The 56,132-nt window shown below is 60.8% G+C and carries 53 protein-coding genes and 5 tRNA genes (1 of these 58 running past the window's edge); 41 read left to right on the top strand and 17 right to left on the bottom strand.

Annotated features, from left to right (window positions below; genetic code table 11):
• Position 1: 1 nt before the first annotated feature.
• The 4 genes from ACF8K2_RS25975 to phhA form a co-directional block, all read right to left on the bottom strand.
• Positions 2 to 1,189, bottom strand: a complete 1,188-nt coding sequence (locus tag ACF8K2_RS25975) for an MFS transporter (protein WP_392468816.1) — start codon at positions 1,187 to 1,189, stop codon at positions 2 to 4.
• A 93-nt stretch (positions 1,190 to 1,282) separates the two neighbouring features.
• Positions 1,283 to 1,411: a hypothetical protein gene (locus ACF8K2_RS25980; protein WP_264082843.1), complete on the bottom strand. Its 129-nt coding sequence runs from the start codon at positions 1,409 to 1,411 to the stop codon at positions 1,283 to 1,285.
• A 259-nt stretch (positions 1,412 to 1,670) separates the two neighbouring features.
• Entirely contained in the window at positions 1,671 to 2,027 is a 357-nt protein-coding gene (locus ACF8K2_RS25985; protein ID WP_186557413.1) for a 4a-hydroxytetrahydrobiopterin dehydratase, read from the bottom strand.
• 39 nt (positions 2,028 to 2,066) lie between these two features.
• Positions 2,067 to 2,855, bottom strand: a complete 789-nt coding sequence (phhA, locus tag ACF8K2_RS25990) for a phenylalanine 4-monooxygenase (RefSeq protein ID WP_186557414.1) — start codon at positions 2,853 to 2,855, stop codon at positions 2,067 to 2,069.
• A gap of 260 nt (positions 2,856 to 3,115) precedes the next feature.
• Between phhA and ACF8K2_RS25995 the strand changes: the two genes are divergently transcribed.
• Positions 3,116 to 4,675: a sigma-54-dependent transcriptional regulator gene (locus ACF8K2_RS25995; protein WP_186557415.1), complete on the top strand. Its 1,560-nt coding sequence runs from the start codon at positions 3,116 to 3,118 to the stop codon at positions 4,673 to 4,675.
• A 39-nt stretch (positions 4,676 to 4,714) separates the two neighbouring features.
• Here ACF8K2_RS25995 and ACF8K2_RS26000 read toward each other — a convergent pair whose 3' ends face one another.
• Complete coding sequence (locus tag ACF8K2_RS26000) at positions 4,715 to 4,972, bottom strand: DUF2790 domain-containing protein (protein WP_186557416.1); 258 nt, start codon at positions 4,970 to 4,972, stop codon at positions 4,715 to 4,717.
• Positions 4,973 to 5,381: 409 nt separating this feature from the next.
• Between ACF8K2_RS26000 and acs the strand changes: the two genes are divergently transcribed.
• From acs to astE, 13 genes are all read left to right on the top strand, one after another.
• Positions 5,382 to 7,343 (top strand): acetate--CoA ligase, encoded by a 1,962-nt coding sequence (acs, locus tag ACF8K2_RS26005; RefSeq protein ID WP_186557417.1) that lies wholly within the window; start codon positions 5,382 to 5,384, stop codon positions 7,341 to 7,343.
• A gap of 483 nt (positions 7,344 to 7,826) precedes the next feature.
• Entirely contained in the window at positions 7,827 to 8,612 is a 786-nt protein-coding gene (locus ACF8K2_RS26010; RefSeq protein WP_186557418.1) for an ABC transporter substrate-binding protein, read from the top strand.
• 92 nt (positions 8,613 to 8,704) lie between these two features.
• Positions 8,705 to 9,394, top strand: coding sequence for an ABC transporter permease (locus ACF8K2_RS26015; protein ID WP_186557419.1), 690 nt, complete (start codon positions 8,705 to 8,707; stop codon positions 9,392 to 9,394).
• The gene (locus ACF8K2_RS26020; RefSeq protein WP_186557420.1) at positions 9,391 to 10,089 is read left to right on the top strand and encodes an ABC transporter permease; all 699 of its coding nucleotides are present in this window, start codon (positions 9,391 to 9,393) and stop codon (positions 10,087 to 10,089) included. Before ACF8K2_RS26015 ends, ACF8K2_RS26020 begins: the two co-directional genes overlap by 4 nt.
• Before the next feature lie 22 nt (positions 10,090 to 10,111).
• Positions 10,112 to 10,876 (top strand): ABC transporter ATP-binding protein, encoded by a 765-nt coding sequence (locus ACF8K2_RS26025; protein ID WP_186557421.1) that lies wholly within the window; start codon positions 10,112 to 10,114, stop codon positions 10,874 to 10,876.
• 99 nt (positions 10,877 to 10,975) lie between these two features.
• On the top strand, positions 10,976 to 11,956 hold the full coding sequence (gene argR / locus ACF8K2_RS26030; RefSeq protein ID WP_186557422.1) for a transcriptional regulator ArgR: 981 nt from the start codon (positions 10,976 to 10,978) through the stop codon (positions 11,954 to 11,956).
• A gap of 350 nt (positions 11,957 to 12,306) precedes the next feature.
• Positions 12,307 to 13,515 (top strand): aspartate aminotransferase family protein, encoded by a 1,209-nt coding sequence (locus ACF8K2_RS26035; protein WP_186557423.1) that lies wholly within the window; start codon positions 12,307 to 12,309, stop codon positions 13,513 to 13,515.
• 141 nt (positions 13,516 to 13,656) lie between these two features.
• Positions 13,657 to 14,676, top strand: coding sequence for an arginine/ornithine succinyltransferase subunit alpha (aruF, locus tag ACF8K2_RS26040; protein WP_392468824.1), 1,020 nt, complete (start codon positions 13,657 to 13,659; stop codon positions 14,674 to 14,676).
• Between the two features lie 80 nt (positions 14,677 to 14,756).
• Positions 14,757 to 15,785, top strand: a complete 1,029-nt coding sequence (gene astA / locus ACF8K2_RS26045) for an arginine N-succinyltransferase (RefSeq protein WP_186557425.1) — start codon at positions 14,757 to 14,759, stop codon at positions 15,783 to 15,785.
• A complete protein-coding gene (astD, locus tag ACF8K2_RS26050; RefSeq protein ID WP_392468828.1) occupies positions 15,785 to 17,248 on the top strand; it encodes a succinylglutamate-semialdehyde dehydrogenase in 1,464 nt (487 codons plus the stop codon). Before astA ends, astD begins: the two co-directional genes overlap by 1 nt.
• Before the next feature lie 23 nt (positions 17,249 to 17,271).
• Positions 17,272 to 18,621 (top strand): N-succinylarginine dihydrolase, encoded by a 1,350-nt coding sequence (gene astB / locus ACF8K2_RS26055; protein ID WP_392468830.1) that lies wholly within the window; start codon positions 17,272 to 17,274, stop codon positions 18,619 to 18,621.
• Positions 18,622 to 18,634: 13 nt separating this feature from the next.
• Positions 18,635 to 18,925: a topoisomerase II gene (locus ACF8K2_RS26060; RefSeq protein WP_186557428.1), complete on the top strand. Its 291-nt coding sequence runs from the start codon at positions 18,635 to 18,637 to the stop codon at positions 18,923 to 18,925.
• 10 nt (positions 18,926 to 18,935) lie between these two features.
• Positions 18,936 to 19,943, top strand: a complete 1,008-nt coding sequence (gene astE, locus ACF8K2_RS26065; RefSeq protein WP_392468833.1) for a succinylglutamate desuccinylase — start codon at positions 18,936 to 18,938, stop codon at positions 19,941 to 19,943.
• A 27-nt stretch (positions 19,944 to 19,970) separates the two neighbouring features.
• On the opposite strand, the gene ACF8K2_RS26070 is transcribed toward astE, so the two are convergent.
• Positions 19,971 to 21,746: a M91 family zinc metallopeptidase gene (locus ACF8K2_RS26070; protein WP_392468835.1), complete on the bottom strand. Its 1,776-nt coding sequence runs from the start codon at positions 21,744 to 21,746 to the stop codon at positions 19,971 to 19,973.
• 335 nt (positions 21,747 to 22,081) lie between these two features.
• Here ACF8K2_RS26070 and alaS point away from each other — a divergent pair, with 335 nt between their 5' ends.
• From alaS to mgtE, 8 genes are all read left to right on the top strand, one after another.
• Entirely contained in the window at positions 22,082 to 24,706 is a 2,625-nt protein-coding gene (alaS, locus tag ACF8K2_RS26075) for an alanine--tRNA ligase (RefSeq protein ID WP_392468837.1), read from the top strand.
• Between the two features lie 85 nt (positions 24,707 to 24,791).
• A complete protein-coding gene (locus ACF8K2_RS26080; RefSeq protein ID WP_186557431.1) occupies positions 24,792 to 26,027 on the top strand; it encodes an aspartate kinase in 1,236 nt (411 codons plus the stop codon).
• A gap of 170 nt (positions 26,028 to 26,197) precedes the next feature.
• Positions 26,198 to 26,386, top strand: a complete 189-nt coding sequence (gene csrA / locus ACF8K2_RS26085) for a carbon storage regulator CsrA (protein ID WP_003254503.1) — start codon at positions 26,198 to 26,200, stop codon at positions 26,384 to 26,386.
• Positions 26,387 to 26,458: 72 nt separating this feature from the next.
• Positions 26,459 to 26,549: transfer RNA gene (locus tag ACF8K2_RS26090), tRNA-Ser, on the top strand.
• A 107-nt stretch (positions 26,550 to 26,656) separates the two neighbouring features.
• Positions 26,657 to 26,733: transfer RNA gene (locus ACF8K2_RS26095), tRNA-Arg, on the top strand.
• A gap of 72 nt (positions 26,734 to 26,805) precedes the next feature.
• A tRNA-Arg gene (locus ACF8K2_RS26100) sits at positions 26,806 to 26,882 on the top strand.
• A 73-nt stretch (positions 26,883 to 26,955) separates the two neighbouring features.
• Positions 26,956 to 27,032 (top strand) — tRNA-Arg (locus ACF8K2_RS26105).
• A 412-nt stretch (positions 27,033 to 27,444) separates the two neighbouring features.
• Complete coding sequence (gene mgtE / locus ACF8K2_RS26110; RefSeq protein ID WP_186555922.1) at positions 27,445 to 28,887, top strand: magnesium transporter; 1,443 nt, start codon at positions 27,445 to 27,447, stop codon at positions 28,885 to 28,887.
• A 64-nt stretch (positions 28,888 to 28,951) separates the two neighbouring features.
• On the opposite strand, the gene ACF8K2_RS26115 is transcribed toward mgtE, so the two are convergent.
• A complete protein-coding gene (locus ACF8K2_RS26115) occupies positions 28,952 to 29,278 on the bottom strand; it encodes an Arc family DNA-binding protein (protein ID WP_003254499.1) in 327 nt (108 codons plus the stop codon).
• A gap of 344 nt (positions 29,279 to 29,622) precedes the next feature.
• Between ACF8K2_RS26115 and phnN the strand changes: the two genes are divergently transcribed.
• The 6 genes from phnN to ppk2 all read left to right on the top strand — a co-directional run bounded on the left by phnN (position 29,623) and on the right by ppk2 (position 33,312).
• Positions 29,623 to 30,234 (top strand): phosphonate metabolism protein/1,5-bisphosphokinase (PRPP-forming) PhnN, encoded by a 612-nt coding sequence (gene phnN / locus ACF8K2_RS26120; RefSeq protein WP_392468842.1) that lies wholly within the window; start codon positions 29,623 to 29,625, stop codon positions 30,232 to 30,234.
• Between the two features lie 113 nt (positions 30,235 to 30,347).
• A tRNA-Arg gene (locus ACF8K2_RS26125) sits at positions 30,348 to 30,424 on the top strand.
• Between the two features lie 123 nt (positions 30,425 to 30,547).
• Positions 30,548 to 30,919, top strand: a complete 372-nt coding sequence (locus ACF8K2_RS26130) for a DUF3302 domain-containing protein (protein ID WP_186555924.1) — start codon at positions 30,548 to 30,550, stop codon at positions 30,917 to 30,919.
• A gap of 3 nt (positions 30,920 to 30,922) precedes the next feature.
• The gene (locus tag ACF8K2_RS26135; RefSeq protein ID WP_392468846.1) at positions 30,923 to 31,882 is read left to right on the top strand and encodes an HlyD family secretion protein; all 960 of its coding nucleotides are present in this window, start codon (positions 30,923 to 30,925) and stop codon (positions 31,880 to 31,882) included.
• A 122-nt stretch (positions 31,883 to 32,004) separates the two neighbouring features.
• On the top strand, positions 32,005 to 32,454 hold the full coding sequence (locus ACF8K2_RS26140; protein WP_186555926.1) for a YMGG-like glycine zipper-containing protein: 450 nt from the start codon (positions 32,005 to 32,007) through the stop codon (positions 32,452 to 32,454).
• Between the two features lie 48 nt (positions 32,455 to 32,502).
• A complete protein-coding gene (ppk2, locus tag ACF8K2_RS26145) occupies positions 32,503 to 33,312 on the top strand; it encodes a polyphosphate kinase 2 (protein ID WP_264235090.1) in 810 nt (269 codons plus the stop codon).
• A gap of 52 nt (positions 33,313 to 33,364) precedes the next feature.
• On the opposite strand, the gene ACF8K2_RS26150 is transcribed toward ppk2, so the two are convergent.
• A complete protein-coding gene (locus ACF8K2_RS26150; RefSeq protein WP_392468850.1) occupies positions 33,365 to 33,928 on the bottom strand; it encodes a hypothetical protein in 564 nt (187 codons plus the stop codon).
• Positions 33,929 to 34,143: 215 nt separating this feature from the next.
• Between ACF8K2_RS26150 and ACF8K2_RS26155 the strand changes: the two genes are divergently transcribed.
• Positions 34,144 to 35,142: a diguanylate cyclase domain-containing protein gene (locus ACF8K2_RS26155; protein ID WP_392468853.1), complete on the top strand. Its 999-nt coding sequence runs from the start codon at positions 34,144 to 34,146 to the stop codon at positions 35,140 to 35,142.
• 58 nt (positions 35,143 to 35,200) lie between these two features.
• Here the strand turns inward: ACF8K2_RS26155 and lpdA are convergent, their stop codons facing one another.
• The 4 genes from lpdA to ACF8K2_RS26175 are packed head-to-tail and all read right to left on the bottom strand — an operon-like array spanning position 35,201 to position 40,150.
• Positions 35,201 to 36,580, bottom strand: coding sequence for a dihydrolipoyl dehydrogenase (gene lpdA, locus ACF8K2_RS26160; RefSeq protein WP_392468855.1), 1,380 nt, complete (start codon positions 36,578 to 36,580; stop codon positions 35,201 to 35,203).
• A 2-nt stretch (positions 36,581 to 36,582) separates the two neighbouring features.
• Positions 36,583 to 37,857, bottom strand: coding sequence for a dihydrolipoamide acetyltransferase family protein (locus tag ACF8K2_RS26165; RefSeq protein WP_392468857.1), 1,275 nt, complete (start codon positions 37,855 to 37,857; stop codon positions 36,583 to 36,585).
• Positions 37,858 to 38,916 (bottom strand): alpha-ketoacid dehydrogenase subunit beta, encoded by a 1,059-nt coding sequence (locus tag ACF8K2_RS26170; RefSeq protein WP_186555931.1) that lies wholly within the window; start codon positions 38,914 to 38,916, stop codon positions 37,858 to 37,860.
• Position 38,917: 1 nt separating this feature from the next.
• Entirely contained in the window at positions 38,918 to 40,150 is a 1,233-nt protein-coding gene (locus ACF8K2_RS26175; protein ID WP_392468860.1) for a 3-methyl-2-oxobutanoate dehydrogenase (2-methylpropanoyl-transferring) subunit alpha, read from the bottom strand.
• A 197-nt stretch (positions 40,151 to 40,347) separates the two neighbouring features.
• Here ACF8K2_RS26175 and bkdR point away from each other — a divergent pair, with 197 nt between their 5' ends.
• The 3 genes from bkdR to ACF8K2_RS26190 all read left to right on the top strand — a co-directional run bounded on the left by bkdR (position 40,348) and on the right by ACF8K2_RS26190 (position 43,777).
• On the top strand, positions 40,348 to 40,833 hold the full coding sequence (gene bkdR / locus ACF8K2_RS26180) for a Bkd operon transcriptional regulator BkdR (protein WP_027593063.1): 486 nt from the start codon (positions 40,348 to 40,350) through the stop codon (positions 40,831 to 40,833).
• Between the two features lie 242 nt (positions 40,834 to 41,075).
• Positions 41,076 to 42,317, top strand: coding sequence for a glutamine synthetase family protein (locus ACF8K2_RS26185; protein WP_186556047.1), 1,242 nt, complete (start codon positions 41,076 to 41,078; stop codon positions 42,315 to 42,317).
• Positions 42,318 to 42,445: 128 nt separating this feature from the next.
• Entirely contained in the window at positions 42,446 to 43,777 is a 1,332-nt protein-coding gene (locus ACF8K2_RS26190; RefSeq protein WP_186555933.1) for an MFS transporter, read from the top strand.
• Between the two features lie 60 nt (positions 43,778 to 43,837).
• Here ACF8K2_RS26190 and ACF8K2_RS26195 read toward each other — a convergent pair whose 3' ends face one another.
• The 4 genes from ACF8K2_RS26195 to flgA all read right to left on the bottom strand — a co-directional run bounded on the left by ACF8K2_RS26195 (position 43,838) and on the right by flgA (position 46,396).
• A complete protein-coding gene (locus ACF8K2_RS26195) occupies positions 43,838 to 44,581 on the bottom strand; it encodes a flagellar brake protein (RefSeq protein ID WP_392468864.1) in 744 nt (247 codons plus the stop codon).
• Positions 44,582 to 44,661: 80 nt separating this feature from the next.
• Positions 44,662 to 45,129, bottom strand: a complete 468-nt coding sequence (locus tag ACF8K2_RS26200; protein ID WP_186555935.1) for a flagella synthesis protein FlgN — start codon at positions 45,127 to 45,129, stop codon at positions 44,662 to 44,664.
• A 47-nt stretch (positions 45,130 to 45,176) separates the two neighbouring features.
• The gene (flgM, locus tag ACF8K2_RS26205; protein ID WP_264235079.1) at positions 45,177 to 45,491 is read right to left on the bottom strand and encodes a flagellar biosynthesis anti-sigma factor FlgM; all 315 of its coding nucleotides are present in this window, start codon (positions 45,489 to 45,491) and stop codon (positions 45,177 to 45,179) included.
• Between the two features lie 152 nt (positions 45,492 to 45,643).
• Positions 45,644 to 46,396: a flagellar basal body P-ring formation chaperone FlgA gene (flgA, locus tag ACF8K2_RS26210; RefSeq protein ID WP_392468867.1), complete on the bottom strand. Its 753-nt coding sequence runs from the start codon at positions 46,394 to 46,396 to the stop codon at positions 45,644 to 45,646.
• Positions 46,397 to 46,461: 65 nt separating this feature from the next.
• Here flgA and ACF8K2_RS26215 point away from each other — a divergent pair, with 65 nt between their 5' ends.
• Together ACF8K2_RS26215 and cheR are read left to right on the top strand one after the other, a co-directional pair.
• Positions 46,462 to 47,391: a chemotaxis protein CheV gene (locus tag ACF8K2_RS26215; RefSeq protein ID WP_186555938.1), complete on the top strand. Its 930-nt coding sequence runs from the start codon at positions 46,462 to 46,464 to the stop codon at positions 47,389 to 47,391.
• Between the two features lie 50 nt (positions 47,392 to 47,441).
• On the top strand, positions 47,442 to 48,269 hold the full coding sequence (cheR, locus tag ACF8K2_RS26220) for a protein-glutamate O-methyltransferase CheR (protein ID WP_186555939.1): 828 nt from the start codon (positions 47,442 to 47,444) through the stop codon (positions 48,267 to 48,269).
• A 107-nt stretch (positions 48,270 to 48,376) separates the two neighbouring features.
• Here cheR and ACF8K2_RS26225 read toward each other — a convergent pair whose 3' ends face one another.
• Positions 48,377 to 50,986, bottom strand: coding sequence for an autotransporter domain-containing protein (locus ACF8K2_RS26225; protein ID WP_392468872.1), 2,610 nt, complete (start codon positions 50,984 to 50,986; stop codon positions 48,377 to 48,379).
• Positions 50,987 to 51,338: 352 nt separating this feature from the next.
• Between ACF8K2_RS26225 and flgB the strand changes: the two genes are divergently transcribed.
• From flgB to flgG, 7 genes are all read left to right on the top strand, one after another.
• Positions 51,339 to 51,746, top strand: coding sequence for a flagellar basal body rod protein FlgB (gene flgB, locus ACF8K2_RS26230; RefSeq protein WP_264235076.1), 408 nt, complete (start codon positions 51,339 to 51,341; stop codon positions 51,744 to 51,746).
• Between the two features lie 2 nt (positions 51,747 to 51,748).
• Positions 51,749 to 52,192: a flagellar basal body rod protein FlgC gene (flgC, locus tag ACF8K2_RS26235; protein ID WP_186555942.1), complete on the top strand. Its 444-nt coding sequence runs from the start codon at positions 51,749 to 51,751 to the stop codon at positions 52,190 to 52,192.
• Between the two features lie 15 nt (positions 52,193 to 52,207).
• The gene (gene flgD / locus ACF8K2_RS26240) at positions 52,208 to 52,918 is read left to right on the top strand and encodes a flagellar hook assembly protein FlgD (RefSeq protein ID WP_186555943.1); all 711 of its coding nucleotides are present in this window, start codon (positions 52,208 to 52,210) and stop codon (positions 52,916 to 52,918) included.
• A 31-nt stretch (positions 52,919 to 52,949) separates the two neighbouring features.
• A complete protein-coding gene (gene flgE, locus ACF8K2_RS26245; protein WP_392468878.1) occupies positions 52,950 to 54,317 on the top strand; it encodes a flagellar hook protein FlgE in 1,368 nt (455 codons plus the stop codon).
• A gap of 61 nt (positions 54,318 to 54,378) precedes the next feature.
• Complete coding sequence (locus ACF8K2_RS26250; protein ID WP_186555945.1) at positions 54,379 to 54,564, top strand: hypothetical protein; 186 nt, start codon at positions 54,379 to 54,381, stop codon at positions 54,562 to 54,564.
• Positions 54,565 to 54,745: 181 nt separating this feature from the next.
• Complete coding sequence (locus tag ACF8K2_RS26255) at positions 54,746 to 55,486, top strand: flagellar basal body rod protein FlgF (RefSeq protein WP_392468883.1); 741 nt, start codon at positions 54,746 to 54,748, stop codon at positions 55,484 to 55,486.
• Positions 55,487 to 55,534: 48 nt separating this feature from the next.
• Positions 55,535 to 56,132 carry the 5' portion of a flagellar basal-body rod protein FlgG gene (gene flgG, locus ACF8K2_RS26260; RefSeq protein ID WP_186555947.1) on the top strand. It continues 188 nt past the right edge of the window, so only the first 598 of its 786 coding nucleotides appear in the window; it begins with the start codon at positions 55,535 to 55,537; the stop codon falls past the right edge of the window.

Raw genomic sequence — 56,132 nt, forward strand, 5'->3', positions numbered from 1 at the left:
TTCAGGCTTGGCGCAACCGCCGCGCCTGGCGGTACAGATACAGGCTCAGCACCAGCCCGCAAGCCGAGGCCGCTGCGGCAAACAGAAACATCGAGGCAAAGCCAAACCCAGATGCCACGGCGCCCACCAGCGGCCCGGTAATGCCCAGCGACAGATCGATGAACAGCGAATACGCCCCCACCGCGGCGCCGCGGTTGGCTGCTGATACCTGATTCACCGCCTCGACCCCCAGTGCTGGGAAGACCAGCGAGAAGCCAAACCCACTCAACGCAGCGCCCGCCAAGGCAATCTCGGCATTCGGCGCCTGCCACAGCATCAGCAACCCCAGGGTTTCCACCGACAGGCAGGCAATTGCCACCCGGAAGCCGCCGATGCGGTTGATCAGGTTGCCGAACAACAGTCGAGCACTGATGAAGCTGGCGCCAAACAGGCTCAGGGTCAATGCGGCATTGGGCCAGTCGCGGCTGGCGTAGTACAGGGTGATGAAGGTGGCGATGGTGCCAAAACCGATCGAGCCCAGGGCCAGCCCCGAGCCGTGCGGGAACACCTTGCCCAGCACCTGCAAAAACGGCAGGCGCACACCGCTGACAATGGGTGCGGCGCGCTTGGGCCATGCCAGCAGCAGGCCAATCACTGCCAGCAGGATGATGCTCACGCCCATGCTCCACAGCCCCCACTGCTTGACCATCAGCACCCCCAGCGGGGCGCCGACGGCCAGCGCGCCGTAGCTGGCGATACCGTTCCAGGAGATTACCTTGGCGGTATTCTGCGCGCCCACTCGGCCGATCCCCCAGCCGATCGAGCCGGAACCGACCAGGCTTTCTGCGCTGCCCAATACCAGTCGGCCAATCAACAGGCAGGTCAGGCTGAGCCATGGCATGTGGTTGAGAAAACTGCAGGCGAGCATGAACACGCCGCTCAGGCCGCAGCCGAACAGGCCATACATGACCGCTTTTTTGCTGCCCAGGTTGTCGATGATGCGGCTGGCCGTGGGGCGGCTGAGCAAGGTGGCGAGGTACTGCACGCTGATCACCAGGCCCGCAACTACTGCGCTAAAGCCCAGTTCGTTATGCACATAGCCCGGCAGTACGGCCAAGGGGATGCCGATGTTCAGGTAGCCGATAAAGGTGAAGATGACGATCGAGACGACTTGCAGGGTGACCGCAAGGGGGCGCGGTGAATCGGGCATGGAGGGTCTTCGTGGCAGGGGATCTGGACGGTGTGAAAACGTGATGACGTGGGAGTTCCCGAAGGTCAGCCGTTTTCACACTGTCGTGCGCGGTTATTCCTGATCAGCGCTGGATGTATCGTCGCCATCCTGCTCGACGGCAGGCGTCGGCTCGGAGTGGGCGGCAACGGTTTGCTCTTCGGGGTTCAGGCTTGGGAAGGGAAGATTCGGGATTTCATGCATCTCGACGTTCCTCGCAAGTGTGAGTGAAAAGGCTGCGCCAGGCGCGTTTATGGCTTTGGAAAGCTGGGGCAGGATACAGCAGTCTGCATGACAGTTTGAACTTTTTGCCTGTCAGTTGTCGGTTTTGCGGGCGGATACCGGACGGCAACGGGCCGTTTGGCCCTTGAAAATGCAATCGCGGGGCACGCCCGCTCCCACGCGCCTGCTTCGTTGCAAGGGCGTAGGAGCGGGCTTGCCCCGCGATCAGAGGTGTAGCGAGTTACTTGCGGCCTTCAGCCGTCTCGGCAACTTTGTCAGTGCGCGCGCACATGATGAAGTCGTTGCGATGCAGGCCCTTGATCGAGTGGCTCCACCAGGTCACGGTGACTTTGCCCCACTCGGTCAGCAGGCCTGGGTGGTGACCTTCGGCTTCGGCAATTTCGCCAACGGCATTGGTGAACGCCAGCGCGTGCTTGAAGTTCTTGAACAGGAAAACCCGCTCAAGCTCCATGTGGCCGTCACGCACTTCGATGTTCCAGTCCGGGATCTCGCGGATCAGCTGCGCCAGTTCTTCATCGCTGACTTTCGGCGCATCGGCGCGGCAGGCTTCGCAGTGGGCTTGGTTCAAGGCATTCATGGGTGTCATTCCGGTTTGAGTTGTTATCGTCAAGGCGGCTCAGGCAGCGACCTTGGGTGGAAACTTCGGCGCGTGCAGGCCCAGCTGCATGCCCTGGTGGACCATGCCCATGATGTCTTCGTGGGCCAGGTCGAACAGGCGCTTGAGGTTCGGCAGAACGAAATACAGCGGCTGCAGGATGTCGATCCGATACGGCGTGCGCATGGCTTCGATCGGGTCGAACGCCTGGTGTTCCGGCTCGTTCGACAGGCTGTAGACGGTCTCCTTGGGCGAGGAGAGGATGCCACCGCCATAGATCTTGCGACCTTGCGGGGTGTCCATCAGGCCGAACTCGATGGTCATCCAGTACAGACGCGCCAGGTACACCCGCTCTTCCTTGGTCGCGGCCAGGCCGAGCTTGCCATAGGTGTGGGTGAATTCGGCGAACCAAGGGTTGGTCAGCAGCGGGCAGTGGCCAAAGATCTCGTGGAAGATGTCCGGCTCTTGCAGGTAGTCGAGCTCTTCCGGGGTGCGGATGAAGGTAGCCACCGGGAAGCGCTTGCTGGCGAGCAGTTCGAAGAAGGTCTGGAACGGGATCAGCGCTGGCACCCGGGCGACCTGCCAGCCCGTGGTGGCGCCCAGCACCTTGTTGATTTCGCCCAGCTGCGGGATGCGGTCATGGGGCAGCTTGAGCTGCTCGATGCCGTCCAGGTATTCCTGGCAGGCCCGGCCTTCGATCACCTTCAATTGACGGGTGATCAGGGTGTTCCATACCGCATGCTCTTGCTGCGGGTAGTCGATAAAGCCGTGCGCGTCGGGCTCGCGTGCCACGTACTGCGTCTGTTTCATGTGGCTCTCCTGGTGAGGGCGGTCTTTCTTGTTATGGATGCGACATGCCCTAGGAATAGCCCTTCAGCGCAGCCTTTGCACCGGGTGTGGGATGTTTGCTGATCAGGTGAAGCGGGTGATTTCGTAACGTAAATTTTACAAAAAACCGCTTATCCCGGAAAATCACGGAGATCCGGCTGACCTATTATGTAAATTTGTCAGCTTATCTTTACGACTTTTACGCGTGCCGATGAAAAAATCGGCGGCTTCGGGACATTTCCATGCGTATCAAAGTGCATTGCCAGAACCGCATCGGCATTTTGCGAGACATCCTCAACCTGTTGGTCGAGTACGGCATCAACGTGCTGCGCGGCGAGGTTGGCGGCGACCACGGCAATGCCATCTACTTGCATTGTCCGAACCTGGTGAACCTGCAGTTCCAAGCCTTGCGGCCGAAATTCGAAGCGATCGCCGGGGTGTTCGGCGTCAAGCGCGTCGGCCTGATGCCCAGCGAGCGTCGGCATATGGAGCTCAATGCGTTATTGGGCGCGTTAGAGTTCCCGGTGCTGTCGATCGACATGGGCGGCAGTATCGTGGCGGCCAACCGTGCGGCGGCGCAGTTGCTTGGGGTGCGGGTCGACGAGGTGCCAGGCCTGCCGCTGGCGCGCTACGTCGAGGACTTCGACCTGCCCGAGCTGGTGCGGGCGAACAAGTCGCGCATCAATGGCCTGCGCATCAAGGTCAAGGGGGATGTGTTTCTCGCCGACATCGCCCCGTTGCAGTCCGAGCATGACGAAAGCGAGGCGTTGGCCGGGGCGGTGCTGACCTTGCATCGCGCCGACCGCATTGGCGAGCGCATCTATAACGTGCGCAAGCAGGAGCTGCGCGGATTCGACAGTATTTTCCAGAGCTCGCGGGTGATGGCCGCCGTGGTGCGCGAAGCGCGGCGCATGGCGCCGTTGGATGCGCCGTTGTTGATCGAGGGCGAAACAGGTACTGGCAAGGAGTTGCTGGCGCGTGCCTGCCACTTGGCCAGCCCGCGTGGGCAGGCGCCGCTGATGGCGCTCAACTGCGCGGGGTTGCCGGAGTCGATGGCCGAAACCGAGCTGTTTGGCTATGGTCCGGGCGCTTTCGAGGGCGCGCGCGCGGAGGGCAAGCTGGGGCTGCTGGAACTGACTGCAGGAGGCACGCTGTTCCTCGATGGGGTGGCCGAAATGAGCCCGCGCCTGCAGGTCAAGTTGCTGCGTTTCTTGCAGGATGGTTGCTTTCGCCGGGTGGGCAGCGATGAAGAGGTGTATCTGGATGTGCGGGTCATTTGCGCCACCCAGGTCGACCTGTCCGAGCTGTGCGCGCGGGGCGAATTCCGCCAGGACCTGTACCACCGCTTGAATGTGCTGTCGCTGCATATCCCGCCGCTACGAGAGTGCATGGATGGCCTCGAAGGCCTGGTGCAGCACTTTCTCGATCAAGCCAGCCGGCAGATTGGCTGCCCGATGCCGCGCCTGGCGCCCGCCGCCATGGAAAAACTCAGCCACTACCATTGGCCGGGTAATGTGCGGCAATTGGAGAACGTTTTATTCCAGGCTGTTTCATTATGTGAGGGCGGGCTGGTGAAGAGCGAACATATCCGTCTGCCGGATTATGGCGTGCGCCAACCGTTGGGGGAGTTTTCGTTGGAAGGGGAACTTTCGCAGATTGTCGGACGCTTTGAAAAAGCGGTACTGGAAAGTTTGCTTGGTGAATACCCAAGTAGTCGGGCATTAGGCAAAAGACTGGGGGTTTCGCATACAACCATTGCCAACAAGTTGCGTGAATACGCCCTGGGCAAATCGTCTGAGTAAACAGTTGAAGGGGCCGCTAAGCGGCCCCATTCACAGGGATCAACCGTTGGAGCAACCGTTACCCATCACGCGGTATTCGAGAATGTGCTTCTGGCCCTTGGAGTCCTCGTAGGTCATGCGGGCGGGCACTACTTCACAGACGTTAGGAACTTCGCTCATGGACAGAACACGGGCAATGTCCAAGTGCTGCGAGTAACTGTACTGTTCAACCGGAATCTGCTCGACATCGTTTGCAACTTCGTCGGCCATCGCCGCGCTGCAAAGACCGCCAAGTACCAATACCAGTAACGCTTTCATTTTCAATTTACCTGTCTAAGGTCGTGAGGGGGCACGCGGCGCTTGTGACGCCGCGAGTACAACGAGTGTTTAACTATCGGGATGAAGAGGGGATTAACGTTGCCTTCGTGGGGGCTGTTACCAGAAGTTAATCGCCTTGCCGTTGCTGGCGAGGTGAATTTTATGGCCCGGCCTACAGCTGAAACAGTGGGGGTTTTGATAAAGACTGTTGACAGAATCTGTAACAATCGCCGGGAAAACGGCTTTTGATTACTGGTCGAATGCCGGTGTTGTGCGGGCTAGAGCGGTTGCGCGAAATCTCTGCGGCGAAGGAGGGGCTTGCTACTACCAACGTCGAATGGCCTTAGCCGCTCTGGTACAGTTACAAACGGTTCCATACAAAAACAACTATTACACCGAGGTAACACAGATGAGTGCGGCTCCACTGTATCCCGTTCGTCCCGAGGTTGCGGCTACTACCCTGACCGACGAGGCCACCTACAAGGCCATGTACCAGCAGTCGGTGATCAACCCCGACGGTTTCTGGCGCGAACAGGCCCAGCGCCTGGACTGGATCAAGCCGTTCACCAAGGTCAAGCAGACCTCCTTCGACGATCACCATGTCGATATCAAATGGTTTGCAGACGGCACTCTGAACGTTTCCTACAACTGCCTGGACCGTCACCTCGAAGAGCGCGGCGATCAGGTGGCAATTATCTGGGAAGGCGACGATCCTTCCGAAAGCCGCAACATTACCTACCGCGAGCTGCACGAGCAGGTGTGCAAATTCGCCAACGCCCTGCGTGGCCAGGATGTGCACCGCGGCGACGTGGTGACCATCTATATGCCGATGATCCCCGAGGCGGTGGTGGCCATGCTGGCTTGCGCCCGAATTGGCGCGATCCATTCGGTAGTGTTCGGTGGCTTCTCGCCTGAGGCCCTGGCCGGCCGAATCATCGACTGCAAATCGAAGATTGTCATCACTGCCGACGAAGGCGTGCGTGGCGGTCGGCATACGCCGCTCAAGGGCAACGTCGACCTGGCCCTGACCAACCCTGAAACCAGCAGCGTGCAGAAGATCATCGTGTGCAAGCGCACCGGTGGCGACATCGCCTGGCACCAGCACCGCGATATCTGGTACGAAGACCTGATGAAGGTCGCCTCCAGCCACTGCGCACCTAAAGAGATGGGCGCCGAAGAAGCACTGTTCATCCTTTATACCTCTGGCTCGACTGGCAAGCCCAAGGGTGTCCTGCACACCACTGGCGGCTACATGGTCTACGCTTCGCTGACCCATGAGCGGGTGTTCGACTACCGCCCGGGCGAAGTCTACTGGTGCACCGCCGACGTTGGCTGGGTCACCGGCCACAGCTACATCGTCTATGGCCCGCTGGCCAATGGCGCCACCACCGTGCTGTTCGAAGGTGTGCCGAACTACCCGGACATCACCCGCGTGTCGAAGATCATTGACAAGCACAAGGTCAATATCCTCTACACCGCGCCGACCGCGATTCGCGCGATGATGGCCGAAGGTCAGGCCGCCGTTGCCGGCGCAGATGGCTCCAGCCTGCGCTTGCTCGGTTCGGTGGGTGAGCCGATCAACCCTGAGGCCTGGAACTGGTACTACCAGACTGTCGGCAAGGAGCGTTGCCCGATCGTCGACACCTGGTGGCAGACTGAAACCGGCGGCATCCTGATCAGCCCGCTGCCAGGCGCGACTGGCTTGAAACCGGGTTCGGCAACCCGTCCGTTCTTTGGCGTGGTGCCGGCCCTGGTGGATAACCTGGGTAACCTGATCGAAGGCGCCGCCGAGGGTAACCTGGTGATCCTCGACTCCTGGCCGGGTCAGTCGCGTTCGCTGTATGGCGATCATGACCGCTTCGTCGACACCTACTTCAAGACCTTCCGCGGCATGTACTTCACCGGTGACGGTGCGCGCCGTGACGAGGATGGCTACTACTGGATCACCGGTCGCGTGGATGACGTGCTCAACGTTTCCGGTCACCGGATGGGTACCGCCGAGATCGAAAGTGCGATGGTGGCCCACCCGAAAGTCGCTGAGGCGGCGGTGGTCGGCGTGCCGCATGACATCAAAGGGCAGGGCATCTATGTGTATGTGACCCTCAATGCCGGGGTCGAGTCGAGCGAGCAATTGCGCCTGGAGCTGAAGAACTGGGTGCGCAAGGAGATTGGTCCGATCGCTTCGCCGGATGTCATCCAGTGGGCGCCAGGCCTGCCCAAGACCCGCTCGGGCAAGATCATGCGGCGGATCCTGCGCAAGATCGCCACGGCCGAGTATGACGCGCTGGGTGATATCTCGACCTTGGCCGACCCGGGTGTGGTACAGCACCTGATCGATACCCACAAGGAAATGAGCCGCGCTTCGGCTTGATAGCGGCCAGTCTGCACAGAACCCCGCCAGCAACGGCGGGGTTTTTGCATTCTGTTACCTCGACATTCATCGGTAACCGTTTTCTGTCACCTTGGTCGCACGAGAACGGGGCCGTCAGAAACATTCCTGTGCCATTGTGGGGCAATCCTGCAGACAATTCGTGCAGGTTTGCACGCTACACTTGCCGGAATACAAGGGTTTGCCAATAATAGGCGCACTTATTGCTTTGTTTACAGGTTGTTTTCTTTTCGCTCTTGCATAATGAGTGAGAGCTGTCAATATCGCCCGCCGCGGTTTCAAGCGCTTCTGTAACTAGTTGTCGCTTTGAAGAAATATCGACTACCGGGCTGTCGTTAAAATGCCACTCACTCGCTCGTGGTCTGCGACCTTGGTCGATACCCCTCGCGGCTCGCGTTGTACCCATTCGCATTCGGGCAGCTGTTACCCCTGCCTTGTATTGCCCCGTACCGATGGAGTTACCTGATGAAGAAGCTCGCACTGCTTGGCGCCCTGGCGCTGTCCGTGTTGTCCCTGGTATCGCACGCCGATGAGAAACCGTTGAAGATCGGTATCGAGGCCGCCTACCCACCCTTCGCCTTCAAACAGCCCGATGGCAGCATCGCCGGCTTCGACTACGACATCGGCAACGCCCTGTGCGAAGAGATGAAGGCCAAGTGCACCTGGGTCGAGCAAGAGTTCGACGGCCTGATCCCAGCACTGAAAGTGCGCAAGATCGACGCCATCCTGTCGTCGATGTCGATCACTGACGATCGCAAGAAGTCGGTCGATTTCACCAAGCGCTACTACCTGACCCCGGCCCGCCTGGTCATGAAGCAGGGCGTCACCGTCAGTGACAGCCTGGCTGAGCTCAGTGGCAAGAAGATCGGCGTGCAGCGCGGCTCGATCCACGACCGTTTCGCCAAGGAAGTCCTGGCGCCTAAAGGTGCAACCGTCGTGCCTTACGGCACCCAGAACGAAATCTACCTGGACGTGGCTGCCGGTCGCCTCGACGGCACCGTGGCTGACGCTACCCTGCTCGAAGATGGTTTCCTCAAGACCGACGCCGGCAAAGGCTTCGCGTTCGTTGGCCCATCGTTCACCGACGTGAAGTACTTCGGCGACGGCGTCGGCATTGCCGTGCGCAAAGGCGACAAGGCCAACGCTGAGCGGATCAACGCCGCCATCGACGCCATTCGCGCCAACGGCAAGTACAAGGCGATCCAGGACAAGTACTTCAACTTCGACATCTACGGGCCTGACGCTCAGTAAGACATCGAGTTTCACCTGTGCAATGGTGCAAACAGCAGAGACTCTGAGGTTTGCACCATTTTTCATTCCCTGGGTCTAGAGGAATCCCAATCATGTTGAAAGGCTACGGGGCAGTCATCCTCGACGGGGCGTGGCTGACGCTGCAGCTCGCCCTGTCGTCGATGGCCCTGGCCATCGTGCTTGGCCTGATCGGCGTGGCGCTAAGGTTGTCGCCAGTGCGCTGGCTGGCCTGGCTGGGCGATATGTATGCCACGGTCATTCGCGGCATTCCGGATCTGGTGCTGATCCTGCTGATCTTCTATGGCGGCCAGGACATTCTCAACCGGGTGGCGCCGCTGCTCGGCTACGAAGACTATATCGATCTCAACCCGCTGGTGGCCGGTATCGGCACCCTGGGTTTCATCTTTGGTGCTTACCTGTCGGAAACCTTCCGCGGTGCCTTCCTGGGCATTCCCAAGGGGCAGGCCGAGGCAGGCGTGGCGTACGGCATGAGCAGCCGCCAGGTGTTCTTCCGCATCATGGTGCCGCAGATGATTCGCCTGGCGATCCCAGGCTTTACCAACAACTGGTTGGTATTGACCAAGGCTACCGCGCTGATCTCGGTGGTGGGTCTGCAGGACATGATGTTCAAGGCCAAGCAGGCGGCTGATGCCACCCGCGAACCCTTCACCTTCTTCCTGGCGGTGGCAGCCCTGTACCTGGTGATCACCAGTGTCTCGCTGCTGGCGCTGAAGTACCTCGAGAGGCGCTACTCGGTGGGCGTTAAGGCGGCAGAACTATGATCTTCGACTACAACGTCATCTGGGAGGCGCTGCCGCTTTATCTTGGCGGCCTGCTGACCACTCTCAAGCTGCTGGCGCTGTCGCTGTTGTTCGGTTTGCTGGCGGCGGTGCCGCTGGGCCTGATGCGCGTTTCCAAGCAGCCGTTGGTGAACATCACTGCCTGGCTGTACACCTACGTGATCCGCGGCACGCCGATGCTGGTGCAGCTGTTCCTGATCTACTATGGGCTGGCCCAGTTCGAGGCGGTGCGCGAGAGCATCTTCTGGCCGTGGCTGTCGAGCGCGACGTTCTGTGCTTGCCTGGCCTTCGCCGTCAACACCAGTGCCTACACTGCAGAAATCATCGCCGGCAGCCTCAAGGCCACCCCGCATGGTGAGATCGAAGCGGCCAAGGCCATGGGCATGTCACGCTTCAAGATGTACCGGCGCATCCTGCTGCCGTCGGCCATGCGCCGAGCGCTGCCGCAGTACAGCAACGAAGTGATCATGATGCTGCAGACCACCAGCCTGGCCTCGATCGTCACCCTGATCGACATCACCGGCGCGGCGCGCACCGTCAATGCCCAGTACTACCTGCCTTTCGAGGCCTATATCACGGCGGGCGTGTTCTACCTGTGCCTGACCTTCATTCTGGTGCGCCTGTTCAAGATGGCCGAACGCCGCTGGCTCGGCTACCTGGCGCCGCGCAAGCACTGAACGCTCTGTGAGAACCGACAGCATGTACAAACTCGAAGTCCAAGACCTGCACAAGCGCTATGGCAGCCATGAAGTGCTCAAGGGCGTGTCCCTGGCCGCCAAGGCAGGCGATGTGATCAGCATCATCGGCTCCAGCGGTTCGGGCAAGTCGACCTTTCTGCGCTGCATCAACCTGCTCGAGCAGCCGCATGCCGGCAAGATCCTGCTCAACAACGAAGAGCTCAAGCTGGTCGCTGGCAAGGATGGCGCGCTTAAGGCTGCCGATCCCAAGCAGCTGCAGCGCATGCGCTCGCGCCTGTCGATGGTATTCCAGCACTTCAACTTGTGGGCGCACATGACGGCGCTGGAAAACATCATCGAAGCACCGGTGCATGTGCTGGGCATGAGCAAGAAAGACGCGCTGGAAAAAGCCGAGCATTACCTGGCCAAAGTCGGCGTTTCGCACCGCAAGGACGCCTACCCAGGGCATATGTCCGGTGGCGAGCAGCAGCGTGTGGCGATTGCCCGGGCGCTGGCTATGGAGCCGGAAGTGATGTTGTTCGACGAGCCGACCTCGGCGCTAGACCCAGAGCTGGTGGGCGATGTACTCAAGGTCATGCAGTCGCTGGCCCAGGAAGGCCGGACCATGGTGGTGGTCACCCACGAGATGGGCTTTGCTCGCGAGGTGTCCAATCAGCTGGTGTTCCTGCACAAGGGGGTAGTGGAGGAGGCGGGCAATCCGCGCGAGGTGCTGGTCAATCCGCAATCGGAACGGCTCAAGCAGTTTCTCTCTGGCAGCCTGAAGTAAAGGCTGCACCTTTGCACCATAATAGGGCATGCTGCGCAGCGAGCGCAGCCTGACCCGGCGCCACTGACTCGAACTTCCCAAGGTTTCGGACCACGCCCTATGACCACCCAGCGAATCGGTTTTCTCATCTGGCCCAGCACCAAGCCGTTGACCTTGGCGTTGGCCGAGGAGGCATTGCTGGTGGCCCAGCGGGTGCATCCAGATGTCGTCTACGAGCTGGTGTTCCTTCAGGCCGAGCCGTCCGAGCAGCAAGGCTGGCGTCTGCCGGGTGAGCCGTGGAATGGGCGTCTGGAAGGTGTGCACAAGCTGTTGCTGCTGGCCGATGAGCCGCCCACGGCGGTCAATGCCACGCTGTCGACCGCGCTCAAGCAGCTGGCGCGCAGTGGCTGCATGATCGGTGGGCTTTCCGCAGGCGTGTATCCGTTGGCGCTGTTGGGTTTGCTCGACGGCTATCGGGCTGCGGTGCATTGGCGTTGGCAGGACGATTTCGGCGAGCGCTTCCCCAAGGTGATCGCCACCAGCCATCTGTTCGACTGGGATCGTGACCGCCTGACCGCCTGTGGCGGCATGGCCGTGGCTGACCTGCTGCTGGCGGTGCTGGCCCGTGATCATGGTGCCGAACTTGCCGGGGCGGTGTCGGAGGAGTTGGTGGTCGAGCGCATCCGTGAGGGTGGCGAGCGTCAGCGGATTCCATTGCAAAACCGCCTGGGTTCCAGTCATCCAAAGCTGACCCAGGCAGTGCTGCTGATGGAGGCCAACATCGAAGAGCCGCTGACCACTGACGAGATCGCCCAGCATGTGTGCGTGTCTCGCCGACAGCTGGAGCGGATCTTCAAGCAGTACCTTAATCGGGTGCCGAGCCAGTATTACCTGGAGTTGCGCTTGAACAAGGCGCGGCAGATGCTGATGCAGACCAGCAAGTCGATCATCCAGATTGGCTTGTCGTGCGGGTTCTCTTCCGGGCCGCATTTCTCCAGCGCCTATCGCAACTTCTTTGGCGCCACCCCGCGCGAAGATCGCAACCAGCGCCGTAGCAACAGCCCGTTCGAGCTCAGCTCGGCTCCTGCCGAACGCGGCTGAAATCTGCCCCGGATAGATTGCGTGGGAGCGGGCTTGCCCGCGATTGCGTCAGCAGAGCCTACACCGCTCCCAATTGAGAAACGCTCGCTTGTCACCCTCGCTGCCAATCTGTCGCAATAGGCTGTGAACAAGCGTTCACCCATTTGCGGCTGCCATCTCCCCGACAAACCCTGCCTCCTTTACACTGCGCGATTGCGACACTGTTTGTCGCATTGCCGAAAGCCTGGCTAAAACAGGGTTTTGCGCTGTAACAAGTTGTCGCTTGGCCGCAAGGACAGGCGCTGATCAGTCCTTACAATCCCCCCATCGCTCGCCACTTTCAGGCCAGCGTTCCTCTTCAGGAGACTCAGATGTCCGTTGAGCAAGCCCCGGTGCAACGTGCCGATTTTGACCAGGTCATGGTTCCCAACTACTCCCCGGCGGCCTTCATTCCTGTGCGAGGCGAGGGTTCCCGAGTCTGGGACCAGTCGGGTCGCGAGCTGATCGACTTCGCGGGCGGCATCGCGGTAAATGCCTTGGGTCATTGCCATCCGGCACTGGTCAAGGCCCTGACTGAGCAGGCCAATACCCTCTGGCACGTCTCCAACGTGTTCACCAACGAGCCGGCCCTGCGCCTGGCGCATAAACTGGTGGATGCGACTTTTGCCGACAAAGCGTTCTTCTGCAACTCTGGCGCCGAATCCAACGAGGCCGCTTTCAAGTTGGCCCGTCGCGTCGCCCACGACCGTTTCGGCCCTGAAAAGCACGAGATCATCGCCACCCTGAACAGCTTCCACGGGCGCACCCTGTTCACCGTCAGCGTCGGTGGCCAGCCGAAGTACTCGGACGGTTTCGGCCCGAAGATCACCGGTATCAGCCACGTGCCGTACAACGATCTGGAAGCGCTCAAGGCGCAAATTTCCGACAAGACCTGCGCGGTAGTGATCGAGCCGATCCAGGGTGAAAGCGGCGTAGTGCCAGCCGACAAGGCCTACCTGGAAGGCGCGCGTAAACTGTGCGACGAGCACAATGCCCTGCTGATCTTCGATGAAGTGCAAACCGGCGTTGGCCGTACGGGCTCGCTGTACGCCTACCAGCACTATGGCGTCACCCCAGACATCCTCACCAGTGCCAAGAGCCTGGGCGGCGGTTTCCCGATTGGCGCCATGCTGACCACCGCAGACCTGGCCAAGCACCTGGCCGTTGGCACCCACGGCACTACCTACGGCGGCAACCCGCTGGCCTGCGCCGTCGCCTGCGCGGTGCTGGATGTGGTCAACACGCCCGAGGCCTTGGCGGCTATCACCGCCAAGCACGCGCGCTTCAAGGCGCGCCTGGAGAAAATCGAGCTGTTCAGCCAGGTGCGCGGCGTCGGCCTGCTGATCGGCTGCGTCCTGGTCGATGCCTGGAAAGGCAAGGCCAAGGACGTGCTCAACGCGGCCGAGAAGGAAGGCCTGATGGTCCTGCAGGCCGGCCCGGACGTGGTGCGTTTCGCGCCAAGCCTGGTGGTCGAAGATGCCGACATCGATGAAGGCCTGGATCGCTTCGAGCGCGCCATCGCCAAGCTGACCCAGGGCTGATCGCCCTTGTCGCCGGCCCGGTGCGTAACGCCGGCCGGCGATCGCTGAATTCCAGTGCGGGTGCCTGCCAAGTCAATAATCACGGCGCCCGCCGTTTTTCCGTGCCGAGCCACTCGGCCCGTATTCCAAAGGAGTGACACCATGCTGGTAATGCGCCCCGCGCAAATGGCTGACCTCAATGAAGTGCAGCGCATGGCTGCGGACAGCCCCGTTGGTGTCACTTCGCTGCCGGATGATGCCGGTCGCCTGGGCGACAAGATCGCAGCGTCCGAGACCTCGTTCGCCGCTGAAGTCAGCTTCAATGGCGAGGAGAGCTACTTCTTTGTCCTCGAAGACAGCGAAACTGGCAAGTTGGCCGGCTGCTCGGCGATCGTCGCCTCGGCAGGCTACTCCGAGCCGTTCTACAGCTTTCGCAACGAGACCTTCGTGCATGCGTCGCGCGAGCTGAAGATCCATAACAAGATCCACGTGCTGTCGCTGTGCCACGACCTGACGGGCAACAGCCTGCTGACCAGCTTCTATGTGCTGCCCGAATTGGTCGGCACTGGCTGGGCCGAGCTCAATTCGCGGGGTCGCTTGCTGTTCATGGCCGCTCACCCTGAGCGCTTTGCCGATTCGGTGGTCACCGAGATCGTTGGCTACAGCGACGAGCACGGCGAGTCGCCGTTCTGGGATGCCATTGGGCGCAACTTCTTCGACCTCAATTATTCCGATGCCGAACGCCTGTGTGGCCTGAAGAGCCGCACCTTCCTCGCCGAGCTGATGCCGCACTACCCAATCTACGTGCCGCTGCTGCCGGACCTGGCCCAAGAGGCCATGGGCCAAGTGCACCCGCGCGCGCAGATCACCTTCGACATCCTCATGCGCGAAGGCTTCGAGACCGAGCACTACATCGACATCTTCGACGGCGGCCCCACCCTGCATGCGCGGGCTTCGGGGATCCGCACCATCGCGCAAAGCCGCGTGGTGCCAGTCAAGCTTGAGCCGGTGCCGGCCAAGGGTGGTCGCCCGTACCTGGTGTGCAACGGTCAGTTGCAGGATTACCGCGCTGTGTTGCTGGAGTTCGATTGGGTGCCGGGCAAGCCGGTCAGCCTCAGTAGCGAAGCCGCCGAGGCCCTAGGTGTCGGTGAGGGGGCAAGCGTGCGTCTGGTCGCCGTTTGATGGCCGTGGCCGGATAGCCACGGGGCGCGACCGGCAGCAGAGTTTCGCGGCAGGCACAGACCGCCGCACAAGGAGATAGCATGATCGTTCGTCCTGTACGCAGCAGCGATTTACCCGCGCTGATCGAATTGGCACGGAGCACCGGCACGACCGGGCTGACCACCTTGCCGGCCAACGAGGAGCGCCTCGGCCAGCGGGTGCGCTGGGCCGAGAAGAGCTTTAACGGCGAAGCCGGGCGCGGTGACACCGATTACCTGTTCGTGCTGGAGAACGACGAAGGTCTGGTAGTGGGTATCAGCGCCATCGCCGGAGCGGTCGGCTTGCGTGAGCCTTGGTACAACTACCGGGTCGGGCTGACGGTCAGCGCTTCGCAGGAGCTGAACATCTATCGTGAAATCCCCACGCTGTTTTTGGCTAACGACCTGACCGGCAATTCCGAGCTGTGCTCGCTGTTCTTGCGTAGCGACTATCGCAATGGCCTCAATGGCCGCCTGTTGTCCAAGGCGCGGATGCTGTTCATTGCTGAGTTCCCCGAGCTGTTCGGCAAGAAGGTGATCGCTGAAATGCGCGGTATCTCCGACGCGGCCGGTCGCTCGCCGTTCTGGGAATGCCTGGGGCGGCACTTCTTCAAGATGGAGTTCAGCCAGGCGGACTATCTCACTGGCGTGGGCAACAAGTCGTTCATCGCCGAACTGATGCCCAAGTTCCCGCTGTATACCTGCTTCTTGTCTGAAGCGGCGCGCGAGGTCATTGGCCGGGTGCACACCGACACCGAGCCTGCACTGGCCATGCTTGAGCGCGAAGGCTTCAACTATCAAGGCTATGTCGACATCTTCGACGCAGGCCCGGCGATCGAGTGCGAGACCGCCAAGATCCGTGCCGTGCGCGAGAGCCAGAACCTGGTGTTGGCGGTGGGTACGCCAGGCGACGATGCCACGCCTTATCTGATTCACAACCGCAAGCGCGAAGACTGCCGCATCACCGCCGCGCCCGCACGCCTGGCGGCGGGCACCTTGGTGGTCGATCCGCAGACCGCCAAGCGCCTGCGCCTGGGCGCTGGCGATCATGTGCGCGCGGTGCCACTTTCGGCCGCGCGGGAGGCTCAGTAATGACGACTCATTTCATCGCGGGGCACTGGCAAGCAGGGCAGGGCGAGCCACTGCAATCGCTCAATCCGGTCACTCAGGCAGTCGTTTGGCAAGGTCAGGGCGCCACTGCCGCTCAAGTCGACGCGGCAGTGACAGCAGCGCGGCAGGCCTTCCCGGCCTGGGCGCAACTGAGCCTGGATGCGCGTATTGCCGTGCTTGAGGCTTTTGCCGATCAGCTCAAAGCCAATGCCGACGAGCTTGCGCGTTGCATCGGTGAAGAAACCGGCAAGCCGTTGTGGGAGTCGGCCACCGAAGTGACCAGCATGGTCAACAAAGTGGCGATCTCGGTGCAGAGCTATCGCGAGCGCACCGGGGAAAAGAGTGGTCCACTGGCGGACGCTACGGCGGTGTTGCGGCACAAGCCGCATGGCGTGGTGGCGGTGTTTGGCCCGTATAACTTCCCCGGCCACCTGCCTAACGGCCATATTGTGCCGGCGCTGTTGGCGGGTAACTGCGTGGTGTTCAAGCCGAGTGAGCTGACCCCCAAGGTCGCCGAGTTGACGGTCAAATGCTGGATTGCCGCCGGCTTGCCTGCGGGTGTTCTCAATCTGCTGCAGGGCGCTCGCCAGACCGGTGTCGCCCTGGCCGCCAATCCAGGTATCGATGGCCTGTTCTTCACCGGCTCCAGCCGTACCGGCAATCTCCTGCACCAACAGTTCGCAGGGCGCCCGGACAAGATCCTTGCCCTGGAAATGGGCGGCAATAATCCGCTGCTGGTCGATCAGGTCAAGGACCTGGACGCTGCGGTGTACACCATCATTCAGTCGGCCTTCATTTCTGCGGGGCAGCGCTGCACCTGCGCCCGCCGCCTGCTGGTGCCGCAAGGTGCCTGGGGTGACGCGCTGCTGGCGCGCCTGGTCGAGGTGAGTCGCACGATCAGCGTTGGCGCGTTCGATCAGCAGCCGGCACCGTTCATGGGTTCGGTGATTTCCTTGCAGGCCGCCCAGGCATTGCTGGATGCGCAACAAGCCTTGCTCGGCAATGGCGCTGTAGCGCTGTTGGAAATGACCCAGCCGCAGCCTGACGCCGCGCTGTTGACCCCGGGCATTGTGGATGTCACCGCTGTGGCTGAGCGCCCGGACGAGGAATTCTTCGGGCCGTTGCTGCAAGTGATCCGCTACAGCGATTTCGACGCCGCCATCGATGAAGCCAACGCTACCCAGTACGGCCTGGCGGCGGGCCTGTTGTCAGACTCGCGTGCGCGCTACCAGTACTTCTGGCTGCGTAGCCGTGCCGGCATCGTCAACTGGAACAAACAGTTGACGGGGGCGGCCAGCAGTGCGCCGTTCGGCGGTGTGGGTGCCAGCGGCAACCACCGCGCCAGTGCCTATTACGCGGCCGACTACTGCGCCTATCCGGTGGCTTCGCTGGAGACCGCCAGCCTCGCCCTGCCGGCGACTTTGACGCCGGGCGTCACCCTATAACAAACGGTCTCGGAGCCTAGCCGATGAAATCCTACGAAGTGAATTTTGATGGCCTGGTGGGGCCGACCCACAACTACGGCGGTCTGTCTTACGGTAACGTGGCCTCGCAGAGCAATAGTCAGCAGTGCTCCAACCCGCGTGAAGCGGCGCGCCAGGGCCTGGCCAAGATGAAGGCGCTGAGCGACCTGGGCTTCAAGCAGGGCGTACTGGCCCCGCAGGAGCGGCCGGATGTCGCCGCCCTGCGTCGGCTGGGCTTCTCTGGCAGCGATGCCGAGGTGATCAGCCGCGCCGCGAAAGAGGCCATGCCGCTGCTGGTCGCCAGCTGCTCGGCGTCGAGCATGTGGGTGGCCAATGCCGCCACGGTCAGCCCAAGCGCCGATACCGCCGATGGTCGCGTGCATTTCACCGCTGCCAACCTCAACTGCAAGTACCACCGCAGCATCGAGCATCCGACCACCAGCCGGGTGTTGGCAGCCATGTTTGCCGATGAGCAGGTGTTCGCTCATCACCAGGCGCTGCCTGCGGTGGCCCAGTTCGGCGACGAAGGTGCGGCCAACCACACGCGCTTCTGTCGCAGCTATGGCGAGCCAGGGGTCGAGTTCTTCGTCTATGGCCGCAGCGCTTTTGACAGCCGCTTCCCGGCGCCGCAAAAGTACCCGGCCCGGCAAACCCTCGAGGCCTCGCAGGCCGTGGCCCGGCTGCACGGGCTCAGCGACGACGGGGTGGTCTACGCTCAACAGAACCCGGCAGTGATCGACCAGGGGGTGTTTCACAACGACGTAATCTCGGTGGGCAACGGCGAGGTGCTGTTCTACCACGAAGACGCCTTCCTCGAGACCGATGCGGTGCTTGCGCAACTGCAAGCTAAACTGGCCAGCAAGGGCGCTAACTTCCAGGCCATCCGGGTGCCTCGGGCGGCGGTAGCGGTAGAGGACGCGGTGCGTTCCTACCTGTTCAACAGCCAGTTGCTCTCGCGTGAAGATGGCTCGATGCTGCTGGTGGTGCCGGAGGAGTGTCGCAACAACGAGCGGGTCTGGAGTTTTCTTGGCCAGCTGACCCGCAATGGCGGCCCGGTCAAGGAGGTCAAGGTATTCGACCTCAAGCAGAGCATGCAAAACGGCGGTGGCCCGGCTTGCCTGCGCTTGCGCGTGGCCTTGAAGGAATCGGAACTGGCGGCGGTCAATCCAGGCGTTATCATGTCGCCGTCGCTGTACGACACCTTGGTCCAGTGGGTCGACAAGCATTACCGCGATCGCATGAGCGAGACCGACCTTGCCGACCCGCAACTGCTGGTCGAGTGCCGTACGGCCCTGGATGAATTGACCCAGATCCTCATGTTGGGCTCGGTCTATCCGTTCCAACGCCAACCTTGAAGAGAGAATTGTAATGTCCGACGCCCTGCGCCTGATCCTTGAAGATGAAGACGGCACCCAGCTGGAAACCTCCTGCACGCGGTTTGCCGTGGTCTGGCAAGGTAAAGAAGTGTGGATCCAGCAGGACGGCCGCGGCCAGCTGCTGATCGGCGTTGATGTCGCCGAAGACGACACCGAGTACGCCAACCTGTTGCTGCGCCCGATGGCCACCAACCTGGTCAGCCTGGAGCTGGAAATGGAGTCGGCAGAAGTCGGCGACGATGACGACCACGTCCACGGTCCTGACTGCGGTCACCACCACTAAGGAAACGCCTATGCTCGCCCTCGGCAAATTGCTTGAGCTGACCCTGACCGATCACGAACCGGCCGAGAAGACCCAAGTGACCACCCGGGGCGTGCGTTTGCGCTGGCTGGGCGAGGGTGCGTTGGAAGTGCGTCCGCCTGAAGGCGAGGATTGCGGTCTCGACCTGCTGTTGTCAGCCGGCATCCATGGCAACGAGACGGCACCGATCGAGCTGCTCGAGAAGTTGCTGCATGGTGTGGCCAATGGCGAGATCAGGCCGCGCGCGCGGGTGCTGTTCCTGTTCGGCAACCCGCCTGCGATCCGCAAGGGCGAGCGTTTCATCGAGCAGGATATCAACCGCCTGTTCAACGGCCGTCACGCGCTTTCCAGTGGTTTCGAAGCGTTGCGCGCCGCTGAGCTTGAGCAGTTCGCCCGGGTGTTTTTCAGCAAGCCTGAGCGCACCCGCCTGCATTACGATCTGCACACTGCCATCCGCGGCTCGAAGATCGAGCAGTTCGCGCTATATCCGTACAAGGAAGGGCGCAAGCACTCGCGCCGTGAGCTGGCCCGTCTGGCAGCGGCGGGCATGCAGGCGGTACTGCTGCAGAGCAAGTCTTCGATCACTTTCAGTGCGTTTACCTATGAACAGCTAGAGGCCGAAGCCTTCACCCTGGAGTTGGGCAAGGCGCGGCCATTTGGGCAGAACGAGCAAGTCAATCTCGACCGGCTCGAGACCCGCCTGCGGCAGATCATCGAAGGCAACGAGCCGCCGACCGATGAGACACTCGATGGCTTGCAGCTGTTCAGCGTGGCGCGTGAGATCATCAAGCACAGCGACTCTTTCAACTTGCACCTGCCGACGGATATCGAAAACTTCTCCGAGTTGGCCAAAGGCTACCTGTTGGCCGAAGACCTGGCCGAGATGCGCTGGGTAGTCGAGGAGGAGGGCGCGCGGATCATTTTCCCCAACCCAAAGGTCAGAAATGGCCTTCGGGCAGGGATCCTTATCGTGCCATCCAGCGCGCAGGGGCTTGCTTGAGTTGATTGGCTCGATCCGTGTTCAGGGCTAATCCAGGCGTGCAGGCAAGCCTAATTCAGCGCGCAGGGCGTTTTCATTGAACGGTGCTGGATTGGTATCGGTCGGTGGCGTGTGCGGGTCGTTGTCGAAGTCAAACGCAGCCTCCCCGGTATCGAGGCCCACCACCTGGCGTTCGTGATTGGCCAGGACGGTCCCATAGGCATGATTCCACGCATGGCAGAGCTCGTGATAAAGGACCACGATCGGCACCGAATCCGGTCGTTGCATATCCGGGTTGAACTCGATCGTGCCGTGCTTGATTTTCTCTCCTGGCTTGCCATTGCGTATGTGCGGATCACCTTGCAAATCCGGATGATAGACAGCGTTGTCCAGCATGTCGGTATTCTTGATGGTAATTGTCGCGCCGCTGAGCTGCAGTGAGTGCAACAGCACTGACGCTGTCGGGCTGGCCCACAACTGCTGAAGCAAGGCCTGAATCCGCCCGCGGTATTCGTCGTCCCCTTCTATGTTGATCGCAGGCTTCGATAAGTCTGGCGTGGCGCGAGACGTACCTGCCCTCTGCGCCTCGAGGCAGGCCAGTTCCCAGGCTTGAGGGTGCAGGCGCGGTGCTAGCCCCAGTTCATGGCGAATCGCGTTTTCGTTCAAAGCGAGTGGATTGCTTTGGCGAGGCTGCTCATCCGGTTCGAACTCAAAGGCCGGCTGATCGACACTCAGGCCGATTGCCTGCAACTCCCAATTGGACACTTCGATGTGTTTTCCAGTGCTCAAGGTGAAAGTCTTAGTGCCCGCGAAGACGCTGCCGGTGACCGAGTTGTAGGCCATGCACAGACGCTGGTAGAGGTCAATCCACCAAGGTTGATTCAACGACAGTGCATGCCGATTGAGTTCTACAGTGCCGCCGCTGTACTCCAAACCACGTTCGCCAGACTTGCTGATGTAATGGGTGTCGGACTCGTCAGATTCGTCAGTGGAAGGCAGGTAGCGGGTGGCGCCGTGGGGGCCGGCGTCGATGATTGAAATGGGTGTGCCTGTACGCAACGCGGCCGTATCGAGCTGGGCCAGAAGCGCCTGTCCACAATGCAGCTTGCGCATTAACTCGAGGCTGTCATTCACGGCCTCGACAAACTCTGCGTTGCCCGTAACCTTCAGGCCCTTTCTACCAAGGTTTCTGGTTGAGTCGCTTGTAGGTAGCTCAAGGCGGGCGTCCTGCGGCAGGTTGCGATAGAACGCCTCGGCATGCCCTTGAGCGCCTACCAGGCAATGGCCGACTACATGATAGTCGGAGGGGGCGGGCATCAGTTCGAGCATTCCCGAACCGGCCTGGATGTGGGCCTCACCTGTTCCTGCCCGGATGCGAGTGAAGCCGGCACCGGCTTGGACGCGGTGTTGACCATGGCCAAGCTGGATGGTGATCGGCTGACTGACGGTGTTGCCGATGCTCACTAGGCTCTCAGGGCCCGGTAGGTGCAGGACCAACGGTTGCAGTTGATCATCGGCAGGGCTGAGCATCATCCGCTGGCCGTTGACCTGGATCTGTAGCAGGCACTTGTACCGATCAATCTTGATCAGCGCCACGCTGGCGTGGATCTCCAACACGAGACGGTCGGCCAGCAGTTGCTGGTGCGGCGGCGAGGTCTGGAACACTCGCTCACGCGTCAGGGTGAAGACCCCGGTCTCGTGGAGTCCATGCACTTGGGTCATCTGGCCGGGCGGGGAGGGATGGTTGGCCGGCGGTGCAGTACCAAGATCGGCACCGTCGATAAAGGGCAGCGCAGCAGTTGGTGCGTTGGTGGGGTTTGCCATGTTCAGGCTCCTTCATGGGGAAGGCGCCAGAATGGGGCGCGCGCGCAAGGTGCTTGCGGTACATAGGTAATAGCCATGTGATAATGAACGTCTGTTCATCTGCCAACTATTGCCTGAGCTTGGCGTTATTGCGTCAATGGTCGAATTGGGCCTGGAAGGGCCATGTGGCCAGTCAGGCTCGGCCGTTTTCACAGCTTGGCGCTTAGAAACTCTCCTTCTGGCGGGTTCCTGCACATAAACACACTGCAACAAGCCCGCAACACCGATATAATGCGGCCCTTTGCCGTCGTTTCGACGTGTTTGCCTTAACGGCCGCCGTTTCCGTGGAAGAACCTATGAAAAGCGCAGAAATCCGTGAAGCCTTCCTTCGCTTCTTCGAGGAGCAAGGGCATACCCGAGTCGCCTCCAGCTCCCTGATTCCGGGCAATGACCCGACCCTGCTGTTTACCAACGCCGGTATGAACCAGTTCAAGGACTGCTTCCTCGGCCAGGAAAAGCGCGCCTACACCCGCGCTGCCAGCAGCCAGAAGTGCGTACGCGCCGGCGGCAAGCACAACGACCTGGAAAACGTCGGCTACACCGCGCGTCACCACACCTTCTTCGAAATGCTGGGCAACTTCAGCTTCGGCGACTATTTCAAGCGCGACGCGATCACCTTCGCCTGGACCTTCCTGACCTCCGACAAGTGGCTGAACCTGCCCAAGGAAAAGCTCTGGGTCACCGTCTACGCCAGTGACGATGAAGCCTACGACATCTGGACCAAGGAAGTCGGCGTGCCGGCCGAGCGCATGGTGCGCATTGGCGACAACAAAGGCGCGCCCTACGCCTCCGACAACTTCTGGACCATGGGCGACACCGGCCCGTGCGGCCCATGCACCGAGATCTTCTACGATCACGGCGCCGACATCTGGGGCGGCCCACCCGGTTCGCCAGAAGAAGACGGCGACCGCTACATCGAGATCTGGAACAACGTCTTCATGCAGTTCAACCGCACCGCCGATGGCGTCCTGCATCCGCTGCCAGCGCCGTCGGTCGACACCGGCATGGGCCTGGAGCGGATCAGTGCGGTCATGCAGCACGTGCACTCGAACTACGAGATCGACCTGTTCCAGAACCTGCTGGCAGCTGCGGCCAAGGCCATCGGTTGCAGCAACGACGGCCAGGCTTCGCTGAAGGTCGTCGCCGACCATATTCGCTCGTGCGGCTTCCTGATCGCCGACGGCGTGCTGCCGTCCAATGAAGGCCGCGGCTATGTGCTGCGCCGGATCATTCGCCGTGCTTGCCGTCACGGCAACAAGCTGGGTGCCAAGGGCAGCTTCTTCTACCAGATCGTTGCGGCACTGGCGGCCGAGATGGGCGAAGCTTTCCCTGAGCTGACCAGCCAGCAGGCGCATATCGAGCGCGTGCTCAAGGCTGAAGAAGAGCAGTTCGCCAAGACCCTCGAGCAGGGCCTGCGTATCCTCGAGCAAGACCTGTCGCAGCTGCAGGGCACTGTCGTCCCAGGCGACGTGGTGTTCAAGCTGTACGACACTTACGGCTTCCCGATGGACCTGACCGCTGACATCGCCCGGGAGCGCGAGCTGAGCATCGACGAGGCTGGCTTCGAGCGTGAGATGGACGCCCAGCGTGAGCGTGCCCGCTCCGCCAGCGCCTTCGGCATGGACTACAACAGCCTGGTCAAGGTCGACACCGCCACCGAGTTTCTCGGCTACGACGCCACCGAAGGCCAGGGCAAGGTCATTGCCCTGTACAAGGATGGCCAGGCGGTCGACCAGCTGGGCGAAGGCGAGCAGGGCGTTGTCGTCCTGGATCGCACGCCGTTCTACGCCGAATCCGGTGGCCAGGTCGGTGACTCTGGCTACCTGCTGTCGGGCGCCGTGCGCTTCGACGTGCAAGACACTACCAAGACCGGTGGGGCATTCCTGCACCATGGCGTTGTCGCCAGCGGTGCTCTGGTCATCGGCTCGCCGGTTGAAGCCAAGGTCGACGCCGAGGTGCAACACGCTACCTCGCTGAACCACTCGGCCACTCACCTGTTGCACGAAGCGCTGCGTCAGGTGCTGGGTGAGCACGTCCAGCAGAAGGGTTCGTTGGTCGACAGCCAGCGCCTGCGCTTTGACTTCAGCCACTTTGAGGCGCTCAAGCCAGAGCAGATCAAGGCCCTGGAAGACATCGTCAACCGCGAAGTGCGCAAGAACACTGAGGTGCTGACCGAACTGACCGATATCGAAACCGCCAAGCGCAAGGGCGCCATGGCGCTGTTCGGCGAGAAGTACGGCGATACCGTGCGCGTATTGAGCATGGGCGGCGATTTCTCGGTGGAGCTGTGCGGCGGCATCCATGCCAAACGCACCGGCGATATCAGTGTGTTCAAGATCATCAGCGAAGGTGGCGTGGCCTCCGGTGTGCGTCGTATCGAAGCGATCACCGGCGCCGCGGCCCTGGCTTACCTGAACGCTGCCGAAGAGCAGGTCAAGGAAGCCGCGCAACTGGTCAAGGGCAACCGTGACAATCTGATCGACAAGTTGTCGGCTGTGCTGGAGCGCAACCGTCAGCTGGAGAAGCAGCTCGAGCAGCTGCAGGCCAAGGCCGCCAGCGCCGCCGGAGACGATCTCTCCAACGCGGCTGTTGAGGTCAAGGGCGCCAAGGTTCTCGCCGCACGCCTGGATGGTCAGGATGGCAAGGCCTTGCTGGCCCTGGTCGATCAGCTGAAGAACAAGCTCGGCCATGCAGTGATCCTGCTGGGCAGTGAGCATGAGGGCAAGGTCGTGCTGGTGGCTGGCGTGACCAAAGACCTCTCCGGCCAACTCAAGGCCGGCGATCTGATGAAGCAGGCCGCTGCAGCGGTAGGCGGCAAGGGCGGTGGTCGTCCGGACATGGCCCAGGGTGGCGGCGTTGACGTCGCTGCGCTGGACAATGCCCTGGCCCTGGCTGTGCCGTTCGCCGAACAGGGGCTTTGAGATGAAGCGGCCCGCTGTCTAGTAGCGGGCCGCTTCATGTTGGATTGATTATTGGGTGCCCATCGTGGGCAGAGGCAGCTTTGAAATGGCGTTGATCGTACAGAAATTTGGCGGCACCTCTGTCGGTTCCATCGAACGAATCGAGCAGGTTGCCGACAAGGTCAAGAAATTCCGTGACGCGGGCGATGACCTGGTGGTTGTGCTGTCGGCCATGAGCGGGGAAACCAACCGCCTGCTGGACCTGGCCAAGCAGATCAGCGACAAGCCGGTTCCGCGTGAACTGGATGTGATCGTCTCGACCGGCGAGCAGGTGACAATTGCCCTGCTGGCCATGGCCTTGATCAAGCGTGGCGTGGATGCGGTGTCCTACACCGGCAACCAGGTGCGCATCCTTACCGATAGCGCGCACAACAAGGCGCGCATCCTGCAGATCGACGACCAGAAGATCCGTGCCGACCTCAAGGCAGGTCGCGTGGTGGTGGTTGCCGGTTTCCAGGGTGTCGACGAGCACGGCAGCATTACCACCCTGGGCCGTGGCGGCTCGGACACCACCGGCGTGGCCCTGGCCGCGGCGCTCAAGGCCGACGAATGCCAGATCTACACCGATGTCGATGGTGTCTACACCACCGACCCGCGTGTTGTGCCCCAGGCCCGTCGCCTGGAGAAGATCACCTTCGAAGAGATGCTGGAAATGGCCAGCCTCGGTTCCAAGGTGCTGCAGATTCGCTCGGTGGAGTTCGCCGGCAAGTACAACGTCCCGCTGCGCGTGCTGCACAGCTTCAAGGAGGGTCCAGGTACCCTCATTACCATTGATGAAGAGGAATCCATGGAACAGCCGATCATTTCCGGTATCGCCTTCAACCGTGATGAGGCCAAGCTGACCATTCGTGGCGTACCGGATACCCCGGGCGTTGCCTTCAAGATCCTCGGCCCGATCAGCGCTTCGAACATCGAAGTGGACATGATCGTGCAGAACGTCGCGCACGATAACACCACCGACTTCACCTTCACCGTGCACCGCAACGAGTACGAAGCGGCGCTCAAGGTACTGGAGAACACTGCTCGTGAGATCGGTGCCCGTGAAGTGATCGGCGACACCAAGATCGCCAAGGTTTCCATCGTTGGTGTTGGCATGCGCTCGCACGCCGGTGTTGCCAGCCGCATGTTCGAAGCGCTGGCCAAGGAGAGCATCAACATCCAGATGATCTCCACCTCCGAGATCAAGGTCTCGGTGGTCATCGAAGAGAAGTACCTGGAGCTGGCGGTGCGTGCTCTGCACACCGCATTCGAGCTGGACGCCCCTGCCCGTCAGGGCGAGTAAGGCGCTGCCTGGGGAAGGGCGCGGCTTGCCGCGCCCTTCGCGTTTCTGGATGCCATGGAGAGTCCTGTCCTACTCACTATGGCAGCCACACGGGCCCTGCCTTCGTCCCTAGTGCACGGCCCGGCTACCACAGACTGTTATCCCTGATTGAACTGCGTAAGGAGAAAGCTATGTTGATTCTGACTCGTCGGTGCGCCGAGAGCCTGATCATTGGTGACGGTGAGATCACCGTTACGGTCCTGGGTGTCAAAGGCAACCAGGTGCGTATTGGCGTCAGCGCCCCTAAGGAAGTGGCCGTTCACCGCGAGGAAATCTACCTGCGAATCAAGAAAGAGAAGGATGAGGAGCCAAGCCTTTAATTCTTTTGAAGTTTTTTTCAAAAAAAGGGTTGCAAACGAGGAGGAGGCTGTTTAATATTCGCCTCGTGTTGCGGTGAGGTGGCCGAGTGGCCGAAGGCGCTCCCCTGCTAAGGGAGTATACCTCATAAGGGTATCGGGGGTTCGAATCCCCCCTTCACCGCCATTATTTGCGTAGGGCGCTTCAGCTGGACAAGATTGCTAAGTCGTTGATTTTAAACGAAAAAGCACTTGTAAAAACGGTAAAGCGAACTATAATGCGCGGCAAGAATTGGACTCATAGCTCAGCTGGATAGAGTACTCGGCTACGAACCGAGCGGTCGCAGGTTCGAATCCTGCTGAGTCCACCATACAACATGACGATTTTGCTTGCAGGGTCGGATTGTTTAACCAGTGGTAATCTGGTCTAAAACTACCAACTTGGACTCATAGCTCAGCTGGATAGAGTACTCGGCTACGAACCGAGCGGTCGCAGGTTCGAATCCTGCTGAGTCCACCATATAGCACGGCGATTGTGCTTGCACGGTCGCCTTGTTTCAACCAGTGGTAACCTGGTCTAAAACTACCAACTTGGACTCATAGCTCAGCTGGATAGAGTACTCGGCTACGAACCGAGCGGTCGCAGGTTCGAATCCTGCTGAGTCCACCATATACAGCAAAAAGCCCGCTTTTATAGCGGGCTTTTTGTTTTCCGCTATTCACTGAATTGTCAGTGATGTCCAGCTAGACTCTCAGATAAGCCCACTAGGGCTGCAGCGCTTAGCCAGGCAATCATTACCTCACGGCTTGAGCAGTGTCCTTGTGCTTTTTTATAGGCAGCCGCCGTCGCACTGATGGCTTCGAGCGTTGTCATAGCTTTATCGCGCAAACGATTGTTCTTGCCAAAAATTTAAGCGATCTGACAGCTTTTGCAGTGTATGATTGCGCCCGTCAGCCCCGCCGGGGCTTGTGGAATACCACCATGGACTTACCCAGTAGTTACTCCCTAACACGATTTGCCAAGTTAGATCTGACCGATTGATTCCCCCGGCGTGCTCCGCTGCTGGGAGTGGAGTTCGCCTATGACCGAAGTAGAAGTAAAGAAAGCCCAAGAGAGCCTGCAGGATCGCCTGGCTCAGGTGATCGATCTATTGCAGCGCCAGCGGGTAGTTGAAGACCTGACTCACCGCCAGGAAGGTCATCACCATGACCTGGTGGAAAATCTTGTCCACCGCCAGAATCTGGTTGAGCTGCAGCGCAAGCTCGACGATCTGCACCCTGCCGACATCGCCTACATTCTCGAAGCCCTGCCGCTCGACGACCGTCTGACCGTATGGCAGCTGGTTCGCTCCGAGCGCGATGGCGACATCCTCCTTGAGGTATCCGACGCGGTCCGTCAGACCCTGATCGCCGACATGGACGATCACGAGCTGCTCGCCGCCGCCAAGGAGATGGACGCTGACGAACTGGCGGACCTCGCTCCTGAGCTGCCGCGTGATGTCGTTCATGAGCTGATGGAAACCCTCGATGCCCAGCAGCGCGAACGCGTCCGTTCGGCCCTGAGCTACGATGAGGAGCAAGTGGGTGCGCTGATGGACTTCGAGATGGTCACCATCCGCGAAGACGTCAGCCTTGAGGTGGTATTGCGTTACCTGCGCCGTCTCAAAGAGCTGCCTGGCCACACCGACAAACTGTTCGTAGTCGACTACGACGGCATCCTCAAGGGCGTGCTGCCGATCAAGCGCCTGCTGGTCAACGACCCGGACAAGCAGGTGGCCGAAGTAATGGCGACCGATCCGGTGTCGTTCCATCCGGACGAAGATGCCTACGATGCGGCCCAGGCCTTTGAGCGTTACGACTTGGTTTCTGCGCCGGTGGTAGACAAGAGCGACCGCCTGATCGGCCGTCTGACCATCGACGAAATGGTCGACCTGATTCGTGAGGAGAGCGAGAGCGAAGTCCTCAACATGGCCGGTCTGCGCGAAGAGGAAGACATCTTCGCCTCGGTCTGGCGTTCGCTGCGCAACCGTTGGGCGTGGCTGGCGATCAATCTGGTGACTGCGTTTCTCGCTTCGCGGGTGATCGGACTGTTCGAAGGTTCCATCGAGAAACTGGTGGCGCTCGCGGCATTGATGCCGATCGTGGCGGGCATTGGCGGCAACTCGGGCAACCAGACCATCACCATGATCGTCCGCGCCATGGCCCTGGACCAAGTCAGCCCTGGCAACACCGCGCGGCTAATGCGCAAAGAGCTGGCGGTTTCTCTGATAAACGGCCTGATCTGGGGTGGGGTGATCGGGGCGGTGGCGTACTGGCTCTACGGTAGCTGGTCACTCGGGCTGGTAATGACCGGGGCGATGACCTTGAACCTGCTGTTGGCAGCATTGATGGGCGTATTGATTCCAATGACCCTGGCGCGTCTGGGGCGCGACCCGGCAATGGGCGCGAGCGTGATGATCACTGCAGTGACCGACAGTGGTGGTTTCTTCATCTTCCTTGGCTTGGCCACCTTGTTCCTCATGTAAGTGAACAAACACCAGACGAAAAAAAGCCAGCATAAGCTGGCTCTTTTTTTATCGCTGGAAGGGATCAGGACGCGTCAGCGGCCATTTCCACGTCGTGGGCGATCAGTGCCACCAGGGCATTCTGCTGGCGGTGAGAGAGCTGACGGAAACGCTGCAACAGCTCGCGCTCGTGCAGGCTCAGCTCTGGGCTATCCAAACGCATGCTCAGCTCGTCGCCCAGTGCGCCTTCCTGGATAAGGCTCTGTTCCAGGCGGGCGATGATCTCGGAGTTCATGCTGCGGTGATGGTTGCGGGCTACCTCGGCAATGCGCTCACGCATCCCGTCAGGCAGGCGGACGACAAACTTGTCAGCGGTGCGGCTCGAATAGATAGCCTGTTTCATTGGGCGCATATAAATTGACCGGTTTACTGGTTCAGGGGAAGCGGTTCTCAAATTGGCCGCACGGTGGAAGTACGACCGTGGCGACGACAAAATGTTCAACCGTCATGTAATTTTGGGTGTTCATCTTGCCTCAATGTCGCCGTTTCCTTGGCGTCAATTCTGTGACAAATAGTGATCCGGATAAAGGCTTTTTGCCAGTACCAATTATCAGAAATGAGCACTGGTTTGAAAAGTTTTGCTTTAGTCGGATGGTCTTGACGCCAGACCTTTGTCGTCAAAATCTGGTAACGGGCGGCAAAGGCAGGGGAAAACACCTAGAATGCGCAGGTTCCCTACTAGAGAGCATAGTGGCTATGCAACATGACGCAAGCGGCATTCCGACTAAGACAGGGCGCCTGATATTCCTGGTTGGACCCTCTGGATCGGGAAAAGATTCCTTGATTGACGCTGCTCGCGCGAAATTGACTACACACGGCGTCGAAGTTGCCCGCAGGGTCATTACCCGCTCGGCAGAGGCCAAGGGCGAATCGGCTCACGGCGTGACCCCGGAGCAATTCGAAGCGATGCGCGAGGCCGGGCAGTTTGCCATGTATTGGCGTGCTAATGGCCTTGCGTACGGCATACCTGCGCAGATTGACCGTTGGTTGGAAACGGGGCATCACGTTTTGGTCAATGGCTCGCGTGGTTATCTGGCTGAGGCCCGTCGGCGCTATCCCAATCTACTGGCAATTCGCCTGGATGTTGCCCCGCAGGTGCTACGACAACGGCTGCTGGCGCGCGGTCGGGAAACGCTCGAAGAGATCGAGCGCCGCCTGCAACGTAATGCCCAGTTAGCCAAGCAGGACGATCAGAGTGTGCAGGTGCTGGATAACTCGGGCACGTTGCACAAGGCGGTGATGGGATTATTTGACTTGCTGCATCGTCAGGGCTTGCTTGAGGCCGTAGAGCAGGGCCACGCCTGCTAGAACTCAGAGAAAGGGATTACCTGCAAAAAGCCCGAATCAAGCATGACAAACGCCAGCCTGCTGGTTAACATGCTCGCCGTCACGCCCGTTCGTCAGTCATTGACGGCACCTGTGTCTCAGTAGCTCAATTGGATAGAGCATCCCCCTCCTAAGGGGAAGGTTGGCAGTTCGAACCTGCCCTGGGACACCATTTCATCTCTATCGCTAGCCTTTTTTGCCTTTGACGCGGGTTCCAGCGACTCAGCCTAATACTTAGGCCAAGCTTGACTAAACTGCTTCCACCACATCTCTCTTTTGGATGTACGGAGCAGCCATGCTTGATTACTTCGCACTCGGTGTGTTGATTTTCGCAGGTCTGGTGTTGTTCTACGGCATCATCGTGCTGCACGACATCCCTTACGAAATTGCCGTTCATCGCAACCATCCGCACCAAGACGCTATCCACGCCACCGGTTGGGTCAGCTTGTTCACCCTGCACGCGTTATGGCCGTTCCTGTGGATCTGGGCAATGCTCTACCGCGAGGATCGCGGCTGGGGCATAGGCACAAGCACAGGCTTGGATCGCCATAGCCCAGCAGCTGAGTTGCAGCAGCAGATCGTCGAACTGCAACAGCGTGTGGCGCATCTGGAAGCAAGGCAGGCCAACCCTCGAGACAGTGAGTATGAGTCCGGCGGGGGGATCTAGACCATGGACCTGCTGCTGATCCTCACCTACGCCGCAATCTGCATTGCAATCTTCAAGCTGTTCAACATTCCGCTAAACAAGTGGACTGTGCCCACCGCCGTGTTGGGCGGTGTGGTGATGATCGGCGCACTGATTTTCACCATGAACTACAACCACCCTTATTCGGAGGTGGCGCGTTCTTATTTTGTTTCAGTGCCGGTGGTGCCAGTGGTCAGCGGCAAGGTGATTGATGTGCCGGTCAAGGGCAACGAGCTCTTGCAGGAGGGCGATGTACTGTTTCGCATCGATCCCGCGCCTTTTCAGTACCGCCTGCAATCGCTCAAGGCCCAGCAGGTGGCGGCAAGGGGTGACCTATTTCGCATCAACGAGCTGATCAAGCGCAATTTCGGCACCCGGCGTGAGCAAGAAGCAGCGCTGGCCCGGGTCGGCGACCTGCAGGCGCAGATCGACAACGCCCAGTTCGAGCTGGACAACACCGTGGTACGCGCCCCGAGCAAGGGCTTTGTCACCCATGTATCGCTGCGTCGCGGGATGATGGCGACGCGTTTGCCACTGCGCCCGTCGATGGTGTTCATCCCGCAGGAGGGCCAGTACTTCGCTGCGTGGATGCGCCAGAACAGCCTGCTGCGCCTGGTCGCGGGGGATGAAGCGGAAGTGGCGTTCGATGGCATTCCGGGCAAGGTGTTCAAAGGCCGGGTGAAGAGTGTCATCACGGTAATTGCCGAAGGCCAGGTGCAGCCTTCTGGCACGCTGGTGAGCTACACCGGCTCGCCGCCGCCCGGGCGGGTGCCGGTGATCATCGAGATCACCGATCCGGCGTTTGCCCAGTACAGCGCGCAGATGCCGGGCGGTGCCTATGGCCAGGCGGCGATCTACAGCAAGCACTTCGAACACATCGGCACCATGCGCAAGATTCTTTTGCGCATGGCGGCCTGGATGAACTACATCTTTCCGTTCCATTGATGGCAACGCTGACCCTCGGTGCACCGCTGGGCGGTAGATGCAGGCAGGGTAGGGGTCGCGACCTACACTGAACCAGGCTGTTTCCTCTCACCCGCTTTCAAGCGCAGGTTGCAAAAATCATCATGCTCAGGCCATCGTCGCTCAGCCTTTTTATCGCCTTGCTGCTGGCTAGTGCCCAAGGGGTAGCCGAATCTGTGGTGCCCTTGCGCGGCCAGAACTCACAGCAGACTCAAGCCGACATCAGTGAATGCCACTCCATTGCCAACAGCGCCAGCAGCACCCCGCCTGCCTCGGGTGGTCGGCTCAGAGGTGCGGCGGTCGGCGCCACGGCCGGGGCAGTTGGCGCCCAGGTTCGCGGCAACCAGCACGAAGAAGTCTATGACCGTATCGACGATGACGTGAAACAGGAGTACCGACAAAATCGCGCTCGCGAGACTGCGGCTGCCGGTGCTGTGGTCGGTGGTGCCAGGCAGCGTCAGGAGCGTCGCCAGCAACGCCACAACGCTGAATCAACCAATGCCAGCGCGTACACCAGCTGCCTGCAAGGCAAGGGCTATCAGGTCACGCCTTGAGTGCAGCGACCCGCAGCACCCAGCCACGTGTCACCAGGAGGTATTGGCATGTCCAAGAGCAAGAAAGGTAAACCGCAGAAGGGCGAGAAACTGAAGAACAAGGACTACCTCGAACACCTGCGTCATCTGCATGTCGAGTTGGTCAAGTTGCAGGAGTGGGTCAAAGCCAAGGGCATCAAGGTCTGCATCATCTTCGAAGGCCGTGACGGTGCGGGCAAGGGCGGGACCATAAAGGCCCTGACCGAGCGGGTTAGCCCACGCGTGTTTCGAGTAGTGGCCCTTCCAGCACCGAACGACCGGGAAAAAAGCCAGATGTACCTGCAGCGCTATCTGCCGCATTTGCCTGCCGCAGGAGAGGTAGTGATCTTCGATCGCAGTTGGTACAACCGCGCCGGCGTCGAGCGGGTCATGGGTTTTTGCACCCAGGAGCAAGCCGAGAGCTTTCTCAATGCCGTGCCAAGCGTGGAGCGGGCGATTATCGATTCGGGGGTGATACTGCTCAAGTACTGGCTGGAAGTCAGCGAGCAGGAGCAGACCCGACGCCTTGAGGCGCGCATCGAGGATGGGCGGAAAATATGGAAGCTGTCGCCAATGGACCTTAAGTCCTACAGCCGCTGGTATGACTATTCGCGCGCACGGGACGAGATGTTCAGAGCTTCTGACACCGGCCATGCCCCCTGGTTTGTCGCTGACTCAAATGACAAGCGCCGCGCCCGCCTCAACATCATTGCCGATCTGCTCAGCCGAATCCCGTACAAGGACGTGCCACGCGAGAAAGTGAAGTTGCCCAAGCGGCAGAAACCCGGGAACTATCGCGAGTCGGATTATCAGTTCAAGCGCGTAGCAGAAAAATTCTGAGTGCTAACGGGTGGGGGCGGGCGTATCCGTTTACGCTGCCCCGGCCAGCCTATCAGCTGGCCATGACGTGCAGGTGATCCTTGTGTTGTTCTGCGCTCTGGGCCGAGGCCGGATTCGATCCCGGATCAGCTGCCGCCGTATTCAGGGCCTGTTGCTGAAGCTTGGCCTGGGTCTTGAGCTCGATATCCTCTTTCAGTCGCTGGGCGATCTGGTCAAGGATCTTCTGCTTTTGTTCTGGCGGCAGGGCCTCGAACTCCTCAGGGGTCAGGCCGAGCTGCGCAAGAATCTTCTCCTGGATCTTCTCCTCCGGAGTCTTGCTCATATAGTCGCGAAACTCCTGCAGCGCATTACTGCCGTCCTGCGTGCCGATACTGGCCTGCTGGCGGGCGCTGATATCAGGATTTTGCAGCGCTACCTTGAGTTTGGCGAAGGCTTCCTCGCGAGCATCTTCAGCGTTTTGCTGTGAGGTGTTGGCTTGGCTGTTGTGCTGGCCGGTGGTGTTGGTTGCGACGGTCTGGCGTACCGGCATGACCTCGGCCAGCGCCTGTTCGTTGCTGATACGGCTTTGTGGCTGTACAGCATTCTGCCAGCCCAGCCCATTGAGGCTGATCATCATGACTCCTCCTTGGAGTATCAAAGGCAGGGCTGAAGGGGCAAAAGCTGTGCCAGCCTGGGACAACGGCTAAATAGCCCATCGGAAGTATTCCAGCCGCTACCCCGGTAGGAATATGCTTGCCACGCACAGGAACAGGATTGCCGCCAGCGGCAAAAGCAATGTTGCTCAGCAGCCCCGCGCAGGGGCGCAGTTGCTGGACACTACGGAGAGCGTCCATGAGTCAGGAATCAAGGCCGGCACCCGCCGGCTTCAGTGAACAGCAGTTGCACACGCTGTTTGAGCTGATCAGCGATGGTATCTGGGATTGGGACGCCAATAGCGGCTACGTCTATCGAAATCCTGGTTGGTACGCCATGTTGGGTTACCAGAGCCATTCGCTGGATAACAGCGTGCTAACCTGGGAAAGCGTGATCCACCCTGAAGATTATCCGCGGGTGATGGCGCACTTCGAGGCCTACATCAACCAGCGCAATGAACATTACCGGATCGAGTACCGCTGCCGCTGCCAGGATGGCAGCTACCTGTGGATCGAAGACAGCGGCCATATCATTGCCCACAACCCGGATGGCTCGGTGGCGCGCATGCTCGGTGCCCATCGCAACATCGATGCGGGCAAGCGCCTGGTGGCCGAACTCGAACAAAAAAACCATAGCCTGGAAGCCCAGGTCGCCGAGCGCACCCGCGAGTTGTCCTGGGTCAACCAGCAACTGCAACGCCAGCTGGATGAAAACCGTGAACTGGCTGAACGCGATGCGTTGACCAGAATCGCCAACCGCTATCGGCTGGAAAAGGCCTTGCAGCAAGAATGTGAACGGGCGCGACGCTTTCGTCAGCCGTTTTCCCTGCTCGCCATGGACGTCGATGATTTCAAACCGATCAACGATCGCTATGGCCATGCCCGTGGCGATGCGGCATTGATCGAATTGGTCGAGCGCATTCGCCTGTGTTTGCGCGAGCAAGACCTGCTGGCCCGTTGGGGCGGTGATGAGTTTGCCGTGGTCTTGGCGCAAACGTCCTTGAATGAAGCGCTTGAACTCGCTGCGAAGATTCGCCGGGCACTGGAGCAGATCGAGCCGGTCGGCGATTGCCGCCTGACCCTCAGTTACGGTGTGGTGCAGTGCCAGCAAGGCGAAGACCCAGCTGGGCTGCTCGGGCGAGCCGATAAAGCCCTGTACCGCGCCAAGGCAGCAGGTAAGAACGTCATCAGCGAATAAAAAAAGACCCGCGGCGCAGCTAGCGCAGCGGGTCAAATCGGCCTTCGCCGCTTCAGTGTCAGATGTGCAGAGCCTGGCCCAGCGCCCTCAATGCAGTTTCCTGGACCGCTTCACCCAGGGTCGGATGAGCGTGGATGGTGCCGGCGATGTCTTCCAGGCGAGCGCCCATTTCCAGCGATTGGGCAAATGCGGTCGACAGCTCCGAAACGGCTACGCCCACGGCTTGCCAGCCGAGGATCAAGTGGTTGTCGCGCCGAGCCACCACGCGCACGAAGCCCGTTTTCGATTCCAGGGTCATGGCTCGGCCGTTGGCCGCGAACGGGAACTGCGCGACGATGCAGTCCAGTCCTTGCTCGCTGGCCTGCTCCGGCGTCTTGCCGACCACCACCAGTTCCGGATCGGTGAAGCACACTGCGGCAATCGCGGTGGGCTCGAAGCGTCGCGTGTGGCCGGCGATCAACTCAGCGACCATCTCGCCCTGGGCCATGGCCCGGTGGGCAAGCATGGGTTCGCCGGCCAAGTCGCCAATCGCCCAGACGTTGCGCATGCTGGTTTGGCAGCGCTCATCCACGGCCACCGCAGCACCCTTCATCTGCAACCCCAGGCTTTCCAGGTTGAAGCCCTGGGTGCGCGGCCTGCGACCCACCGCCACCAGGACTTGGTCAGCTTCGACCCGCAGTTGCTGACCTTGGCCATCACGGGCCAGCAGGCAACCGTTTTCATAGCCCTCGACGCTGTGGCCCAGGTGCAGGCTGACGCCCAGCTTCTTCAGCGACTCGGCCACTGGGGCAGTCAGCTCAGCATCGTAAGTCGGCAAGATGCGCTCGCGCGCTTCCACCACGCTGACTTGAACGCCCAGCTTGCGGTAGGCGATGCCCAGTTCCAGGCCGATATAGCCACCGCCGACCACCACCAGGTGCGTGGGCAGCGCCTTGGGTGCCAGTGCCTCGGTCGAGGAGATGATCGGCCCGCCGAGCGGCAGCATCGGCAATTCGACGCTGCTCGATCCTGTGGCCAGCAGCAGGTGATCGCACTGGATGCGCTGGCCATCGACTTCGACACTCTTGCCGTCGAGGATCTTCGCCCAGCCATGTATCACCGTCACGCCATTCTTTTTCAGCAAGGCCGCGACGCCGCTGGTCAGGCGGTCGACAATGCCGTCCTTCCAGGCCACGCTGCGGGTGATGTCCAGGCGCGGCGCAGAAACACTGATGCCCAACGCCGAGTGCTCAGTGTGCTGGCAGGTCTGGTGAAACTGCTCGGCCACATGGATCAGCGCCTTGGACGGAATACAGCCGATGTTCAGGCAGGTCCCGCCCAACGCCTGGCCTTCGACCAGCACGGTAGGGATGCCCAGTTGCCCGGCGCGGATGGCGGCGATGTAGCCACCAGGGCCGCCACCGATGATCAGCAGGGTCGTGTTGATAATCTGTTGCATGCTCACTCCACGAACAGGCAGGCGGGCTGTTCCAGCAGGCCGCGCACGGCCTGGATGAACAGGGCGGCATCCATGCCATCGACCACCCGGTGGTCGAACGAGCTGGACAGGTTCATCATCTTGCGCACGACGATCTGGCCGTCGATCACCACCGGCCGTTCGACCATGCGGTTGACGCCGACGATCGCCACTTCCGGAGTGTTGACCACCGGCGTGCTGACGATGCCGCCCAGGGCGCCCAGGCTGGTCAGGGTGATGGTCGAGCCGGACAGTTCTTCGCGGCTGGCCTTGTTGTTGCGCGCAGCATGGGCCAGGCGAGTGATCTCGCTGGCGTTGCCCCACAGGTTGCCCGCCTCGGCGTGGCGCAGTACCGGCACCATCAGGCCGTTATCGCCTTGGGTGGCGATACCGACGTGAACCGCACCATGGCGGGTGATGACCTGGGCTTCGTCGTCGTAGGTGGCGTTGATCTGCGGGAAATCGCGCAGGGCCACGACCATGGCGCGTACCAGGAACGGCAACAGGGTCAGCTTGCCACGGCTATCACCGTACTTTTGGTTGAGCTGCTGGCGCAGCGCTTCCAGGGCGGTGACGTCGATCTCCTCGACATAGCTGAAATGCGCGACCCGGCGCTTGGCGTCCTGCATGCGCTGGGCGATCTTGCGGCGCAGGCCGATCACCGGCACCTGCTCGCTGTCGGTGCGTTTGGCGTAACCGCTGGGCGCTTGACCTGCGCTGCTGTGTGGCTTGCTCATGAAGCCATCGAGGTCTTCGTGCAGGATGCGTCCGGCAGGCCCGCTGCCATGTACATAACGCAGTTCGATACCGGCATCCAGCGCGCGCTTGCGCACAGCCGGGGAGGCCAGCGGTTTTTCATTGGCCTGGCGCGGCACGATAGGCGCCGCAGCAGCGCTACTGGCCGGCTGGCTGGCTACGGCGGCTGGTTCGGGGCGCAGCTCAGGCGTGCTCGCAGTGGGCGCCGGGGCTGGCTGTTGCGCAGGCTTGGCCTGCGGTGCGTCGACGTGGTTGCCGCTGCCTTCGACTTCAATGCGGATCAGCTCGCTGCCCACCGCCATGACTTCGCCAGGTTGGCCGCCAAGGGCCAAGACCTTGCCGCTGACCGGCGAGGGGATTTCCACCGTGGCCTTGTCGGTCATGACATCGGCGACTACCTGGTCCTCGGCGATCACATCGCCGACTTTGACGAACCATTCCACCAACTCGACCTGCGCGATGCCTTCACCGATGTCCGGCATCTTGATGACGTGCGTGCCCATTCAGACCTCCATGACCCGTTTCAATGCCGCACCTACCCGTGAAGGGCCTGGGAAGTAAGCCCATTCCTGCGCGTGAGGGTAGGGGGTGTCCCAACCGGTGACGCGCTCGATCGGCGCTTCGAGGTGATGGAAGCAGTGCTCTTGAACCAGCGATACCAGCTCGGCGCCAAAGCCGCAGGTGCGGGTGGCTTCGTGGACCACCACGCAGCGGCCGGTCTTTTTCACCGACTCGACGATGGTGTCCAGGTCCAGCGGCCACAGGCTACGCAGGTCGATGACTTCCGCGTCGACGCCGGTTTCCTCGGCGGCGACTTGCGACACGTACACGGTGGTGCCATAGGTCAGTACGGTAACGTCGTTGCCCGGGCGGGTGATCGCCGCCTTGTCCAGTGGCACCGTGTAGTAACCATCCGGTACTGCGCTCTGGGCGTGCTTGGACCACGGTGTAACCGGGCGGTCGTGGTGGCCGTCGAACGGGCCGTTGTACAGGCGTTTGGGTTCAAGGAAGATCACCGGATCGTCGCATTCGATCGAGGCGATCAGCAGCCCTTTGGCGTCATATGGGTTGGAGGGCATCACGGTGCGCAGGCCGCACACTTGGGTGAACATCGCCTCTGGGCTCTGGCTGTGGGTCTGCCCACCATAAATACCACCGCCACAGGGCATGCGCAGGGTCAGTGGCGAAATGAACTCGCCGGCCGAACGATAGCGCAGGCGGGCCATCTCCGAGACGATCTGGTCGGAGGCCGGATAGAAGTAGTCGGCGAACTGGATTTCCACCACCGGCCGCAGGCCATAGGCGCCCATGCCCACGGCGGTACCGACGATGCCACTTTCGGAAATCGGCGCGTCGAACACCCGCGATTTGCCGTACTTGGTCTGCAAGCCTTCGGTGCAACGGAACACGCCGCCGAAGTAGCCGACGTCCTGGCCGTAGATCACCACATTGTCGTCGCGCTCAAGCATGACATCCATGGCCGAGCGCAGGGCCTGGATCATGGTCATGGTGGTGGTGGACATGGCGGTTTCCAGGTCGATGCTGTTGTTGTGATCGTTCATCTCAGACCCCCAGCTCTTGGCGCTGACGGCGCAGGTGTTCGGGCATTTCCTTGTACACGTCCTCGAACATCGAGGCGGCGCTTGGGATATGGCCATTGCTCAAGGTGCCGAACTGTTCGGCGTCTTTCTGGGCCTTGAGAATCTCGGCTTCGAACTCGGCAGTCACCGCTTGATGTTCTTCCTCCGACCACTGGCCTATCTGGATCAGGTGCTGCTTCAGGCGAGCAATCGGGTCGCCCAGTGGGAAGTGGCTCCAGTCATCGGCGGGGCGGTACTTGGACGGATCGTCGGAAGTCGAGTGCGGGCCGGCGCGGTAGGTGACCCACTCGATCAAAGTCGGCCCCAGGCCGCGACGGGCACGTTCAGCGGCCCAGCGCGAGGCGGCGTAGACGGCGATGAAGTCGTTGCCATCGACGCGCAGCGAAGCGATGCCGCAACCTACGCCACGTCCGGCGAAGGTGGTCGACTCACCACCGGCAATGGCCTGGAAGGTGGAGATCGCCCACTGGTTGTTGACCACGTTGAGAATCACCGGCGCGCGGTAGACGTGGGCGAAGGTCAGGGCGGTATGGAAGTCCGACTCGGCCGTGGCGCCGTCGCCGATCCAGGCCGAGGCGATCTTGGTGTCACCCTTGATCGCCGACGCCATGGCCCAGCCGACCGCCTGGACGAATTGGGTGGCCAGGTTGCCGCTGATGGTGAAGAAGCCGGCCTCGCGGACCGAATACATGATCGGCAACTGGCGGCCCTTGAGCGGGTCGCGGGTGTTCGACAGCAACTGGCAGATCATGTCCACCAGCGATACGTCGCGGGCCATCAGGATGCTCTGCTGGCGGTAGGTCGGGAAGCACATGTCGCTGCGGTTCAAGGCCAGTGCCTGACCGCTGCCAATGGCTTCCTCGCCCAGGCTCTGCATGTAGAAGGACATCTTCTTCTGGCGCTGGGCAACCACCATGCGACTGTCGAAGATGCGCGTCTTGAGCATGGCGCGCATGCCTTGGCGCAGCACCTGCGGGTCAATGTCCTCGGCCCACGGGCCGACGGCATTGCCGTTTTCGTCCAAAACCCGGACCAGGCTCTTGGACAGGTCTGCCGTTTCGGCAGGCTCGACATCAATAGGGGGTTTACGTACCAGGCCTGCATCGTTCAGACGCAGGTAGGAAAAATCGGTCTGGCAGCCTGGCCGGCCGGTAGGCTCGGGCACATGCAAACGCAGGGGGGCGTACTCGTTCATGCTGTTTACGCTCGCTCGGATGTTGTTTTTGTGAGCTTTGAAGCGGTCGCCGCTGACTACTGGCTCGTGACTGGTAGGTCAGCGCTAATTACATGTTAGAGGGAGCTCAGGAGAATTTTTCTCTCAAGTTCATTGCGTTTGTCCTGAGGGGAAGATAAACATTCCGGATAAACACAAAAATCAGGTGATTTTGTCTCATGCGCAAACTCGATCGCACGGATATCGGCATTCTCAACAGCCTGCAGGAAAACGCCCGGATCACCAACGCGGAGCTGGCGCGCTCGGTGAACCTGTCACCGACGCCGTGTTTCAACCGGGTCAAGGCGATGGAGGAGTTGGGGGTGATTCGCCAGCAGGTGACCTTGCTCTCGCCCGAGGCGCTGGGGCTGGATGTGAATGTGTTCATCCATGTCAGCCTGGAGAAACAGGTCGAACAGTCGCTGCACCGCTTCGAGGAAGAGATCGCCGAGCGGCCTGAAGTGATGGAGTGCTACCTGATGACGGGCGATCCGGATTATCTGCTGCGGGTGCTATTGCCGAGCATTCAGGCGCTGGAGCGGTTTCTCGATTACCTGACGCGTTTGCCGGGGGTGGCCAACATTCGCTCCAGCTTTGCCCTCAAGCAGGTGCGCTACAAGACCGCCTTGCCGTTGCCGGCCAATGGCATGACCTTGCGTGAGTGATCTGAACCTTGTCCTGGCGGCAAAGGACTGTTCACTAAACCCGCATGTATCCGCAATCAGCTGCTTGATATTTTAAACACCCCCAGCCTATGTTGTGCTTGTCGCCGTCCCCGGCATACAAAAACAACAAGGATAGAGTCATGACGACCGAAGCCCTGCGCGCCTTCGCCGAGCACCTCGTGGGCATTGCTGAGATTGAGTGCGTAACCCCTGACCTCAATGGCGTCCCGCGCGGCAAAGTGATGACAGCCGAAGGTTTCCTCGAAGGCCGGCGCCTGCAAATGGCCCGTGGGGTACTGCTGCAATGCATCATGGGCGGTTACCCCGCCGCCACGTTCTACGGCAGTGACGACGGCGACCTGGCATTGGTCGCCGACCCGGCGCAGGTCCACCGCCTGCCTTGGAGTGACGAGGCGCGGGCTCTGGCCATCTGCGATGCCAACGAGCTCGATGGCGCTTCATCCGGGTTGTCGACCCGTGGCCAGTTGAAGGCAGTCATTGCCCGTTATGCTGCACTGGGCCTGGCGCCAGTGGTGGCCACCGAGCTCGAATTCTTTGTCTTCGCCCCTAATGGCGACCCTGGCCAGCCGTTCCAGCCACCGCTGGGCACGGACGGTCGCCGCGAACTGGGTCATTCGGCGTTCAGCGTCAGCTCCAACAACGGCTTGCGCCCATTCTTCAATGAGGTATACCGCTGCATGGCCGCACTCGGCCTGCCGCGCGACACCTTCATGCACGAGATGGGCGTCAGCCAGTTCGAGATCAATCTGCTGCACGGCGACCCGCTGCTGTTGGCTGACCAGACGTTCCTGTTCAAGCACCTGCTCAAGGAAGTCGCGCTCAAGCATGGCCTGACCGTGGTGTGCATGGCCAAGCCATTGGCGAAAACCCCAGGCAGCTCGATGCACATCCATCAGAGCCTGGTCGAGATCGGCAGTGGGCGCAATGTCTTCAGTGATGCGGCAGGGCAGCCCACCGAGACCTTCCATCACTTCATCGGCGGCCTGCAGGCGTGCATGGCGGACTTCACCGCGTTGTTCGCGCCCAACGTCAATTCCTATCAGCGCCTGTGCCATCCCTACGCCTCGCCCAACAACGCCTGCTGGTCGCAAGACAACCGCGCCGCTGGCCTGCGCATTCCGGCCAGTTCGCCGCTGGCGCGTCGGGTCGAAAACCGCTTGCCCGGCGCCGACGCCAACCCCTACCTGGCGATCGCCGCCAGCCTGGGCGCCGGCTTGCATGGCATCGAGCAGCAGTTGCAGCCGACGCCGGCGATCCAGGGTGAATTCGAAGTGCCGGAGCACCTGAGCCTGCCCTGCACCCTGCATGCTGCGCTGGAGCGGCTCAAGCGCAGCACGCTGGCGCGGGAACTGTTCGGCAAGGAGTTCATCGAAGGCTATGTCGCGACCAAGACCCTGGAGCTGAGCGATTTCTTCGATGAGATCACCCCGTGGGAGCGCCGCGTGCTGGCGGCACAAGCCTGATCGCGACACAACTGACACTGGACACGTCCGGCATGAGTTTTTTCCGGGGTGGGGGCCTGCGCCGCCACGGATTTGCCCTTATGCTTGCCAGCACCCCCTCCACCTGACCAGGGAGCCCTTCGGGACGCATGCGACAGATCTGGAAGTCTTTTCGTTCGCTGTATTTCGCCGCCCTGATGATGCTGATCGGCTCGGGCCTGTTGAGTACCTACCTGGCCCTGCGCCTGGCTGCCGACCATGTCGACAGCCTGTGGGTCGGTGCGCTGATGGCGGCCAACTACTTCGGTCTGGCGCTGGGCGGCAAGATCGGTCACCGGCTGATCGGCCGGGTGGGTCATATTCGCGCCTATGCCACCTGCGCCGGCATCGTCGGCGCAGCGGTGCTGGGCCATGGCCTGACCGACTTGCTACCGGTATGGGTGGGCCTGCGGATGATCGTCGGCCTGGGGATGATGTGCCAGTACATGGTGATCGAGAGCTGGCTCAACGAGCAGGCCGACGCCAAGCAACGCGGTGCGGTGTTCAGTGGCTACATGATCGCCTCGTACCTGGGCCTGGTGCTCGGTCAGTTGATCCTGGTCGTGCACCCTGAGCTTGGCCCAGAGCTGTTGATGTTGGTCGCCATGTGCTTTGCCCTGTGCCTGGTGCCGGTGGCCATGACCCGGCGGATTCACCCGGCGCCCCTGCGTCCGGCGCCGATGGAGCCGAAGTTCTTCATCAAACGGGTCCCGCAGTCGTTGAGTACGGTACTCGGCTCGGGCCTGATCGTCGGTTCGTTCTATGGCCTGGCGCCGCTGTATGCCTCCAGCCAAGGCTTGAGCACCGAGCAGATCGGTCTGTTCATGGGCTGCTGCATCTTTGCCGGGCTGGTGGTGCAGTGGCCGCTGGGCTGGCTGTCTGATCGCTACGACCGTGCGGTGTTGATCCGCAGTGCGGCGGTGGGGCTGGCATTGGCGGCGGCGCCGCTGGCGATCTTGCCCAGTGTGCCGCTGGAGGTCCTGTTTGCCATTGGCTTTGTGATTTCCTTGCTGCAGTTCTGCCTGTACCCATTGGCGGTAGCGTTTTCCAACGACCACGTGGAGAGTGAACGGCGGGTCTCGCTGACCGCCATGCTGCTGGTGACCTATGGCGTGGGCGCTTGTATCGGGCCGTTGGCGGCGGGGGTGCTGATGAAGGTGCTGGGCCCGCAGATGCTGTATGCGTTCTTCTTGTTCTTCGCCTTGGTGCTGGTATGGCGCATTCGGCCTAAAGCGGTTACGGGCTTGCACCAGGTGCAGGACGCACCGCTGGGCCACGTGGCGATGCCGGCCGCTGGCTCGCCGCTGTCGGCAGCCCTCGACCCACGGGTCGATGAGCAGACGGTGCAAGACGTGATGCAGGCGCCGATTGCGGCGGAAGATACCGAGGATGAGCAGCAAGAGCAGGACATGCCTGCGGCGCAAGTCGACAAGCCGGCTTGAATCCTGCTGGCACAATTAGAAAAGCCACCCGAGGGTGGCTTTTTCATTTCTGCAGCAAAATCAATAATCGTCCTTGTCGAACCGCCGCGCCTCACGCTGCAGCTGGTAGACAAAACTCTCGATCTTGCGCTGCGCCTGACCATTGAGATTATGGAAGCGCACACCGGCAAACGTCGTGTTGATCCGCTCTTCGTAATGCAGGTGACGCAACTCCACCATCACATCGTTCAGCCCCAGCGGGCTGGCTGCCTTGAAGCGCTCATACACCTGCCCCAGTTGCAGGCGTTCTTCGACGTTGCCCTCAAAGCGCATCTTGCAGCCGGTGGCGGAAATATCCAGCAGCTTGCCGCGCAGCGCGCCATTGCCCTTGAGGTGAGTGCCATCGAGCGTGACATCGACCAGCTGCGACAGCTTCAACGCAGCGCGAAAGGCATTACGCCGCTGGTGATAGGTCACTTCTTCCGGGAGTGGGCCGCGGTAGCTGCGGTGGCCGTCGATTTCGGTGATGGTCAGCGAGGTGTTGCATTCCCAGGCTATACGGACACCATCGTGGAAGCCTTCGACGCGGAAGGGTTCGCCATTCTCGATGAATTTTTCGCCGTCGCGCGGGATCATCTCGTCCAGCGCCAGGGTGTTGCTGTCACGGTCCACATGCACCACGTAGCTCTGGAATCGCTGGCTGCGCTCATGGAAGGTGATGATCAGCGGATCGTGGCTATCCAGCAGCTGGCGCAGGTTGGCGGCAATCTCCAACGGAGTGCTCAGCACCTTAGGCGGCTGGGGAGCATCGGATTCATTGAACACGGGTTATCAATCTCCAGGCAAAAACAACACACGCAAGTAACGGCATTTTGCCAGTATGTTCCGTGCCTTGATAGAAATAATCACACTTGGCTGAGCGCCCGAGGCTTGGCCAGTGGCGAGGTCGCGCCACGGCTATCGTACAGCGACGGAGAATCGCCGCCGTTGAGGATTCTGATCTGGTTGGCCGTGACTTGCTGCTGCATCTGAATGATCCGGCCATTGGTCTCGTTGACCTGCTGGCAGGTGTCCATCAGTTGAGTCAGCACATCGAGTTGCTGCAGGATCAAGTCGCCATTCGGCGACTGCGCTGCGAGTGCCTGCACGCCGGCGCGATTGGCACTCAGGCCAAGGCTTGCGAGCAGGTTGTTGCGCCGCTGGCCCTGCTGTTCGAGCAATATGATCAACGACTGTTTGCGCGCCAGGATTTCTTCCAGCGCGACCATTTCCCGGCCATGCAGGGCTACTGCTTCGCTCTGTAGCAGCTCGAGCAGCTCCTGGGTAGGGGCGATGTCGTCTTCGATCAATTGCAGCAGGGTAGTATCGTGCATGGCTGGCTCTTGGCTTAAAGCGTCCTAGAAGTCAGCGCGACGAAGGGTCAGCGCTGAGCTTCGAAATCTAGCAGTTTGCTGGCGACCCGGCCGGCATCGACCTGGTAGCTGCCATCTGCGATTGCCTGCTTCAACTCGGCCACACGGGCACTGTTGACCACCGGCTGATCGCGCAGCTTGTCGCTGATCTTCTGCAACTGCTGGGCCTCTTGACTGAGGTGTACCGCTTCTCCGCTGACGCTGGAGCGCGCTGGCGCTTCACTGGTTTCGCCGGTTTTCTCGGCGTTGCCGGTCGCGGCAGTGCCGCGAACGCCGCCCGTAACGGACGGAGAGTTATTCAAACGACTGAAGTCGATGACCATGATCAGAAACCTCTGGGTATTTGGACGCTTGCCTTGTTTTCGGCCATCCCGAAAAAAACTTTAGGCACAAATGCATAGCCGCTTGTCAGCAAGCTCGCGCAACCCGTTTTCTGACACAGTTTAGGTAAAGCGGTTCCTTACCGCCAGCCCTGCTACATGGCCACCTCGACCTGCCCGGGTCCGGTGACCCGCGCCTTCACTACGCGTTTTGAGTTCAGATTGCGTACCCGGATCTGTTCGCTCAGGCCGCCCTTGCTCAGGGCTTCACCGGGCATGCGCACGCTCAGGCTGCCGCTGCGGGCGATGATCACCACGTGATCGCCCTTACGGATCACCTCGGCCTGTTCCAGGTGTTGCGGGGTCAAGACCTGATCAAGCACGGCCGGGCGCAACAGCTTCATGCCCAGTGCCTGGTCCAGGTCACTGAGAAAACCTTGGTTGAGCGTGCCGACGTCGCGTTCACGCAAGGCGACATCGCCTTCGCCCACCACGCTCTCGCGCTTGAGCGGACGGACCATCACCACCACCTCACGGAACAGCTTGACCTGCGCCGGGACGAACACTGTCCACGGCGCGCTGCTGTCACAGCGCACCCGCACCGTGACCCGACCCAGCGGCTGCGCTGGGCTTTCCAGCGAGGCGTCCAGCGACTGGCTGCACAGCGGCATGCGCAGCCGTGGGTCGAGGGTGTTGACCTGGATCTCGTAACGCCCCGGCGTCTGAGTGGTGGCCAGGTAATCTTCGACGGTGAATTCAAGAAACCCTTGGGTGACACCGATAAGCTGTTCAGGCAAGGTTACTGCGTCCGCCAGCGTGCGAGTGCTGGGGGCGAGCAGGCACAACACGGCCAAGTGGCCGGCCAGCAGGCGCGTCAGTCGTCGGAAAAATGTCGTTTTCGTGTACATAGCGCTCAAAAAAGCAAAGCCCGTGCCGACTTTATGGGCAGGCAAAAAATGTAAAGGAGTCTGGCATGGCTGGTGTTATGGATTCGGTCAACCAGCGCACGCAGCTGGTTGGGCAGAATCGCCTGGAACTCTTGCTGTTCCGCCTCAATGGCGATCAGCTTTATGGCATCAACGTGTTCAAGGTCCGGGAGGTGCTGCAGTGCCCGGAGCTGACCGTGTTGCCCAAGTCTCATCCGGTGGTACGCGGCGTTGCCAACATACGCGGGGCGACCATCCCAATTCTTGACCTGTCGATGGCTACCGGCTTGCCGGGCCTGAAGGAAGAAACCCGCAACAGTTTCGTGATCATCACCGAGTACAACACCAAGACCCAGGGCTTTTTGGTGCATTCGGTCGAACGCATCGTCAACATGAACTGGGAAGAGATTCATCCGCCACCCAAGGGTACCGGCCGCGACCATTACCTGACCGCGGTTACCCGGGTCGACAACCGCATGGTGGAAATCATCGACGTCGAGAAGGTGCTGGCCGAAGTGTCGCCGTCGTCCGAGTCGGTGTCTGCCGGTGTGGTCGATGCCGAGGTGCAGGACAAAGCGGTACTGCTGCGGGTACTGACGGTCGATGATTCGTCGGTGGCGCGCAAGCAGGTCAGTCGCTGCCTGCAAACCGTCGGGGTCGAGGTGGTGGCGCTCAATGATGGCCGTCAGGCGTTGGATTACCTGCGTAAGCTGGTCGATGAGGGTAAGCGTCCGGAAGATGAGTTCCTGATGATGATCTCGGACATTGAAATGCCAGAAATGGATGGCTACACGCTCACCGCAGAGATTCGCAGCGATCCGCGCATGCAAAAATTGCACATCGTCCTGCATACTTCCCTGTCTGGGGTGTTCAACCAGGCTATGGTCAAGAAAGTCGGCGCCGACGACTTCCTGGCCAAGTTCAAACCGGACGACCTTGCCCAACGGGTGGTCGACCGGATCAACGCGACGCATTGAAACGGCCGGGGCACGTCCCCGGCCCCAGCGATTGAAAAGAGGCGGCAGCATTGTCTACGGGTAATTTGGATTTCGAACAGTTCCGGGTCTTCCTGGAGAAAGCCTGTGGCATCCTGCTGGGCGAGAATAAGCAGTACCTGGTCTCCAGCCGTCTCAACAAGCTGATGGAGCAGCAGGGTATCAAGTCTCTGGGTGAGCTGGTGCAGCGCATTCAGAGCCAACCGCGAAGCGGCCTGCGTGAGCAGGTGGTCGACGCCATGACCACCAACGAAACCCTGTGGTTTCGCGATACCTATCCATTCGAAGTGCTCAAGAACAAAGTCATCCCTGAGTTCCTCAAGGGTAACCCGGGGCAGCGTCTGCGTATCTGGTCGGCGGCTTGCTCCTCCGGGCAGGAGCCGTACTCGCTGTCGATGGCCATCGACGAGTTCGAACGCAGCAACCTTGGCCAGTTGAAAATGGGCGCGCAGATTGTCGCCACCGACCTTTCCGGGGCGATGCTGACCAACTGCAAAAGCGGTGAGTACGACAGCCTGGCGATTGCCCGTGGCCTCTCGCAAGAGCGTTTGCAACGCTATTTCGACCCGAAAGGGCCGGGGCGTTGGGCGGTCAAGGCGCCGATTCGCAGCCGGGTCGAGTTCCGCTCGTTCAACCTGCTCGATAGTTACGCGAGCCTGGGCAAGTTCGATGTGGTGTTCTGCCGCAACGTGCTGATCTACTTCTCGGCTCAGGTCAAGAAGGACATCCTGCTGCGTATCCACAGCACGCTCAAGCCTGGCGGGTATCTGTTCCTGGGCGCTTCGGAGGCGCTCAACGGCTTGCCGGATCACTACCAGATGGTTCAGTGCAGTCCGGGGATCATCTATCAGGCCAAGTGATTGGCCCATGTAAAAAGGCCGGTGTCGCGAGACACCGGCCTTTTTGTTTTGCGTTGCTTGCACTGGGCTTATCGCCAGACAAGCCGCAGTGCTATCTCAGGGCAGGCTTAGAAGTCGTAGCGCACCTTGGCCGAGAATACGTCGGCATCAAAGCCCGACTTGCCGATGTAGTCGTAGTTCAGGCCCAGGGTCACTGCGCCCAGCTTGTAGTCCGCGCCCACGCCTGCTTCATAGCTGTCACGCACGGCGCTGGCGCCATGGGTCACGAACGGCGTATTGCCAAGCAGGAAGGTCGAGGTGCTACTGGCCTCGTCGGCGGCAAAGTCGTGATAGGCCATCAGCTTGAACTGCGGCTCCAGGGTGCCGGCGCCCAGGTTGTAACTGCCCGCAACACGCACGCCGGCGCCCAGCTCGATGGCTTCGTAACGCTGGTCCTCGACCTTCAGAGCTGCAGACGAGCCCTTCTCGCGGTAGCCGTCGATTTCCACACGGCTGTAACGCGCAGCCAAGCGTGGCTCGACCAGCAACTGCGGGCTGATCCGGTAGGTGTAGCCACCGACCAGGTTCAGGCCGAGCAGGTCGCTGTCATAGTCAGCCTTGGCCTTGGTGCCAGCGATCTCGCGTTTGCCTTGGTTGTCGTTCAAGCCATAGGTCAAGCTGGCATCGACGAAGTAGTTGCCTTGCTCGAAGCCGCCATACAGGGTGAAGGCGTGGCTGTCGACTTCAGTCTGGTTGCCGCCTTTGCCGTTGACGTCGGTATTGATGAAGCTATAGGCCAGGCCCAGGGTGAGCTGGTCGTTGAGCTTGCCATCGGCGCCGACGGCGATACCGCGGCTGTAGGCGTTGTAACCGGCGATGCCGTCACGCTGACCTTGAGTGGCATCGCTGTACAGCGATTGCACCCACACGCCGGTCTCTTTGAAGGCTTCGCCGGAAGAGGCGCCGCGCAGGCCGCTGGTGCGGCTGCTGGTGACACTGCTGACCAGGCTTTGGCTGGTGGTGGCAGCCTGGGTGGCGCCACCGTTGGTTTCCGGGGTCAGCTGCTCGGCGAGCTTGGCCAGCTCGGCGCCACTGGCATTTGCCGCGGCGCGCAGCAGTGGATCGTTTTCGCTCAGCTTGCCCAGAATGCCGTCCTGGACCAGGGCGCCAAGCGAGCGCTTGTGGTTGTCCGAGCCACCATGCTGCTCAAGGATCTGGTCGATGCCTTGCTGGCTCTTGGTGGTGACTACCGCCACCACTTGATTGTCACGAATGACGCTGCTGTCGACATTGAGCAGGGCCGACGTGCTGGTGATGGCGATGGTGCCTTGTGGGTCGACATTCTCGCCGCTGGCATCGAGCACTTGCAGTTTGCCAGCCTCGATCAGGGTGTAGCTGCTGCCGTTGGCGCTGAAGTCGTTGCCGCGCGCGGCCAGTTTCAACTGGGCGCCTTGACCGAATTCGGCGGTGCCGCTGACCTGTAGGACCGCCCGCGACGGATCGGTGTCGGCACCCAGGGTCAGGCCCAGTGCCGAGTTGCCCGCTACATACAGGTTGCCGGCAATGCTGGTGTGCGCCGACTGCAGCGACAGCGTGGTGGCCAGGTTGTCGCTGGCCGAGCCGACATTGATCCAGCCGTTATCCTTCAGGCGAATGTTGGCGCCATCGGCGCTGCTGTCGGTGCCGGTGAACGAGGTGTCGCCCTCGACTTCGATGTTCGACAGGTCGATCAGGTTGCCGACGATGACGCTGCCCTTGCGCAGGATCAGCTCGACCGGGCGGTTGGCCTCGGAGGCATCGATGGCTTCGTCCTGGGAAATGATGCTGCCACTGTTATAGATATTCAGGTCGCCGTGTTGCTGATACCAAGGCTGCAGACCTGGGCCATCGAAATCGACGTTGCCAATGGTGATCGCGGCGTCTTGGGCAATGATCTTGCCGGTGTTGAGCAGGTGGACACCGTCGGCGCTGCTCAGGCTGGCGCCATCGAGCATGATGCCGTTGGCATCTTCACCGGTGGCGATGATGGTGCCGTGGTTTTCGATGCCCGCCAGGTCAACCATGTCGCCGTATTTGCTGGTGGTGGCGTCGATGGCCGTGGCGCCATCGCCGCTGACTTCGATAGTGCCGAAGTTGATCAGCTTACCCTTGATGGTGCCGCCTTCGAGGTTGATCCCGCGCGAGTCTTCACCTTTGGCGACGATGCGACCGGTGCTGGCATTGACCAGGTCGCCTTCGATCAGCGAGGTGCCGGAGAAGTCCAGGGCACGGGCTACGTCGATTTCGCCATCGTCATCCAGCGGTTCGCCAATCGCTGCCAGCAAGCCTTGGTTGATTACGCTGCCGCCGATGTAGGCCGGGTCGATCATCAGTGCGTTGGCGCCGCCGCCAGTGGCGGTGATGCTACCTTTATTGATCACGTCGCCTTCGATGGTGTTGCGTGCCCAGCCCAGGTTGTCTTCCCAGCTGTCCATGTCGACGCCACCGGCAAAATCACCGGTGCTGTTGATGGTGCTGTTGAGGATCAGGTTGCCGGTGATGGTCGAGCCATTGAGCTCGATAGCGTCTTCGTCACTGCCGCCGGTGTAGCTGCCAGTGAATTCGAGGTCGCCGTTATGGGTCTGGTGTTCGCTCTTGTAGCCGGCGTTGGTCAGTTGCACGGTTTCGGCGAAGGCGGGCAGGGCGCTGGTGGTGATGGCCAGGGCCAGCAAGGTTTTGCGGAAGGTCAACGGAGCCACGGGTTCTTTCCTTGGAAAACAGTGGGAAAACAACGCGCATCCATGCGTGGCGTGAGACCTTCGATCCATAAGATAGTGGCCTCATGCCACATATCAGCGCGGTCGCGGATGCTAGCGTAATTGATGGCTAATTGACACTTTTGCCTGGCGTCAATTTTTTGCTTTGCCGCTTTTGCCGCTGATCGATTGCCGCTTGCCGCTGCGTGAGCGGAAGCACTTTGCCGCTTTTCTGGCATGACGGCGTTGGCCGAGGTGGCCCAAGCCCAGGCTTTCCGGGCTTTTCCAAAATTGGCACAGGCCTTGCTATAGCTTGGCCAACGACACTCCGGTCAACCGTCGAAGGTTTCCAGACATGAGCATCAGTTTCGACAAGGCGCTTGGCATTCACGAAAAGGCTCTGAGCTTCCGCGCCCAGCGCGCTGAAGTGCTGGCCAACAACATTACCAACGCCGACACGCCCAACTTCAAGGCGCGCGACTTGGATTTCTCCTCGGTGTTGGCTGCCGAGGCCGACAAGCAGCAGAAGGGGCGTATTGCCCTGGACCGGACCAACACCCGGCATATCGAGGCCGAAGGCCTGGCCATGGCCGACGACACCCTGCAATACCGCACGCCGATGCAGCCGTCGATCGACCAGAACACCGTGGATGCCCAGATCGAGCAGGCCAACTATGCCGAAAACGCGATCGGTTTCCAGGCCAGCTTCACCTTGCTCAACAGTAAATTCAAAGGGCTGGTATCGGCCCTGCGCGGAGAGTGACCATGTCCCTTGCCAACGTTTTCAATATCGCCGGTAGCGGCATGAGTGCGCAGAACACCCGCCTCAACACCGTGGCGTCGAACATCGCCAACGCCGAGACCGTGTCCTCGAGCATCGACCAGACCTACCGTGCGCGTCACCCAGTGTTCGCCACCACCTTCCAGCAGGCCCAGGGTGGCGTAGGCCAGTCGCTGTTCCAGGATCAGGGTGAAGCCGGTCAGGGTGTGCAGGTCATGGGCATCGTGGAAGATCAGAGCAACCTTGAAGCGCGTTACGAGCCGAATCATCCGGCGGCGAACAAGGATGGCTACGTCTACTACCCGAACGTCAACGTGGTTGAAGAGATGGCTGACATGATCTCCGCCAACCGCTCGTTCCAGACCAACGCCGAGCTGATGAACACTGCCAAGACCATGATGCAGAAAGTACTGACCCTCGGTCAGTGATAAGGAATCCGGACCATGGCAATCGATACTTCAAACGGTGTGAACCTCAACGATGTGATCTCGGCATCGGGCGTCAGCACCGGCACTAAAAAGACCACGACCGATACGGCGTCCAAGACCGGTACCGATAGCTTGGGCAAGGATGCGTTCCTGCAGCTGCTGGTTACCCAGATGCAGCACCAGAACCCGCTGGACCCACAGGAAAACGGCGAGTTCGTTGCCCAGTTGGCGCAGTTCAGCAGCCTGGAAGGCATCACCTCGTTGAACGAGTCGGTTAATACCATCACCAACTCGCTGGGCTCGTCCCAGGCCCTGCAGGCCTCTTCACTGGTCGGTCGCTCGGTGATCGTGCAGAACGACAAGGCGGTGGTCGACACTGCTGAGAGCTTCAATGCCCAGTTCGTTGTGCCGCAGGCCATCAGCGAAGCGAAGATCACCATCAAGGACAAGGACGGCAACACCGTCAAGACCATCGAGTTGGGCGAGCAGAAAGCCGGTTATGCCGACTTCATCTGGGATGGCACCAACGACAAGGGCGAGAAGGTCGATCCAGGTACCTATACCTTCACTGCCTCCACCACCGTGGAAGGCCAGTCGGTGCAGATGAACACCCTGCTGCCGGCCAAGGTCACCAGCGTCAGCTTCAGTGCCAATGGCGAGATGGTGCTCAACCTTGCAGGGGTGGGGAAAGTTTCCCTGTCCGACGTCCAAACCATCGGGATTTAAGGCCGACTAGAACGGCAAAAGGAGTAGCTATATGTCTTTCAATATCGGTCTTAGCGGTCTGTACGCGGCCAACAAGCAACTGGACGTTACCGGCAACAACATTGCCAACGTCAACACCACCGGCTTCAAATCCTCGCGCGCCGAGTTCGCCGACGTCTACGCTGGCGCCAACCGCCTGGGCGTGGGCAAGAACCAGATCGGTAACGGCGTGCGTCTGGCGGCGGTGTCCCAGCAGTTCTCCCAGGGCGACATCAACAACACCGGCAACGTGTTGGACATGGGTATCCAGGGTCAGGGCTTCTTCGTTCTTTCTGACAACGGCTCGCGGGTGTATACCCGTGCCGGCGCGTTCCAGACCAACAAGGACAACTTCGTGGTCACCTCGGACGGCTTGCGCCTGCAAGGCTATGCCGCCGACTCCAGCGGCAAGATCCAGAAGGGCGTGTTGACTGACCTGAAGATCGACACCTCGGCGCTGGCGCCGAAGTCCACGACCCTGATCGACCAAGGCATCAACCTCAACTCCTCGGCTGATTCCATTCCGCTGATGGTCGATGACGGCAGTAATTCCACGCCGCCAGTGCTGGTGCCTAACAAGGTCTTCGACCCGTCGGACGAAACCACCTATACCAAGTCGTTCCCGACCAAGGTCTACGACAGCCAGGGTAACGAGCACACGATGGAGCAGTTCTATCGTAAGACCGGTACCAACGAGTGGACCATGTACACCCTGGTCGATGGGCGCAACCCGTTCGACCCAAGCAGTGAGGCCCCGCTGACTGGCACCATCAGCTTCAACAGCGACGGTTCGGTAAGCTCCATGAGCGCAGATAACACCGGTCACCCGGCTGGCGCCTCGTTCAGCGTTACCAACAATGTCTTCACCATGACCGGCTGGGTGCCAGCGGCCAAAGATGCCTCGGGTAACTGGGCGGCCAATGGTGCTGAAGGCAATGCCGCAGGCATGCGTCTGTCGATGAACAGCACCACCTCCTACAACACCGAGACTGCGCGTATGTCGCAATCCCAGGATGGTTATGCCACCGGTATCCTGTCGAGCTTGAGCATCGACTCCACGGGTGTGATGTTCGCAAGCTTCAGCAACCAGCAATCCCGCGCCATTGGCCAGGTAGCGATTGCCAGCTTCGCCAACGAGCAGGGTCTGCAGCAGGTTGGTGGTACGCGCTGGACCGAGACCTTCTCCTCGGGTATCCCGGGCATCGATGCGCCGAAGACCGGCACCTTGGGTAGCGTTGAATCCAACTCGCTGGAAGCCTCCAACGTCAACCTGACCCAAGAGCTGGTCGAGCTGATCAAGGCGCAGAGCAACTACCAAGCCAACGCCAAGACCATCTCCACTGAAAGCACCATCATGCAGACCATCATTCAGATGACCTGATGGTGGTCTGGGGAGCTGGGGTTGCTGTGCAGCCCCACTTCCCCAGCGTACGGAATAGCCCATGAAAAAACTGATCATCACCTGCGCCGCCGCCTTCTTCCTGCTCCAGGCCCAGGCGGCCACTGCGCCCTGGTGGCGCTGGGAAAGCCAGGTCGATGGTCGTTTGGTCTGCTCCCAATGGTCGCCAGGGGAGGGGTGGAAGAAATTTGCCGGCCCGTTCAACAACGGCGGTTGCCGCGACATGTAATCGGTTTGCCGTCATCGGCAAACAGGCGCCGGATATCCGGCGTCGACCTTTCCCTGATGTACCGCAAAGGCCCGTATTTACGGGCTTTTTCATGCTTTTGAAAAGTTGGTTCGGAACTTGCTTTATTGCCTGTACAGCAACGGCGAGCGGCAAGCAATCGCCAGTGCAGCGGAGGATGACTGTGGACAAGATGCTTTACGTGGCCATGACCGGCGCCAGCCAGAACGCGCTGGCGCAGAAGGCCCATGCCAACAACCTGGCGAACATTTCCACCAACGGCTTCCAGCGTGACCTGGAGCAGGCGCGTTCGATGCCGGTGTTCGGTGACAGCTTTCCGGCGCGCGCCTTTGCCATGAGCGAGCGTCCAGCCACTGACTTCAGTGCCGGCGCCATGGTCGAAACCGGCCGTGAGTTGGATGTCGCTGTCAGCGGTGACGGATTTATCGCGGTCCAGGCGCCAGATGGCAGCGAAGCTTATGTGCGCACGGGCAGCCTGAACATCGACGCACTTGGCGTGCTGCGTGCCGGCAACGGCATGCCGGTAATCGGCAACGGCGGCCCGATCGCCATTCCGCCAGAGCAGAAGGTTGAGGTCGGCGAAGACGGCACCATCAGTGTCCGTGCCATGGGTGAAGACCCGCGGGTGATGGCCGAGATCGACCGGATCAAACTGGTCAATCCGGACACCAAGGGCCTGACCAAGGGTCTGGACGGCATGATCCACACCACCAATGGCCAGCCAGCGGATGTCGACAACAACGTCAAGGTTGTGTCGGGCTTCCTGGAGTCGAGCAACGTCAACGCCGTCGAGGAAATGACCTCGGTGCTGGCGCTGTCCCGTCAGTTCGAGCTGCACGTCAAGATGATGAACACGGCCAAGGAAGGCGATGAAGCCATGGCGCGTGTTTTGCAAATCGGCTAACCACATTTGAACGGGTGCCGTAAAACAGGCGCACGAGGAGAACACTAAATGCTTCCGGCTCTTTGGGTCGCTAAAACCGGCCTGTCCGCCCAGGACACCAACCTCACGGTCATCTCCAACAACCTGGCCAACGTCTCGACCACCGGCTTCAAACGTGATCGCGCCGAGTTCCAGGACCTGCTGTACCAGACCAAGCGCCAGCCAGGTGCCCAGTCGACCCAGGACAGCGAGCTGCCGTCGGGTCTGCAGGTCGGTACCGGTGTGCGTATCGTCGGCACCCAGAAGAACTTCCAGACCGGCAGCCTGCAGACCACCGAGAACCCGCTGGACATGGCCGTCAACGGTCGCGGTTTCTTCCAGATCCTGCAGCCGGATGGCACTGTTTCGTACACCCGTGACGGTACCTTCCACCTGAACTCCGACGGCCAGATCGTCAACGCCGATGGCTTCGCCCTGGAGCCTGCGATTGTCGTGCCCAACGATGCCCAGACCTTCACCGTCGGCCAGGACGGCACCGTGTCGATCACCACCGCCGGCAACCCGGCCGCGCAGATCATCGGCAACCTGCAGACCGCCGACTTCATCAATCCGGCCGGCTTGCAGGCGATTGGTAACAACCTGTTCCTGGAGACCGCCGCCAGTGGCG

The organism is Pseudomonas sp. xss_2, assembly GCF_043104195.1.
Taxonomy (GTDB): domain Bacteria; phylum Pseudomonadota; class Gammaproteobacteria; order Pseudomonadales; family Pseudomonadaceae; genus Aquipseudomonas; species Aquipseudomonas urmiensis.

Bases quoted from the DNA above. Each gene is read 5' to 3' on its own strand.
- ACF8K2_RS26080 (WP_186557431.1), top strand. From the start codon at position 24,792: ATGGCGTTGATCGTACAGAAATTTGGCGGCACCTCTGTCGGTTCCATC.
- acs (WP_186557417.1), top strand. From the start codon at position 5,382: ATGAGTGCGGCTCCACTGTATCCCGTTCGTCCCGAGGTTGCGGCTACT.
- ACF8K2_RS26175 (WP_392468860.1), bottom strand. From the start codon at position 40,150: ATGAACGAGTACGCCCCCCTGCGTTTGCATGTGCCCGAGCCTACCGGC.
- astE (WP_392468833.1), top strand. From the start codon at position 18,936: ATGCTCGCCCTCGGCAAATTGCTTGAGCTGACCCTGACCGATCACGAA.
- ACF8K2_RS26000 (WP_186557416.1), bottom strand. From the start codon at position 4,972: ATGAAAGCGTTACTGGTATTGGTACTTGGCGGTCTTTGCAGCGCGGCG.
- ACF8K2_RS26215 (WP_186555938.1), top strand. From the start codon at position 46,462: ATGGCTGGTGTTATGGATTCGGTCAACCAGCGCACGCAGCTGGTTGGG.
- lpdA (WP_392468855.1), bottom strand. From the start codon at position 36,580: ATGCAACAGATTATCAACACGACCCTGCTGATCATCGGTGGCGGCCCT.
- ACF8K2_RS26150 (WP_392468850.1), bottom strand. From the start codon at position 33,928: ATGATGATCAGCCTCAATGGGCTGGGCTGGCAGAATGCTGTACAGCCA.
- ACF8K2_RS25995 (WP_186557415.1), top strand. From the start codon at position 3,116: ATGCGTATCAAAGTGCATTGCCAGAACCGCATCGGCATTTTGCGAGAC.
- phnN (WP_392468842.1), top strand. From the start codon at position 29,623: ATGCAACATGACGCAAGCGGCATTCCGACTAAGACAGGGCGCCTGATA.
- mgtE (WP_186555922.1), top strand. From the start codon at position 27,445: ATGACCGAAGTAGAAGTAAAGAAAGCCCAAGAGAGCCTGCAGGATCGC.
- ACF8K2_RS26135 (WP_392468846.1), top strand. From the start codon at position 30,923: ATGGACCTGCTGCTGATCCTCACCTACGCCGCAATCTGCATTGCAATC.
- ppk2 (WP_264235090.1), top strand. From the start codon at position 32,503: ATGTCCAAGAGCAAGAAAGGTAAACCGCAGAAGGGCGAGAAACTGAAG.
- ACF8K2_RS26170 (WP_186555931.1), bottom strand. From the start codon at position 38,916: ATGAACGATCACAACAACAGCATCGACCTGGAAACCGCCATGTCCACC.
- flgC (WP_186555942.1), top strand. From the start codon at position 51,749: ATGTCCCTTGCCAACGTTTTCAATATCGCCGGTAGCGGCATGAGTGCG.
- ACF8K2_RS26250 (WP_186555945.1), top strand. From the start codon at position 54,379: ATGAAAAAACTGATCATCACCTGCGCCGCCGCCTTCTTCCTGCTCCAG.
- ACF8K2_RS26165 (WP_392468857.1), bottom strand. From the start codon at position 37,857: ATGGGCACGCACGTCATCAAGATGCCGGACATCGGTGAAGGCATCGCG.
- astA (WP_186557425.1), top strand. From the start codon at position 14,757: ATGATCGTTCGTCCTGTACGCAGCAGCGATTTACCCGCGCTGATCGAA.
- ACF8K2_RS26140 (WP_186555926.1), top strand. From the start codon at position 32,005: ATGCTCAGGCCATCGTCGCTCAGCCTTTTTATCGCCTTGCTGCTGGCT.
- astB (WP_392468830.1), top strand. From the start codon at position 17,272: ATGAAATCCTACGAAGTGAATTTTGATGGCCTGGTGGGGCCGACCCAC.
- aruF (WP_392468824.1), top strand. From the start codon at position 13,657: ATGCTGGTAATGCGCCCCGCGCAAATGGCTGACCTCAATGAAGTGCAG.
- flgA (WP_392468867.1), bottom strand. From the start codon at position 46,396: ATGTACACGAAAACGACATTTTTCCGACGACTGACGCGCCTGCTGGCC.
- phhA (WP_186557414.1), bottom strand. From the start codon at position 2,855: ATGAAACAGACGCAGTACGTGGCACGCGAGCCCGACGCGCACGGCTTT.
- flgB (WP_264235076.1), top strand. From the start codon at position 51,339: ATGAGCATCAGTTTCGACAAGGCGCTTGGCATTCACGAAAAGGCTCTG.
- ACF8K2_RS25985 (WP_186557413.1), bottom strand. From the start codon at position 2,027: ATGAATGCCTTGAACCAAGCCCACTGCGAAGCCTGCCGCGCCGATGCG.
- ACF8K2_RS26200 (WP_186555935.1), bottom strand. From the start codon at position 45,129: ATGCACGATACTACCCTGCTGCAATTGATCGAAGACGACATCGCCCCT.
- astD (WP_392468828.1), top strand. From the start codon at position 15,785: ATGACGACTCATTTCATCGCGGGGCACTGGCAAGCAGGGCAGGGCGAG.
- ACF8K2_RS26115 (WP_003254499.1), bottom strand. From the start codon at position 29,278: ATGCGCCCAATGAAACAGGCTATCTATTCGAGCCGCACCGCTGACAAG.
- ACF8K2_RS26185 (WP_186556047.1), top strand. From the start codon at position 41,076: ATGACAGCCGAAGGTTTCCTCGAAGGCCGGCGCCTGCAAATGGCCCGT.
- ACF8K2_RS26035 (WP_186557423.1), top strand. From the start codon at position 12,307: ATGTCCGTTGAGCAAGCCCCGGTGCAACGTGCCGATTTTGACCAGGTC.
- ACF8K2_RS26010 (WP_186557418.1), top strand. From the start codon at position 7,827: ATGAAGAAGCTCGCACTGCTTGGCGCCCTGGCGCTGTCCGTGTTGTCC.
- ACF8K2_RS26025 (WP_186557421.1), top strand. From the start codon at position 10,112: ATGTACAAACTCGAAGTCCAAGACCTGCACAAGCGCTATGGCAGCCAT.
- csrA (WP_003254503.1), top strand. From the start codon at position 26,198: ATGTTGATTCTGACTCGTCGGTGCGCCGAGAGCCTGATCATTGGTGAC.
- alaS (WP_392468837.1), top strand. From the start codon at position 22,082: ATGAAAAGCGCAGAAATCCGTGAAGCCTTCCTTCGCTTCTTCGAGGAG.
- ACF8K2_RS26070 (WP_392468835.1), bottom strand. From the start codon at position 21,746: ATGGCAAACCCCACCAACGCACCAACTGCTGCGCTGCCCTTTATCGAC.
- ACF8K2_RS26060 (WP_186557428.1), top strand. From the start codon at position 18,635: ATGTCCGACGCCCTGCGCCTGATCCTTGAAGATGAAGACGGCACCCAG.
- argR (WP_186557422.1), top strand. From the start codon at position 10,976: ATGACCACCCAGCGAATCGGTTTTCTCATCTGGCCCAGCACCAAGCCG.
- ACF8K2_RS25980 (WP_264082843.1), bottom strand. From the start codon at position 1,411: ATGCATGAAATCCCGAATCTTCCCTTCCCAAGCCTGAACCCCGAAGAG.
- ACF8K2_RS26190 (WP_186555933.1), top strand. From the start codon at position 42,446: ATGCGACAGATCTGGAAGTCTTTTCGTTCGCTGTATTTCGCCGCCCTG.
- ACF8K2_RS26130 (WP_186555924.1), top strand. From the start codon at position 30,548: ATGCTTGATTACTTCGCACTCGGTGTGTTGATTTTCGCAGGTCTGGTG.
- ACF8K2_RS26015 (WP_186557419.1), top strand. From the start codon at position 8,705: ATGTTGAAAGGCTACGGGGCAGTCATCCTCGACGGGGCGTGGCTGACG.
- flgM (WP_264235079.1), bottom strand. From the start codon at position 45,491: ATGGTCATCGACTTCAGTCGTTTGAATAACTCTCCGTCCGTTACGGGC.
- bkdR (WP_027593063.1), top strand. From the start codon at position 40,348: ATGCGCAAACTCGATCGCACGGATATCGGCATTCTCAACAGCCTGCAG.
- ACF8K2_RS26020 (WP_186557420.1), top strand. From the start codon at position 9,391: ATGATCTTCGACTACAACGTCATCTGGGAGGCGCTGCCGCTTTATCTT.
- flgE (WP_392468878.1), top strand. From the start codon at position 52,950: ATGTCTTTCAATATCGGTCTTAGCGGTCTGTACGCGGCCAACAAGCAA.
- ACF8K2_RS26155 (WP_392468853.1), top strand. From the start codon at position 34,144: ATGAGTCAGGAATCAAGGCCGGCACCCGCCGGCTTCAGTGAACAGCAG.
- flgD (WP_186555943.1), top strand. From the start codon at position 52,208: ATGGCAATCGATACTTCAAACGGTGTGAACCTCAACGATGTGATCTCG.
- ACF8K2_RS25975 (WP_392468816.1), bottom strand. From the start codon at position 1,189: ATGCCCGATTCACCGCGCCCCCTTGCGGTCACCCTGCAAGTCGTCTCG.